This window comes from Burkholderia sp. AU6039 (assembly GCF_002223365.1).
Lineage (GTDB): Bacteria > Pseudomonadota > Gammaproteobacteria > Burkholderiales > Burkholderiaceae > Burkholderia.
In genome coordinates this window covers 2,454,834-2,512,344 of the sequence record NZ_NKFK01000005.1, presented here as the reverse complement: position 1 = coordinate 2,512,344, position 57,511 = coordinate 2,454,834, and the positions used below count along the sequence as shown (strand labels likewise).

General features: G+C 67.0%; 47 protein-coding genes and 1 pseudogene (2 of these 48 only partly in view). 27 read left to right on the top strand and 21 right to left on the bottom strand.

Annotation, left to right across the window (positions count from 1 at the left end; genetic code table 11):
• On the bottom strand, window positions 1-1,231 hold the 5' portion of the coding sequence (locus tag CFB39_RS28990) for an FAD-binding oxidoreductase (RefSeq protein ID WP_089475409.1). Its footprint begins 11 nt before the window's first position; only the first 1,231 of its 1,242 coding nucleotides appear in the window; it begins with the start codon at window positions 1,229-1,231; its stop codon lies off the left edge, out of view.
• A gap of 218 nt (window positions 1,232-1,449) precedes the next feature.
• On the opposite strand from CFB39_RS28990, the gene CFB39_RS28985 reads away from it, so the two are divergent.
• Window positions 1,450-2,175: an SMI1/KNR4 family protein gene (locus tag CFB39_RS28985; protein ID WP_089475408.1), complete on the top strand. Its 726-nt coding sequence runs from the start codon at window positions 1,450-1,452 to the stop codon at window positions 2,173-2,175.
• Between the two features lie 39 nt (window positions 2,176-2,214).
• Here the strand turns inward: CFB39_RS28985 and CFB39_RS40965 are convergent.
• The 8 genes and pseudogenes from CFB39_RS40965 to CFB39_RS28945 form a co-directional block, all read right to left on the bottom strand.
• A pseudogene (locus CFB39_RS40965) lies at window positions 2,215-2,346 on the bottom strand (Asp/Glu/hydantoin racemase); the annotation flags it as partial.
• Between the two features lie 14 nt (window positions 2,347-2,360).
• Window positions 2,361-3,743 (bottom strand): amidohydrolase family protein, encoded by a 1,383-nt coding sequence (locus CFB39_RS28975; protein WP_089475407.1) that lies wholly within the window; start codon window positions 3,741-3,743, stop codon window positions 2,361-2,363.
• 87 nt (window positions 3,744-3,830) lie between these two features.
• Window positions 3,831-5,204, bottom strand: coding sequence for a nucleobase:cation symporter-2 family protein (locus CFB39_RS28970; RefSeq protein ID WP_089475406.1), 1,374 nt, complete (start codon window positions 5,202-5,204; stop codon window positions 3,831-3,833).
• A 61-nt stretch (window positions 5,205-5,265) separates the two neighbouring features.
• A complete protein-coding gene (locus CFB39_RS28965; RefSeq protein WP_089475405.1) occupies window positions 5,266-6,378 on the bottom strand; it encodes a GTP-binding protein in 1,113 nt (370 codons plus the stop codon).
• Complete coding sequence (locus CFB39_RS28960) at window positions 6,375-6,989, bottom strand: UbiX family flavin prenyltransferase (protein ID WP_089475404.1); 615 nt, start codon at window positions 6,987-6,989, stop codon at window positions 6,375-6,377. Before CFB39_RS28960 ends, CFB39_RS28965 begins: the two co-directional genes overlap by 4 nt.
• On the bottom strand, window positions 6,986-8,380 hold the full coding sequence (locus CFB39_RS28955; RefSeq protein WP_089475403.1) for a UbiD family decarboxylase: 1,395 nt from the start codon (window positions 8,378-8,380) through the stop codon (window positions 6,986-6,988). Before CFB39_RS28955 ends, CFB39_RS28960 begins: the two co-directional genes overlap by 4 nt.
• An 81-nt stretch (window positions 8,381-8,461) precedes the next feature.
• On the bottom strand, window positions 8,462-9,367 hold the full coding sequence (locus tag CFB39_RS28950) for an amidohydrolase family protein (RefSeq protein WP_089462178.1): 906 nt from the start codon (window positions 9,365-9,367) through the stop codon (window positions 8,462-8,464).
• Window positions 9,368-9,403: 36 nt separating this feature from the next.
• The gene (locus CFB39_RS28945; RefSeq protein WP_011354246.1) at window positions 9,404-10,306 is read right to left on the bottom strand and encodes an amidohydrolase family protein; all 903 of its coding nucleotides are present in this window, start codon (window positions 10,304-10,306) and stop codon (window positions 9,404-9,406) included.
• Window positions 10,307-10,548: 242 nt separating this feature from the next.
• Here CFB39_RS28945 and CFB39_RS28940 point away from each other — a divergent pair, with 242 nt between their 5' ends.
• Window positions 10,549-11,439, top strand: coding sequence for a LysR substrate-binding domain-containing protein (locus CFB39_RS28940; RefSeq protein WP_089441835.1), 891 nt, complete (start codon window positions 10,549-10,551; stop codon window positions 11,437-11,439).
• Between the two features lie 9 nt (window positions 11,440-11,448).
• Here the strand turns inward: CFB39_RS28940 and CFB39_RS28935 are convergent, their stop codons facing one another.
• Entirely contained in the window at window positions 11,449-12,342 is an 894-nt protein-coding gene (locus tag CFB39_RS28935; protein WP_089475402.1) for a LysR substrate-binding domain-containing protein, read from the bottom strand.
• 128 nt (window positions 12,343-12,470) lie between these two features.
• Between CFB39_RS28935 and CFB39_RS28930 the strand changes: the two genes are divergently transcribed.
• The 10 genes from CFB39_RS28930 (at window position 12,471) to CFB39_RS28885 (ending at window position 26,583) form a co-directional block, all read left to right on the top strand.
• Entirely contained in the window at window positions 12,471-12,965 is a 495-nt protein-coding gene (locus CFB39_RS28930) for a (2Fe-2S)-binding protein (RefSeq protein ID WP_089475401.1), read from the top strand.
• 1 nt (window position 12,966) lies between these two features.
• Complete coding sequence (locus tag CFB39_RS28925; RefSeq protein WP_089475400.1) at window positions 12,967-15,213, top strand: xanthine dehydrogenase family protein molybdopterin-binding subunit; 2,247 nt, start codon at window positions 12,967-12,969, stop codon at window positions 15,211-15,213.
• Between the two features lie 281 nt (window positions 15,214-15,494).
• A complete protein-coding gene (locus CFB39_RS28920; protein WP_089475399.1) occupies window positions 15,495-16,202 on the top strand; it encodes a YfiR family protein in 708 nt (235 codons plus the stop codon).
• Complete coding sequence (locus tag CFB39_RS28915) at window positions 16,199-17,467, top strand: diguanylate cyclase domain-containing protein (protein WP_089475398.1); 1,269 nt, start codon at window positions 16,199-16,201, stop codon at window positions 17,465-17,467. The genes CFB39_RS28920 and CFB39_RS28915 overlap by 4 nt, the downstream gene beginning before the upstream one ends.
• A gap of 85 nt (window positions 17,468-17,552) precedes the next feature.
• On the top strand, window positions 17,553-18,062 hold the full coding sequence (locus CFB39_RS28910; protein ID WP_089475699.1) for an OmpA family protein: 510 nt from the start codon (window positions 17,553-17,555) through the stop codon (window positions 18,060-18,062).
• Between the two features lie 405 nt (window positions 18,063-18,467).
• Window positions 18,468-20,588, top strand: a complete 2,121-nt coding sequence (locus tag CFB39_RS28905) for a type VI secretion system Vgr family protein (protein WP_089475397.1) — start codon at window positions 18,468-18,470, stop codon at window positions 20,586-20,588.
• Window positions 20,589-20,609: 21 nt separating this feature from the next.
• On the top strand, window positions 20,610-21,032 hold the full coding sequence (locus CFB39_RS28900; RefSeq protein ID WP_089475396.1) for a DcrB-related protein: 423 nt from the start codon (window positions 20,610-20,612) through the stop codon (window positions 21,030-21,032).
• A 7-nt stretch (window positions 21,033-21,039) separates the two neighbouring features.
• Window positions 21,040-25,650 carry a PAAR/RHS domain-containing protein gene (locus CFB39_RS28895; protein ID WP_256991470.1) on the top strand — a complete coding sequence of 1,537 codons (4,611 nt, stop codon included), beginning with the start codon at window positions 21,040-21,042 and terminating at the stop codon, window positions 25,648-25,650.
• A gap of 11 nt (window positions 25,651-25,661) precedes the next feature.
• The gene (locus tag CFB39_RS28890) at window positions 25,662-26,102 is read left to right on the top strand and encodes a hypothetical protein (RefSeq protein WP_244115357.1); all 441 of its coding nucleotides are present in this window, start codon (window positions 25,662-25,664) and stop codon (window positions 26,100-26,102) included.
• A gap of 31 nt (window positions 26,103-26,133) precedes the next feature.
• Complete coding sequence (locus CFB39_RS28885) at window positions 26,134-26,583, top strand: hypothetical protein (protein WP_144030332.1); 450 nt, start codon at window positions 26,134-26,136, stop codon at window positions 26,581-26,583.
• Window positions 26,584-26,718: 135 nt separating this feature from the next.
• Here the strand turns inward: CFB39_RS28885 and CFB39_RS28880 are convergent, their stop codons facing one another.
• The gene (locus CFB39_RS28880; RefSeq protein ID WP_089475393.1) at window positions 26,719-27,342 is read right to left on the bottom strand and encodes a hypothetical protein; all 624 of its coding nucleotides are present in this window, start codon (window positions 27,340-27,342) and stop codon (window positions 26,719-26,721) included.
• 813 nt (window positions 27,343-28,155) lie between these two features.
• Here CFB39_RS28880 and CFB39_RS28875 point away from each other — a divergent pair.
• The 5 genes from CFB39_RS28875 to CFB39_RS28855 all read left to right on the top strand — a co-directional run bounded on the left by CFB39_RS28875 (window position 28,156) and on the right by CFB39_RS28855 (window position 33,134).
• Window positions 28,156-29,271: a branched-chain amino acid ABC transporter substrate-binding protein gene (locus CFB39_RS28875; RefSeq protein ID WP_089426904.1), complete on the top strand. Its 1,116-nt coding sequence runs from the start codon at window positions 28,156-28,158 to the stop codon at window positions 29,269-29,271.
• 182 nt (window positions 29,272-29,453) lie between these two features.
• Window positions 29,454-30,380 carry a high-affinity branched-chain amino acid ABC transporter permease LivH gene (livH, locus tag CFB39_RS28870; protein ID WP_041493199.1) on the top strand — a complete coding sequence of 309 codons (927 nt, stop codon included), beginning with the start codon at window positions 29,454-29,456 and terminating at the stop codon, window positions 30,378-30,380.
• Between the two features lie 11 nt (window positions 30,381-30,391).
• Window positions 30,392-31,663, top strand: a complete 1,272-nt coding sequence (locus CFB39_RS28865) for a high-affinity branched-chain amino acid ABC transporter permease LivM (protein ID WP_089475392.1) — start codon at window positions 30,392-30,394, stop codon at window positions 31,661-31,663.
• Window positions 31,660-32,433, top strand: a complete 774-nt coding sequence (gene livG / locus CFB39_RS28860; protein WP_069252315.1) for a high-affinity branched-chain amino acid ABC transporter ATP-binding protein LivG — start codon at window positions 31,660-31,662, stop codon at window positions 32,431-32,433. Before CFB39_RS28865 ends, livG begins: the two co-directional genes overlap by 4 nt.
• Window positions 32,433-33,134, top strand: coding sequence for an ABC transporter ATP-binding protein (locus CFB39_RS28855; RefSeq protein WP_039366289.1), 702 nt, complete (start codon window positions 32,433-32,435; stop codon window positions 33,132-33,134). The genes livG and CFB39_RS28855 overlap by 1 nt, the downstream gene beginning before the upstream one ends.
• An 81-nt stretch (window positions 33,135-33,215) precedes the next feature.
• On the opposite strand, the gene CFB39_RS28850 is transcribed toward CFB39_RS28855, so the two are convergent.
• Window positions 33,216-34,067: a LysR substrate-binding domain-containing protein gene (locus CFB39_RS28850; RefSeq protein WP_089475391.1), complete on the bottom strand. Its 852-nt coding sequence runs from the start codon at window positions 34,065-34,067 to the stop codon at window positions 33,216-33,218.
• Window positions 34,068-34,199: 132 nt separating this feature from the next.
• Between CFB39_RS28850 and CFB39_RS28845 the strand changes: the two genes are divergently transcribed.
• The 4 genes from CFB39_RS28845 (at window position 34,200) to CFB39_RS28830 (ending at window position 37,550) form a co-directional block, all read left to right on the top strand.
• Window positions 34,200-35,180 carry a hypothetical protein gene (locus CFB39_RS28845; RefSeq protein ID WP_089475390.1) on the top strand — a complete coding sequence of 327 codons (981 nt, stop codon included), beginning with the start codon at window positions 34,200-34,202 and terminating at the stop codon, window positions 35,178-35,180.
• 29 nt (window positions 35,181-35,209) lie between these two features.
• Window positions 35,210-36,196 carry a 2OG-Fe(II) oxygenase family protein gene (locus CFB39_RS28840; protein ID WP_089475389.1) on the top strand — a complete coding sequence of 329 codons (987 nt, stop codon included), beginning with the start codon at window positions 35,210-35,212 and terminating at the stop codon, window positions 36,194-36,196.
• A gap of 13 nt (window positions 36,197-36,209) precedes the next feature.
• Window positions 36,210-37,133 (top strand): DMT family transporter, encoded by a 924-nt coding sequence (locus CFB39_RS28835; RefSeq protein ID WP_089475388.1) that lies wholly within the window; start codon window positions 36,210-36,212, stop codon window positions 37,131-37,133.
• A 66-nt stretch (window positions 37,134-37,199) separates the two neighbouring features.
• On the top strand, window positions 37,200-37,550 hold the full coding sequence (locus CFB39_RS28830) for a VOC family protein (RefSeq protein WP_089475387.1): 351 nt from the start codon (window positions 37,200-37,202) through the stop codon (window positions 37,548-37,550).
• A gap of 192 nt (window positions 37,551-37,742) precedes the next feature.
• Here the strand turns inward: CFB39_RS28830 and CFB39_RS28825 are convergent, their stop codons facing one another.
• The 3 genes from CFB39_RS28825 to CFB39_RS28815 all read right to left on the bottom strand — a co-directional run bounded on the left by CFB39_RS28825 (window position 37,743) and on the right by CFB39_RS28815 (window position 40,103).
• On the bottom strand, window positions 37,743-38,150 hold the full coding sequence (locus CFB39_RS28825; protein ID WP_089475386.1) for a DUF2000 family protein: 408 nt from the start codon (window positions 38,148-38,150) through the stop codon (window positions 37,743-37,745).
• Between the two features lie 44 nt (window positions 38,151-38,194).
• A complete protein-coding gene (locus CFB39_RS28820) occupies window positions 38,195-39,052 on the bottom strand; it encodes an AraC family transcriptional regulator (protein ID WP_089475385.1) in 858 nt (285 codons plus the stop codon).
• A 73-nt stretch (window positions 39,053-39,125) separates the two neighbouring features.
• A complete protein-coding gene (locus CFB39_RS28815) occupies window positions 39,126-40,103 on the bottom strand; it encodes an AraC family transcriptional regulator (protein ID WP_089475384.1) in 978 nt (325 codons plus the stop codon).
• A gap of 45 nt (window positions 40,104-40,148) precedes the next feature.
• Between CFB39_RS28815 and CFB39_RS28810 the strand changes: the two genes are divergently transcribed.
• Window positions 40,149-40,898: an SDR family oxidoreductase gene (locus CFB39_RS28810; protein ID WP_089475383.1), complete on the top strand. Its 750-nt coding sequence runs from the start codon at window positions 40,149-40,151 to the stop codon at window positions 40,896-40,898.
• Window positions 40,899-41,189: 291 nt separating this feature from the next.
• Here CFB39_RS28810 and CFB39_RS28805 read toward each other — a convergent pair whose 3' ends face one another.
• Window positions 41,190-41,462 carry a hypothetical protein gene (locus CFB39_RS28805; RefSeq protein WP_089475382.1) on the bottom strand — a complete coding sequence of 91 codons (273 nt, stop codon included), beginning with the start codon at window positions 41,460-41,462 and terminating at the stop codon, window positions 41,190-41,192.
• 482 nt (window positions 41,463-41,944) lie between these two features.
• On the opposite strand from CFB39_RS28805, the gene CFB39_RS28800 reads away from it, so the two are divergent.
• Window positions 41,945-43,027 carry a LuxR C-terminal-related transcriptional regulator gene (locus CFB39_RS28800; RefSeq protein WP_089475381.1) on the top strand — a complete coding sequence of 361 codons (1,083 nt, stop codon included), beginning with the start codon at window positions 41,945-41,947 and terminating at the stop codon, window positions 43,025-43,027.
• A gap of 35 nt (window positions 43,028-43,062) precedes the next feature.
• Here CFB39_RS28800 and CFB39_RS28795 read toward each other — a convergent pair whose 3' ends face one another.
• The gene (locus CFB39_RS28795) at window positions 43,063-44,364 is read right to left on the bottom strand and encodes an aspartate aminotransferase family protein (protein ID WP_089475380.1); all 1,302 of its coding nucleotides are present in this window, start codon (window positions 44,362-44,364) and stop codon (window positions 43,063-43,065) included.
• Between the two features lie 76 nt (window positions 44,365-44,440).
• On the opposite strand from CFB39_RS28795, the gene CFB39_RS28790 reads away from it, so the two are divergent.
• Window positions 44,441-45,325 (top strand): LysR family transcriptional regulator, encoded by an 885-nt coding sequence (locus CFB39_RS28790; RefSeq protein WP_089475379.1) that lies wholly within the window; start codon window positions 44,441-44,443, stop codon window positions 45,323-45,325.
• Between the two features lie 25 nt (window positions 45,326-45,350).
• Here CFB39_RS28790 and CFB39_RS28785 read toward each other — a convergent pair whose 3' ends face one another.
• The 4 genes from CFB39_RS28785 to CFB39_RS28770 are packed head-to-tail and all read right to left on the bottom strand — an operon-like array spanning window position 45,351 to window position 49,511.
• Window positions 45,351-46,790 (bottom strand): isochorismate synthase, encoded by a 1,440-nt coding sequence (locus CFB39_RS28785; RefSeq protein ID WP_089475378.1) that lies wholly within the window; start codon window positions 46,788-46,790, stop codon window positions 45,351-45,353.
• Entirely contained in the window at window positions 46,787-47,092 is a 306-nt protein-coding gene (locus tag CFB39_RS28780; RefSeq protein ID WP_089462195.1) for an isochorismate lyase, read from the bottom strand. Before CFB39_RS28780 ends, CFB39_RS28785 begins: the two co-directional genes overlap by 4 nt.
• Window positions 47,089-47,862, bottom strand: coding sequence for a thioesterase II family protein (locus CFB39_RS28775; RefSeq protein WP_089475377.1), 774 nt, complete (start codon window positions 47,860-47,862; stop codon window positions 47,089-47,091). Before CFB39_RS28775 ends, CFB39_RS28780 begins: the two co-directional genes overlap by 4 nt.
• Window positions 47,859-49,511 carry a (2,3-dihydroxybenzoyl)adenylate synthase gene (locus CFB39_RS28770; protein WP_089475376.1) on the bottom strand — a complete coding sequence of 551 codons (1,653 nt, stop codon included), beginning with the start codon at window positions 49,509-49,511 and terminating at the stop codon, window positions 47,859-47,861. Before CFB39_RS28770 ends, CFB39_RS28775 begins: the two co-directional genes overlap by 4 nt.
• A 217-nt stretch (window positions 49,512-49,728) precedes the next feature.
• Here CFB39_RS28770 and CFB39_RS28765 point away from each other — a divergent pair, with 217 nt between their 5' ends.
• From CFB39_RS28765 to CFB39_RS28755, 3 genes are all read left to right on the top strand, one after another.
• Window positions 49,729-50,670: an AraC family transcriptional regulator gene (locus tag CFB39_RS28765; protein ID WP_089426919.1), complete on the top strand. Its 942-nt coding sequence runs from the start codon at window positions 49,729-49,731 to the stop codon at window positions 50,668-50,670.
• Window positions 50,671-50,793: 123 nt separating this feature from the next.
• Window positions 50,794-55,191 carry a non-ribosomal peptide synthetase gene (locus tag CFB39_RS28760; protein WP_089475375.1) on the top strand — a complete coding sequence of 1,466 codons (4,398 nt, stop codon included), beginning with the start codon at window positions 50,794-50,796 and terminating at the stop codon, window positions 55,189-55,191.
• A protein-coding gene (locus CFB39_RS28755; RefSeq protein ID WP_089475374.1) for a non-ribosomal peptide synthetase crosses the window boundary here: on the top strand, window positions 55,188-57,511 show its 5' end (the start). 3,151 nt of this gene lie beyond the right edge of the window; the window shows 2,324 of its 5,475 coding nt (coding positions 1-2,324); the start codon lies at window positions 55,188-55,190; its stop codon lies beyond the right edge, outside the window. Before CFB39_RS28760 ends, CFB39_RS28755 begins: the two co-directional genes overlap by 4 nt.

The following is a 57,511-nucleotide window of genomic DNA, read 5'->3' as shown; positions in this document are numbered from 1 at the left end:
CCGCGCGATACGGCGCCGGATCGGTGAACGGCGCTTCGCCCGTCATCATCTCGGCCAGCAGGCGGCCGGTGACGGGGCCGAGCGTCAGCCCGTGATGGTTGTGCCCGAACGCGAACCACAGCCCGCGATGCGCGGGCGCGGGGCCGATCACCGGGCGCATGTCGGGCGTGCACGGCCGGAAGCCGAGCCAGGGTTGCGGGTCGAGCCGCTCGCCGAAACCGAACACGGGCCGCGCGACGCGTTCCGCGCGTTCGAGCTGCACGCCGGTGGGCGGCACGCCGCGCCGCGCGATCTCGACGCCGGTCGTCAGCCGCAGCCCGCGCTTCATCGGCGCGATCACGTAACCGTATTCGCGATCGACGATCGGCGCCGACGGCACGCCGCGCGCGGACGGCGCGTAGTGCATGTGATAGCCGCGCTTCTCGCGCAGCGGGATCGTGTAGCCGAACTTGCCGAACACCGTGTCGGACCACGGGCCGAGCGCGACGACCACGGCCGGCGCGGCCGCCATGCCGTCCTGCGTCCTGACCTGCCAGCCCGGCGACAGCGCGTCGAGGCTCGCCGCGTCGCCCGTCAGCAGCGTGCCGCCGCCCTGCACGAAGAGTTGCGCGTACGCCTTGACGAGCGCGGACGGGTCGACGACGCTTTTCGGATCGAGCCAATGCAGCGCGCCGCAGAAGCCGGGCGCGAGGCTCGGTTCGTGCGCGCTCAGCGCGGCCGCATCGAGCGGCGTGATGCCGAGCCCGTGACGGCGCGCGGTGAGTCCGGCTTCGGTCACGCCGCGTTCGAATGCCGCGGGCGTGCGGAACGCTTCCAGCCAGCCGTTCGCGCGGATGAGCTCGCCGGCGCCGGCCCGCGCGATCAGCGCGTCGTGCTCGACGATGCAGCGCTCGATCAGCGGCAGCATGTCGCGCGACGCCGCCGCGTGACGCAGCGGCGCCGATTCCCACCAGAAACGCGCGAGCCACGGCGCGAATGCGGGCAGCGACGCGCTGTGCCAGTAGAGATCGGTCGAGCGGTTCAGCGCATAGCGCATCAGCGTGAACGGGCTGCGCGGGAACGGATACGGTTCGACCGACGAGCGCTCGATCAGCCCCGCGTTGCCGAAGCTCGTGCCTTCGCCGGGCGCGCCGCGATCGACGAGGGCGACCTTGCGCCCGCGATCCTGCAGGTGGAGTGCCGCGGAGACGCCGACGATGCCTGCGCCGAGAACGATGACGTCGAAATCCATCAGTGGTGAGTGACGGTGAGCGGCGCGTGCCCGCGATGACGCGGATGCGCCCGGGTTGGAGAGCAGTTCGAACTGCAAGCATACTCGCGGCGGCGTGGGGCACCAAGAGGACGCGCGCGGCCTGCGCATGGCAGGTGGCCCGCGCGCGACGATTCGCGATCGTCGTGCCGACGCGGGCAGTAGAATGCGCGGATTCCGGCCTTCGAGGGTGACACGCGATGATCGAGTTGACCGCAGCGGATTATGCGGCGGAGTTGAAGCGCTTTCGGGCGACCGGCAGCGTCTGGCTCGCGGCGGACGAGATGCCGGCCGATGTCGACGTGCCGCCTGCATGGCGCGCGTTGCTCGCCGCGCCGGACGACCTGCTCGCGGACAGGCTCGTGCAGATGTGGGCCGGCATCATCGATCGATTGCCGGGCGTCGCGCAGTTCTTTCGCGACAAGCTCGCGCGTCCGGCCGTGTTCCGCAACGACGGCGGCGACGTCGCGCTGCTGTATCCGTACACCGTCGAGCACGACGACCTGAATTTCTTCATCGGCCGCGCGCCGTTGCGCGAGCGGTGGCCGGATGATGCGCCACCGTGGACTGCGCTGCCTGAAGCGCTGCGGCGTTTCCATCAAACCGTGCATGACGGCTGGACGTTCTTTCCCGCGAATTCGATGGGGCCGTTGCCGCTCGCCGATCAGGCTGCGCTTGCCGGCAAGCTCGACCTGACGCCTGTCGAGATACGCAAGCTCGGCGTGAACCCGGATCTCGTGCGCACCGTGTTTCATAACGGCAGCGGTGACTGGCTGTGCGTCGATTCGAGTGAAGCGGCCAGCGGTGGCAACCTGGCCGGGTGGTTATGGTGGCACGAGCGTCCGACCGAGCTTGAGCCCGTGGATTTCTGGGCCGTGATGAACGCGTGGTTCGAGATGTTCGTCGAGGAAGCCGACAAGCGATGATGAGACACGCCCGGCGCTTTTCGGGCGTCGGGCGTGTCGGATCTCGGTCACGGTGAAGCGCGCGAAATGCACGTTGACGCCTGGCAGCCCGGCGACGATCGCGGTCGTCAACGGTTCGAGCGCGGTGTTCGACGACGGCGTCAGGATGCCGATGCGGATGCGCGGATTCATCGCGGGGCGTCCGTTCAATCGAGCAACTGCCGCACGGCGTCAACGGCCTCGCGGCGCAGCGCGGCCAGGTCGAGGCCCGGAATTTCGCCGTTGTCCACCACGACGCGGCCGTTCACGATGTTGTACTTCACCGGCACGGGCTCGCCGGCCGCAACCGGGGCGATTGCGTAATCGTGGAAGCCGTTGAAGCGCGGCCCGCTCACGTCGTACAGCACGAGATCGGCGGCCTGGCCCGCTTCGAGCGTGCCGACCGCGTTCAGCCCGAGCACGCGTGCGCCGCCTTGCGTGCCCCAGTGCAGCACCTCCTCGGCGGTGGTGGCCGCCGCACCGTGCGCCGCACGATGCACGAGCCAGGCGAAATTCGCTTCGTGCGTCATGCTGCCGGATTCGTTCGACGCGACACCGTCGACGCCGAGCGACACCGGCACGCCGGCCGCCGCCATGCGCGGCGCGGGCGCGATCCCGCTGCCGAGCCGCGCATTGCTGACGGGGCAGTGCGAGCAGCCGGTGCCCGTTTCGGCGAGCAGCGCGATTTCGTTCTCCTCGAGATGGACGAGGTGCGCGAACCACACGTCCGGGCCGAGCCATTCGTGTTCGGCGACGAATTCGACCGGCAGCTTGCCGTAGCGCTCGCGACAGAAGTCGACGTAACGCGTCGTCTCCGACAGGTGCGAATGCAGCCGCAGGCCCATCCCGCGCACGGCGCGCGCGACTTCGGGCAGCAGGTCGGGCGGCAGCGAGAAGGTCGGTGTCGTCGGGGCGACGACCACGCGGCGCATCGATGCGGTGCCCGCGTCGTGATAACGCGCCTTCAGCCGCTCGATGTCGGCAAGCATCTGGTCGAGCGTCTCGGGCTGCAATGCCGTGCCGGCGAAGCCCGGATGATCGCCGGCCGCCTGCAATGCGCCGCCGCGGCACAGTACGAAGCGCATCCCGAAGCTGGCCGCTTCGTCGAACAGCAGGTCGCCGGTCTCGGTCGTGCCGCCCGCGTGATACAGGTAGTGATGATCGGCGCAGGTCGTCACGCCGGACAGCAGCAGCTCGGCGAAGCCGAGCCGTGCGGCGATGCGCGCGAGTGCCGGTGTGAAGCGCGCGACGCGCGGATACGGCACGGCCGCGAGCCATTCCTGCAGGCCGGCGTTGATCCCGGCCGGCACGGCCTTCAGCAGGTTCTGGAACAGGTGGTGATGCGTGTTGACCCAGCCCGGGTAGACGACGCAGTCGGTCGCGTCGATCACGCGTTCGCCGGGCAGCGGTGTGAGATCGGGCGCAATCGTCTCGATCCGGCCGTCGCGGATGCGCAGGTCGGCCTGGCCGAGCCGCGCGGCGTCGCCGGTGCGGCCGCTCATGACCGCGATCGGGTTGCGGATCAGCAGCGAAGAAGAAGGAACGCTCATGGTCGGGTCTCCTCGGATACGGATAGTCGGGTTGTTGTTCGTCAGGCGCCGCGCGCGGGCTCGATGCCGCGCGCGGCATGCAGCCCGTCAGTCGCACTCGCGCGCCATCGGGCTGCCGTGCGCGGCGTCGGCGTGGACGTGCGATTCAACGGGGGCGGCCGCCGGCACACCGTTGAGCATCGCGTTGAGCAGCACCGACACGAGGCACGCGAGCACGACGCCGCTGTGCAGGAACGGCTGCGTCCAGTCGGGCATGTGCGCGAACACCTTCGGCGCCATCACCGGGATCAGCGCAGTCGCGATCGTGAAGCCGACGATCAGCACGTTGTAGCGGTTGCCTTCGAAGTCGACTTTCGCGAGCGTCTGCACGCCGGCGGCGACCACCACGCCGAACATCGCGATACCGGCACCGCCGAGCGCGGCCGACGGCGTCGACGCGACGATCGCGCCGATCTTCGGCACCAGCGCGACGACGCACATCAGCACGCCGCTGACCGCGACGATCCAGCGGCTGCGCACGCCGGTCAGGATCACGAGCCCGACGTTCTCCATGAACGCGATGAACGGGAACGCGGCGAACGTGCCGGCGATCGCGCTCGCGACGCCGTTCGCCCGCAGCCCGCGCACGACATCCTCCTCGCTCACCTGCTTCTCGACGATGTCGCCGATCGCGACGAACAGGCCCATCGACTCGACCATCTGCACGATCATCACGACGACCATCGTCAGCACCGGCACGATCGCGAACACCGGCGTGCCGAAGTGGAACGGGTAGGGCACGGTGAACCACGGCGCGGCGGCGACGTTCGTGAAGTTGCCCATCCCGAGCGCGATCGCGAGCAGGCTGCCCGCGACGAGCCCGATCAGCACCGACAGGTTGCGCAGGAACGCGTTCGCGAAGCGGTTGACCGCGAGGATCACGACCGCGACGACGAGCGCGACCGCGAGAAACGACAGTTCGCCGAACTGCAGCTTCGCCGCGTCGCCGCCGCCGGCCCACTGGTACGCGACCGGAAACAGCTGCAGCCCGATCACGGTGACGATGCAGCCGGTCACGACCGGCGGGAACAGCCGGCGCAGCCGGCCGACCAGCGGCGCGGCGAAGGTCGTGATGATGCCCGCGCCGATCACCGCGCCGCACACGCCGGCGAACCCCACGCCCGGCGTCAGGCCGATCGCGATCACGGGGCCGACGCTGCTGAACGCGACGCCCTGCAGGATCGGCAGGCGCACGCCGAGTTTCCAGACGCCGACCGTTTGCAGGATCGTCGAGATGCCGGAACAGAACAGCGCGGTGCTGATCAGCACGGTCGTATCGGCGGGCGACATCTTCAACGCCGATGCGACGATCAGCGGCACCGCGATCGCGCCGATATAGGCGACGAGCATGTGTTGCAGGCCGAGCGTCAGCATCTGGCGGCGCGGCAGGACCCGATCGACGGGATGTGAAGCAGCGTTCATGGGCGAGTCTCCTGAGGTTCGTTTGCGGGCGGGCGCGCGATGCGCCCGCCTGGCGTGCCCGTCAGGCCGCGACCGCCGCGGCGAGACAGGCATGGAAACGGTCGGTCAGCGCGGCGCGATCGAGATCGCGGCCGATGAAAACGATGCGTGACGAGCGCGGCTCGCACCCCCACGCCTGCGCGGCGCGCAGCTCGATCACGCCGTGCACGCCCTGCAGCACGTAGCGTTGCGCGCGGCCCTGCACGGCGAGGATGCCTTTCATCCGGAACAGGTTCGCGGTATCGGCGCGACGCAGCTCGCCGAGCCACGCTTCGAGCGCGTCGAGATCGACGTCCGCATCGACTTCGATGCCGACCGACGACACGCTGGCGTCGTGTTCGTGGTGGTCGTGATCGTCGTCGTGTGCGTGCGACTGGTGCGCTGCGTGTGCGTGGTCGTCATGCTCATGCTCATGCGCGTGTTCGTCCGCATGCGGCGCATCGGCCTGCAGCCCGTCGCTCTCGACGAGGATCTGCGCGAACTCGTTCGCGCCGATGCCGAGGATGCGATCGAGATCGACCTGCGCGTAGCTCGACGTGACGATCTCCGCGGTCGTGTTCAGCGTGCGCAGCCGCGCGGTCAGCGCATCGACGTCCGGTGCGTCGACGAGGTCGACCTTGTTGATCACGATGCGGTCCGCGCAGACGATCTGGTCGACCGCCTGGTTGTCGCGGCCATCGAGCACCAGATCGTCGAGGTGCGCGCGGATATGCTTCGCGTCGACCATCGTGACGACCGCGTCGAGCGCGACCTCCTTCGCGATCGGATCGTCGAGGAAGAAGGTCTGCGCGACCGGATACGGATCGGCGAGGCCGCTCGTCTCGACGATGATGTGATCGAGCCGGTCGGGGCGCGCGACGAGCATCCGCACGATCCGCACGAGATCCTCGCGCACCGCGCCGACGCAGCACACGCAGCCGTTCGTCATCTCGTAGATTTCCTCGGTCGATTCGAGCACGAGGCCGCCGTCGATGCCGATCTCGCCGAACTCGTTCTCGATCACCGCGATCTTGCGACCGTGCTTCTCGCGCAGGATGTAGTTCAGCAGCGTGGTCTTGCCCGCGCCGAGAAAGCCCGTGAGCACGGTGACCGGAATCTTCTCGACGTCGCTGTGGGTGGTGTGGATGTGGGTCATGATGCATCTCCGTTGAGGCGGTTGGGCTGCGGGTTCGGCTGTGATGCGTTGTCTTTCCAGCGATGGACGGTGCGGGAGTCGAGGTCGAACAGGTCGAGCACGCGGCCGAGCGTGTGGTCGATCATCTGGTCGAGCGAAGCGGGGCGCGCGTAGAACGCCGGCACGGGCGGCGCGACGATCGCGCCCATCTCCGTGACGGTGGCCATGTTGCGCAAATGCGTGAGCGTGTATGGCGTCTCGCGTGCGAGCAGCACGAGCCGGCGGCGCTCCTTCAGCACGACGTCGGCCGCGCGCGAGATCAGGCCGGAGGAAAGGCCGCTCGCGATCTCGGCGAGTGTTTTCATCGAGCACGGCGCGACGATCATCCCGAGCGTGCGGAACGATCCGCTCGAAATCGGCGCCGCGATGTCGTCGCTGCGGTACAGCACGCTCGCGAGCGCGGTGATGTCGGACAGCCGGAAGTCGGTCTCGTGCGCCATCGTCAGCGCGGCGGCGCGCGACACGACCACGTGCGTCTCGATGTCGAGGTCGCGCAGCAGCGCGAGCAGCCGCATCCCGTACACGAAGCCGGATGCGCCGCTGATGCCGACCACGAGCCGCCGCGCGCTCATCGCGACGCTCCGCCGAGTTGCGCGATCACGTGCGCGGCGCGCTGCATCGCGGCGTCGCCGACGCGTGCGCGCACGCCGTCGAAACGCGAGCCGCGCGTCGCGTCGATCCCCATCCGCGACGTCGTGCCGTCGGCCGACGACGACGGATCGAGCGGGCTGCCGGGCAGGCCGTCGACGACGAACAGGTCGCGGTGCGGCTGGAAGTGCGTCGCGATCGCCCACAGCACCTGCGCGTCGTCGGTGATGTCGACGTCGCTGTCGACCGCGACGACGTTCTTCAGGTACGGGTCCCAGCCGAGCAGCGCGAGCATGATCTGGCGCGCCTCGCCGTCGCGCGACTGCTTCAGCGCGACGTAGCAGTGGAAGTGCGTGCCGGAATTCGGATAGTGGATCGCGGTGACGGAAGGAAAGCGCGCCTTCAGCTTCTCGCTCATCTCGGCTTCACGCGGCAGCCGCGCGAGCGTCAGGTGCTCCGCATACGGGCCGCCGACCACGTCGACGAGCCATGCATCCTTGCGCCGCATCATCGCGTCGATGCGCAGCACGTTGTTGGTCGAACGGTCCGACGAGTAGCCGGTGAATTCGCCGAACGGGCCTTCTTCCGCATGCGCGTCGGGATCGATCGTGCCTTCGAGCACGAACTCGGCGGCGGCCGGCACGCCGATGCCGTGGCGCGGCGTGCGCACGAGCTGCAGCGGCGCGCCGAACAGGCCGCCGGCAATCGCGCGCTCATCCGCGCCGAACGGCACGCGCGCGGCGGCCGCGAGCATGAACAGCGGATGCGCGCCGATCACCATCGCTACCTTGAGCGTGTCGCCGCGCGCCTTCGCGGTCTGCAGCATCCGCCATAGATGGCCACGTGAATGCAGGCTCGTCGCCAGCGCGTTGCGCGCATGCGGCATCGAGCGGTGGTAGCTGAGATTCGCGACGCCCGTCACCGGATCTTCGGCGACGATCACCGCATTGGTCACGTAGGGCCCGCGATCGGTTTCGAAGTGGCGGATCATCGGCAACTGCGCGAGATCCACCGCGTCGCCTTCGGTCACCTGATCGAGCACGGGGCCGTGCGGCACGACGACCGGCGCGACGGGTGCGTTCGCACGTTGCTGCCACGCGTCGAACAGGCCGTTCGCATCGACGCCGAACAGCCGGCCGATGCGCGGTCGGGACGCAAATACGTTGGTGACGAGCGGTGTCGACAGACCGTCGACGCGCTCGCAGACGAGCATCTCGTGCCGCCCGCGCGCGGCGAGCGACGCGACGACGGCCGTGACGTCCTGGTCGGCGGACAGCGGCTGCGCGAGCGTCAGCACGTCGTCCGGAAAGCGTTCGCGATAGGCGTTCGCGAAGTGATGAAAATCCTGCTGCTCGGCGAAAAGGCTGGACGCCATGATGCACTCCGTCGGATGCGGAAGGGGAAAGGCCGGATCGCGCGCGTGTTCAGAGCGGCACGCGATCCGGCTGCCGGCGCGTTACAGGTAGGTCGACGTGAGGCGCTTCTGCGCTTCGTCGAGATCCTTCGGCGGCTTGGTCGGCTCGATGCCGACGAGGCGGGCGATGTTGTTGCCCATGTAGTCCTCGAGGCCGTCCTCGTCGAGATCCATCCCCTGCGGCGCGGGCCCGCACAGCATTTCCAGCTCGCGCAGCCACATGCCGGGTTCGTTCGGCGGCGAATCGGTGCCGAACACGATCTTGTTGCGCGGCAGCTCGCGGGCGAACTCGACGATCCGCGACTGGTAGCACCAGCCCGATTCGCAGTACACGTTCGGCGTATCCATCGCCATCCAGAACGCTTCGAACGAGTAGTTGCCACCCGTCTGGATTCCGAAGTGACCGATGATGAAGTTCACCATCGGAAACTCGCGGATGATCGGATAGAACTGCGTCGGGATCGTGTACGGTCCGTCACCGGTATGGATCAGCACGACGATGTTGTACTTCGCGCAGACCTTCATCGCCGGGCGCAGCCAGTCGAGCGCGCGATCGGGCCGGTAGCCGTGCATGTTCGCGTGCAGCTTCACCATCTTGAAGCCGTACTCCCTGATGTGGAATTCGAGCTCCGCCGCGCCGTTCTCCGGGCCCCAGCGCGGGTTGTACGTGAAGTTGCCGATGAAGCGGTCGGGGTATTTCTGCGTGAGCTCGGCGATATACGCCATGTAGTCGCGAATGCCTTCACGGCCGCGGCGGTTGCCGTCGCGATAGCCGGTGTTGCCCGGCGGCGGCTGGATGAAGCCCATGTCGATGCGGCGCGGCTTGCCGTTGATGATGTACGGGCCGTCCATCATCTTCAGCAGGCGTTCGCCGGTGAACGGTTCGCCGGTGTGGCGCCACGCCTCGTCGACGAGGTTGGTCGGGTGCAGGTGCGTATCGATGATCATGCAATGCTCCGGAATCGGGAGAGAGGGGCGCGGGCGTCAGGCGGCGAGCAGGGCTTTCGCTTCGTCGACGGTGCGCGGCGCGGGCGTCGGTTCGAGGCCGATCATTCGCGCGGTGTTGTTGCCGAGGTAATCCTCGAGCGTGTCCTCGTCGAGATTCATCCCTTGCGGCGGATCGAAGCACAGCACCTCGAGCAGCCGCAGCCACATGCCCGGTTCGTTCGGCGGCGTGTCGGAGCCGAACAGGATCTTGTGCTTCGGCAGCACCTTCGCGAATTCGACGATCCGCGACTGCAGGCACCAGCCCGATTCGCAATACACGTTCGGCAGGTCCATCGCGAGCTGGAACGGCTCGAAGCAGTAGACGCCGCCGGTCTGCACCCCAAAGTGCGCCATGATGAAATTGACCGTCGGGAATTCCTTGATCATCGGCACCCACTCGGTCGGGATGCTGTACGGGCCGTCGCCGGTGTGCAGCTTCACGAGCACGCCGAGTTCCGCGCATTTCTTCAGTGCGGGGCGCAGCCAGTCGAGTGCGCGATCGGGCCGGTATGCATGCATGTTGGCCTGGAACTGCACCATCTTGAAGCCGAGCTTGCGCACGTAGTGATCGATCGCGTTCACGCCGTTCTCCACGCCGCAGCGCGGGTTGTAGACGAAGCAGCCGATGAAGCGGTCGGGGTGCTTGCGCACCATCTCGACCGTGTACGCCATGTACGCGTCGATCGATTCGGTGCCCGACTTCTCGCCGTCGGTATACGTATAGATGGTGTTGCCTTGCGGCGGCTGGATGAACGCCTTGTCGACGCGGCGCGGCTTGCCGTTGATGAGGAACGGGCCGTTCATCGTCTCGATCAGGCGCTCGCCGGTGAACGGCGGGCCGTCGTGACGCCATGCGAGGTCGACGAGATTCGTCGGGTAACAGCTGGTGTCGATGATCATCTACTCGATCTCCTTGAGAGGAACCGGAAAGGCCGGTTGCCGTATCGCGGGCAGGCACGTCGATGAAGCGACCTGTCGGTCGGATTCATGCGGCCCTTTGCAAGGCGCATTTTTTTTTGCGCCTTCCCCTCGCCGGCATCGAGTGACACACTGCGACGTGCACTGCTGCTTGGGACCGAGTGTCACCAGCCGAATGTGCTCTGTACAATATTTTTTACTGACGCTCTTGATACGTTTGCGATATGGACATGCGTGTGTTGCGTTACTTCGCGGTGCTGGCCGACGAACTGCATTTCGGGCGCGCGGCCGCGCGGCTCCATATCTCGCAGCCACCGTTGAGCCAGCAGATCCGGCTGCTCGAGGAGCAGCTCGGCACCGCGCTGTTCGTGCGCTCGCAGCATCGCGTCGAATTGACCGAGGCAGGGAAAACACTGAAGGAGCAGGTGCCGCTGATCGTCGCGCAGTTCGATCGCGCGATCGATCTCACGCGTTGCGCGGGGCGCGGCGAAGTGGGGCGGCTCGCGGTCGGCATCATCAGCTCGGCGATGGTCGTGCCGATTCCGCGTGCGTTGCGCGTGTTCGCCGAGCGCCATCCGCACGTGCACTGGTCGCTGCACGAGATGACGCCGGCCGCGCAGATCGACGCGCTGAAGGAGAAGCGGCTCGACGTGTGCTTCTTCCGGCTGTTCCAGGACGATCCGTCGATCCGCAGCGAGATCGTGGTGCGCGAAACGGCCGTGGCCGTGCTGCCGTCCGGCCATCCGCTCGCGTCGCGCGACGCGATCGCGCTCGGCGAGCTGGCCGGCGAGCAGTTCGTGTCATTCGGCTTGCGGCATTCGCAACTGGCGCGCTTCCTGCAGCAGAGCTGTGTCGATGCGCGCTTCACGCCGCGGATCGCGCACGAGGTCGTCGAGGTGCACACGCTGCTGTCGCTGGTGCGTGAAGGGCTGGGCGTCGCGCTGCTGCCCGCGTCGTCGCGGCAGATCTCGACGGGCGGCGTCGCGTTCGTGCCGCTGCTGCCGCCGGCGCTCGAGGTGTCGCTGCAGGCGCGCTACCGCGCGGACGATACGTCCGCGGTGCTCGGCGCGTTCCTCGACACCGTGCGCGAGGTCGCGGCGGAGTTCAGCGCGTAGCGGCGCGTATCAGCGCCCGAGCGACTGCGCGACCAGCGTACCGATCGCGTCGATCAGCGGCTTCACGCGCGCATGCCGTTCGCGCGGCCAGATCGCATGCAGGTTGTAGTGCGTCGGAATCGCGATCGTGCAGAGTTCGACGAGCCGGCCGTCGCGGCGCGCATCGGCGGCGAGCAGCCCGCGCACCAGCCCGGCGCCGAGCCCGGACGCGAGCGTCGCGACGAGCCCCGCCGCGTTGTCGAACACGGCGATCGTGTCCGGTTCGACCGGTTCGAGCCCCGCCGCGTCGAGCCACGGAATCCACGACCGCTTCGTATAGCCGAGCAGCGGCAGTTCGAGCACCTGTTCGGGCGTGAGCGGCGCGGTCAGCCCGTAACGTTCGAGCAGCGCCGGCGCGGCCATCGCGGTCAGCCGGTCGGGGCAGACCAGCGCGCTGTCCACGCCGTCCCATTCGCCATAGCCATAGCGCAGCGCGACATCGACGTGGTCGAATGCATCGCGATCATGGCGCGGCGCCGACAGCACCGTCAGTGTCGTGCCGTCGAGCGTGCGCATCAATGCCGGCAGCCGCGCGGGCAGCCAGCCCTGCATCAGTTCCGGATCGACGTCGAGCCGGAGTGACGGCCCGGCCGTGCGCCCCTTCACCGACGACAGTGCGCGATCGATTTGCTCGAGCCCGTCCGACAACTGGTTCGCGAACAGCGTGCCGGCATCGGTCAGCATCACGCGGCCGCCGGCGCGGGCGAACAGCGGCTGGCCGATGAATTCCTCGAGCGAGCGAATCTGCTGGCTGATCGCGCTGTGCGTGAGCGCCAGCTGGCGTGCCGCGCTGGAAAAGCTGCCGACCCGCGCCGCTTGCAGAAACGCCTGCATCGACTGGATCGAAGGGTATCGCTTGAGCATCTGTTAGTCCGACTGACAGGGATTCGACGAAATGATCGCTGGCGCACCCGTGCATCGCGTTTCGATAATGCTCCGGAACCGCGCGATGGGCGCGGGCCGACCCAGGAATGCGAATCAGGAGACCGCGCATGATCGACATCGTCGTGAACGATACACGCCATTCGCTCGAGAATGTACCGGGGGATATGCCGTTGCTGTGGGTGCTGCGCGACCGGCTCAAGCTCACCGGCACGAAGTTCGGCTGCGGCAAGGGCCTGTGCGGCGCGTGCACCGTGCATCTCGACGGGCAGGCCGTACGCGCGTGCCTGATTCCGGCCGTCGCCGCGCACGGGCGGCACGTGACGACGATCGAGGGGTTGTCGCCGGACGGGCGGCATCCGCTGCAGCTCGCATGGGTCGCCGAGGACGTGCCGCAATGCGGCTATTGCCAGCCGGGGCAACTGATGCAGGCGGCCGCGCTGTTGAAGGGCGGGCAGCCGGTGGACGACGATGCGATCGTGCAGGCGATGTCGGGCAACCTCTGCCGCTGCGGCACGTACGCACGCATTCACCGCGCGATCAAGCGTGCGGCGTCCGGCGATCCGTCGCTGAAGGCCGCGGCCGAACCCGCGAAGGAGGCGTGACATGCGCGACGATCACGCAGCGGATGCACCGCATGGCGACGGCACGCCGCGCCGGCGTTTTCTCAAGCAGGGTTCGGCGCTGCTGGCCGCAGGCATCGCGATCGGCTTCCGGATGCCCGACGCGGCGGCCGCGGGCAGGCACGCGAGCGGCGATCCGCATCCGGCCGCCGGCGAATTCGAACCGAACGCGTGGGTGCGCGTGCTGCCCGACGACACGATCAAGCTCGTCGTGCACAAGCACGATTCGGGCACCGGCACGCGCACCGCGCTCGCGGCGGTGGTGGCCGAGGAGCTCGACGTCGATCCGTTCCGGGTCGACGTGATCACGCCGGAAGATCCGTTCTTCGCCGACTACCTGCATCCGCTGTGGAAAGTGTTCTCGACCGGCGGCAGCACGAGTGTCGCGATGGAGTACGACCGGCTGCGTCGAGCGGGCGCGACCGCGCGTGCGATGCTCGTCGAAGCGGCGGCGCATCAATGGGGCGTGCCCGCTTCTGCGTGCACGACGGCAGACGGCGCCGTGCTGCATGCGTCGAGCGGCCGCCGGGCGACGTACGGCGCGCTCGCGCAGGCGGCCGCGCAGTTGCCGGCGCCGAAGCAGGTCGCGCTGAAAGATCCCGCGCAGTTCCGCTACATCGGCAAGCTGCGCAAGAAGCGCGGCGCCGCGCAGAAGGCCGACGGCTCGTTTCCGTACAGCATCGACGTGTCGCTGCCGGGGATGCTGGTCGCGGTCGTCACGCGTGCGCCGGTGATCGACGGCCGCGTGCGCAGCGTCGATGCGAAGGCGGCGCTCGCGATTCCCGGCGTGCGCGACGTGCTGCAGATTCCGCCGCGCCCCGACGTGCTCGGCGGCAACCAGGCCGGCGTCGCGGTGCTCGCGGACGACTACTGGTCCGCGCATCAAGGGCAGGCCGCGCTGACGATCGAATGGGAGGACAGCCTGTTCGAAACCTTCGACAGCAGCACGCTCGCCGCGCGCCAGGCCGCGTGGCTCGACGATCCGGCCGCGCGCGTCGTGCCGACGATCGCCGACGGCGATCCGGCGAAGGCCCATGCGGCCGGCGCGCGCATGATCGAGGCGTCGTATGCGATGCCGCACAAGGCCGCGAATCCGCTGGAGCCGATCAACCTCACCGTGTGGGCACGCAACGGCGGTATCGAATACTGGGGCGGGCTGCAGGTGCCGTCGACCGCGATGGAAGCGGCGGAGGTGATCGGCGGCATTCCTTCGCATCGGGTGACGCTGCACGAGCTGGTGTCGGGCGGCAGCTTCGGCGCGCGCGAATCGAAGTACTGGCTGTTCGAGGCGACGTGGCTCGCGGTGAAGACCGGCAAGCCCGTGAAGCTGATGAACAGCCGCGAGGACGAGATGCGTGCGCTGTTCTATCACGCGGCAAGCTACCACCGTGCGCGCGCGGTGCTCGATGCGCAGGGCAATCTCGCGTCGCTGTGGCTGCGCGCCGTGATGCCCGCCTCGCCGCAGCAGTGGGAGCCCGGCTACCTCGAGCGCGCCGACCGGATGGATTTCAGCACGACCGAGGCCATCACGAAATGGGAGTTCGCGTATGCGGCGCCGCATCGCGACATCGGCTGGATCCGGATGGAGACGGGCGTGCCGACCGGCTGGTTCCGCGCGGTGAGCTACATCGCGAACGTGTTCGCGGTCGAATCGGTGATGGACGAGGCCGCGCACGCGGCGAAGCGCGACCCGGTCGAGTTCCGGCTCGCGCACATGCGCGACCGGCCGCGCCATGCGGCCGTGCTGCGTGAAGCGGCGCAACGAGCGGGGTGGGGCCAGCCGCTGCCGGACGGTGTCGCGCTCGGCATCGCGACGAACCAGGCGTACGACAGCTATGTCGCGGTGGTCGCGCGGGTCGTGCGCAAGGACGGCGCGGTGCGCGTGGAGAAGCTGACGTGCGTCGCCGATTGCGGGATCGCGGTGTCGCCGGCCGGCGTCGACGAGCAACTGTACGGCGGCCTGATGTGGGGGCTCGGCCATGCGACGTCGGATCGCATCGACTTCCGGCACGGCCGCGTGCAGCAGTCGAACTTCGATACGTATCGCGTGATGCGGATGAGCGACATGCCCGATACCGACATTCACATCGTGCAGGGCGATCCGGCGAAGCCGGGCGGTGTCGGTGAACTGTCGAGCCCGGCGGTGACGCCGGCGATTGCGAACGCGGTATTCCGGCTGACGGGGAAGCGGTTGCGGGAGACGCCTTTCGATTTGTCGGCGGTGGCGTAGCGTGACCGAACGTATGAAGTTTGACTCCCATCGGCCGCCATTCCGCTGATCAATGCGCCGACGTCGCAGCCGGATCGTCGTCGGCGCATGCGTTCGCCCGCATCGTCGCGCGCAAGCGCCGATTCCGCACAAGTTCTCGCGCTGCTCGCGGGTGTTTCCCACTGGTTGGTGATGCGAATTTTTACCTAAGATGAAGCCATCATGCGCGTAATTCGGTGCCTGCACGTGCATGGAGGGAGGCGGGAGGCAGCGCCGGAGCGACGCCAGCGGATGTTGCCATCATGGATGCGAAAGTGTGCGCGTCGGCTGCCAGTCTCGCGACTGCGGCGACGCCAGCGGACGCGGCGGCAATCGCCGCGCGAACGGTGCCCGGCTGCCCGGGTCGAACCGCTCCGCTGCGCCATGCGCTGGTCGCAATCGTTTGCGTTCTGGGGGCTGCACAGGCCGTGCTTGCCGGGGCTTCCGCCGAGGCGCTCGATCCCGCCGACACGGTGCGCATCGTTGCGCCCGCAAGCCCCGCGGATCCCGTCGGTCCGGGCGGGGCGACATCCGACACGGCCGTGCGTCAGGTCGTGCTGGGCATCATCAGTTTCACCCGCTGGCCGACGACACCCGTGCGCCTGCATCTGTGCGTCACGGGCCGGCCCGACCATGCGCGCGGCCTGACCGATACGCTGCAGGCGGGCTCGACGCTGCTCGACGTGCAGCGTGTGCGCTTCGACGATCCCGCGCTCGGCATCGCCTGCGACATCGTCTATCTCGGCAACCTGGGCGCTGAGGAACGCGCGCGCGTGGGGGCGGCGGTGGCCGGCCATCCGGTGCTGACAATTTCGGAACACGATCCATCCTGCACCGCGGGCGGCATGTTCTGTCTCAACGTCGACGGCGAGCGCGTGTCGTTCGACATCAATCTCGACGCGGTCGCACGCAGTGGCGTGCGCGTGCATCCGAACGTGCTCAATCTCGCGCGACGGCCGGGGGCACCATGACACGGCGCGCCCCTCCGGTCTCCCTGTCGCGCGTGCCGCGCCCGACGCTGCAAAGCGTGCTGCGTCGCGCGCACCTGCGCCTCGCATTCGTCGCCGTCACGATGGCCGCCGTGTCGTTGATCGTGGTGGCCGTGATTGCATTGCGTGCGTATGCCGGCAACAACCTGAACCTGCTGGCGCGCTCGCTTGGCTATACGGTGGAGGCCGCGCTCGTGTTCGGCGACCGCGTCGCGGCGGCCGAGGCGATCGGGATGATCGCCGGCGATGAGGATGTCGCGCAGGTCGTGGTCACGGATAGCAAGGGCCAGTCGTTCGCGACGTGGCAGTTGCCTGCCGGCAGCGGGATCGCGCGGCTCGAGCGCGTCGTCGCCGACCTCGCGTTGCCGGGGCCCGTGACCGCGCCGGTGGTGCACGACGGCATCGTCGTCGGCCACGTCGTCGTGCGCGGCCGTGGGCATCAGTTCTTCGGATTCCTGCTTGGCGGCGTGGGCGGCATTCTCGGTTGCCTGGCCGTCAGCGTGATCGGTGCGTATATCAGCTCGCAGCGCCTGCTGCGCAGCATCGTTTCGCCGTTGCGCGCGCTGGCGGGCGTCGCCCACGCGGTGCGGCGCGAACGTGCGTTCGCGCAGCGCGTCGAGCCCGCATCGATTGCCGAACTCAACCAGCTCGGCGACGACTTCAATGCATTGCTCGACGAATTCGAAGAGTGGCAGAACACGCTGCGCGACGAGAACGCGTCGCTCGAACACAAGGCGACGCACGATGCGCTCACGGGGCTGCCCAATCGCGTGCAGTTCGAGTCGCGTCTCGCACTCGCTCTCGGCGAAGCCGGGGTGACGGGGCAGCGGGTCGCGATCCTGTATCTCGATTGCGACCGCTTCAAGGAAATCAACGACTGCCTCGGTCACGACGCCGGCGACGCGGTGCTGATCGGCATCGCGTCACGGCTGCGCACGCAGGTGCGCGAGACCGACCTGGTCGCGCGCCTGGGCGGCGACGAATTCGCGGTCATGCTGCCGGCCGTGCGCGACGCGGGTAGCGTATGTCGTATTGCTGACGAGATCTTGTCCGGTATGGCGCCGTCGATCGAGCTGTCCGACGGCCGCGTGGTGGCCACCATGATGAGTGCCGGCGTTGCGCTGTATCCCGATCACGCGTCGGACGCGAGCGGCTTGCTGCGGGCGGCGGATGCCGCGATGTACCGCGCCAAGCGCGCCCGGCCAGGCTCGTGGCAACTGGCGGAAGGGGTCGCGGGGGCGGCTTGAGGTCCATCGTTTCACGCTGCGGGCGAGGCCGCGGCAGTGGGTTGGAAGAGCGCTCGCGATGCGCGTGCAATCGAAGGGGTCAATGATGAACAACACGTTTCCGGTGGGCATTGGGCGCATGTGCGTCGGCAGCGCGCTGCTTTTGTGCATGCTGCTGGGAGGCTGCAATACGCCGCCGCTTCATCGTGGATTGACGCAGACGCAGGTCACCGCGCTCAAGTCGGCCGGTTTCCAGGAAACCCAGCAGGGTTTCGAGTTCGGCTCGACCGGGCCGATCCTGTTCGATTTCGATCGCTACAACCTCAAGCCCGATGTGCGGCGGATCGTCGAACGGATCGGTCGCACGCTCCACTCGGCGGGGATCAACGGGGTACGGGTCTATGGCTATTCGGACCAGGAAGGCGTGGACAAGTATGACGTCGAGTTGTCCAGGCGGCGGGCGGAGGTCGTCGCCCTTGAACTGGTCGACGTGGGGCTCGATGCGAAGCGCATCGCGGTCGTCGGGAAAGGGAAGAGCGATCCGGTCGGGGACAACAAGACGCCGGGAGGAAGGGCGCAGAACCGGCGGGCGGCGATCGTGGTGTCGCCGCGGTGATCGCGGCGGTTTCCGTGGGCCGGATGAAAGTAATTTGAAAGTTTAAGAAAACGTGCGATCGAACGCGGCGGCCGGCAGTGCGTAGCGGCACGGCAGCGTTTGCCAGCGCGCGCTCCGTTCCGAGCGTTCGCACTATTTCATCGTGACTGGGGGCGATGCCTCGCCCCGTACGGATCTGTCACACGTTTCATGCAGATTGTGTCCTGTTCCGCGCGTGCTGGCGCGGGGATTCGGCATGGGCGCCGCGTCCGGGCGGCCATGCCGCCGGCCTGTTTCCGGGCTATCGAGGGCCTGAACGGAAACGTTTGCAGGTGTCTTTCACGCGTGGGGATTTTGTCCTACATTATCGGGGCTTCGGGCCGGTCAACCGGCACCAGGAACCTGAGAACACAAGAAGGAACAAGCATGAGTTTCGCTCCGAACGGGGGTATTCCCACTGGAATGGGCGGTAGTCCGCTCGGCTCGTTGAGCGCGCTCGGCGGTCTCGCCGGTCCGATTGCGTCGAGTGTCGCCGGCAGCCTCGGGCCGCTTGCGGGCCTGGCCGGGCACGTCGACACCGTCCAGCGCGCGATGCAACTGGCGCAGACCGGCTTCTCGCTGATGGACAAGACGCCCGCAGCGATTGCCGAGGCGATCAACGGCGCCGCCAACCCCGCGCGCCTGACTCAGCTCAACCGCTACGTGACGCTCGATACGCCGCTCGGCCCGGACGTGCTGCTGGTCAGCGCTGCCGTCGTCGACGAGCACGTGAACCGGTTGCCGGAGATCCACCTCGACCTGCTGTCGCATCGCCACGACCTGCGCCCCGAGGACTTGATCGGCCAGCAGGTCAAGATCCGGTTCGACCAGCAGGCGCGCCTGTCGACGCTCGAACGCGTCGTCGCATCGGGCGCTGCCGACAACGATCGTTACTTCGACGGCTACGTCGCGTCGTTCGACCGCGCAGGCAACCCCGGCAACGTCACGCAATATCACCTGACGGCGGTGCCGTGGTTCTGGTTCCTGACGCGCTCGACCGACTGCCGGATCTTCCAGAACAAGACCGCGCAGGACATCCTCACCGAGATCTTCCAGGAGCACGGCTTCTCCGACTTCGTATTCGATGTCCGCACGGCCCAGAAGCCGCTCGAGTACGTCGTGATGTACCAGGAGAGCTACTACAACTTCTGCGCGCGGCTGATGGAGCAGGAGGGGCTGGTCTGGACACACCGCTACGAGAAGGACAAGCACATCCTGGTGATCGGTGATTCGAACCTGCTGTTCCGCCCGATCGACGGGCTCGCGACGGTGCCGTTCGCGGCCACCGAGGCGAGCGAGGACAGCGGCATCGACCAGTTGCATGAAGGCCGGCGCTTTGGCGTCGGCAAGGTCACGTTCCGCGACTTCAACCATCAGAACCCGTCGTCGCCGCTGATGCTGGTGGAGGCCGGGCCGCAGAACCTCAAGCATGCGCGGCTCGACGCGACCGAGCGGTTCGAGCACCAGTCGCTGTACGACCACGGCGACGACGGCAACCGTTACGCGCGTTTCGCGATGGAGGCCGAGGAGGCGCAGGCCCATCGTTATACCGGCGGCGGCTACGCGTGGCGCATGACCACGGCGGGCGCCGTCACCGTGGCGAATCACCCGGTGCTCGAGAACAACCAGGAATACGTGATCCTGCACGTGCGTCACGAGGCGGTGAACGACTACACGCAGCACAGCGCGAAGCTGCCGTATCGCAACAGCTTCGCGCTGCTGCCGAAGAAGATTCCGTACCGTGCGCCGCGCGGCACGCCGAAGCCTGTGATTCACGGTACGCAGTCGGCGATCGTCGTCGGGCCGAAGGGCGAGGAAATCTACACCAACGGGAGCGCCGTGAAGGTGCACTTTCCGTGGGACCGGCGCGGCAAGAAGGATGGCTCCGATTCGATGTGGATACGCGTATCGCAGCCGTGGGCAGGCGACGGCTGGGGCGCGGCCGCGATTCCGCGGATCAAGCAGGAAGTGCTGGTGGCGTTCAACCAGGGGGACCCGGATAACCCGGTGATCGTCGGTCGTGTGTTCAATGGCGAACAGGGCAACCCGTATCACGGCGCGGCCGGTCAGACGATGGGGATCAAGAGTCAGACGCACAAGGGTGCCGGGTCCAACGAGCTCTTGATGAGCGACGTGAATGGCGCGCAGATGCTCTACATGCATGCGCAGAAGGACATGCATACCGTCGTCGAGGACGCGCAGTGGACTCAGGTTCTCAAAGGCGACCGGACCGTCGAGGTGGGGAAGGGCAACCATACGACGGCCGTCGCGGTTGGCAACCTGTCGGACGTTGTCGTGCAGGGCAATACGCTGCACAAGACGCCGCAGGGCGTGCATACACTCGAAGCCAAGGAACTCTGGATCAAGATCGGTGGCGACGGCGGCACGCGGATCCACATGACGGCTGACTCGATCGACATCTACAAGGGCGATTCGGTGATTCACCTCGATGACAGCAACATCAATATCCAGGCGTCCCGAACCGACATCAATCCGAAGAACGGCTAACAACCATCAGGATCACAAAGCATGTACCAGATGCAGGAAGGCACGTTGGCGTTGCCCGTGGAGTGGCAGGACAAGACGATGAACGTATTCGTGTCGGCGGCGGCCGGCACGGAGGGCGTGAGTTTCGTGATCACGCGCGAGCGGCTGCCATGGGGCATGAAGTTTGCCGAATATGTGGCAAGCGAAATCCGGAAGGTGGCGAAGCAGGTGCCGGATTATTCCGAGGTGGCAAATGAGGACGCCACTGTGTCCGGGCGCGCTGCGCACGTGCACGAGTTTACGTGGACGAACAATCAGGCGCTGATTCATCAGCGGCTGACGATGGTGGAATACGGACCGGTCGTCCTGATGCTGACCTTCACTGCTCCCGGTACGTTGAGCGACACCCAGCGCGAACAAATCCGGGCAGTGATTCAGAGCCTTCAGCTGCGCGATCCGATCTGAGGCCGCAATGTCGGACACGCCAAATTACAACGAGCCGAGCGGCAGCGCACAGGAGCGTCTCGCTCAGATCGCCAAGCTGGAGGACGGTGACGCCGCCAAAGCGGCCGAGCAGCCGTTTTACGAGAACCTCAACTACGGGATGCTCGGGGCCGACGCGGGCCTGACCACGCTTGAGGGGACGGCAGCCGGGTTGAGTGCGGCGGGTACGGCGTTGGCGGGTGGCGCAACCGGCGGAGCGGCATTAGGGGCGGGTGCGGTCGCGGCCGGTACGGTGATGCTGCCGCTGGCGATTGCTGTCGGTGGCGCGTGGGCGCTCGACAAAGTCGGCGTGACGGGATGGCTCTCAAAGGAATTCACGCAGGTCGGTGACGCACTAGGCCTCACGATCGGCCGCGGTGATCCGCATCCCGCGTGTATCGGCGATCGGATCGCGCACTCGTCAGGATTTATGGGGATCCTCGCCGGCATTGCCGTAGGGGTCGCGATTGGCGTGGCGGTGGCGGCGACCGTGGCGACGGGGGGACTCGCCGGGGCGTTGATCATCGGCGCGTGCATGGCGGGCGGCCTGACGCTGGGCGGTGCGCTCGCGTCGGCCAGCCAAAGCATGGGCAGTAACTGTGGCGAGATCGTCACCGGTTCGAGCAACGTGTATTTTGAAGGTAAAAAGGTGGCGCGCGTCACGGACCTGGTGAGTTGCGAGCATCATTCCGGCGTGCCGCAGCCACTCGTTGACGGCAGCAAAACCGTGTTCGTCAACGGCCTGCCGCTGGTGCGGATCGGCCACGAAACGCACTGTAGCGGCAAAGTCAATTCGGGGCGTAACAGCATCTGGATCGACAAGACGACCGGACACTACGGCCCGAAGAACCCGGAGTTGTCCGCGACTCAGGAATTCCTGGCGGGTTTGCTCGGGGGGATAGTCGGCGGCGGTGTCGGAAGATTTGCCGGCAAGGGGTTGCGCGAAAGATTCAGGCCCGAGCCCACCCGATCCGCCGAACAGAGCGGCATCAAGGACGAGAATCGACCGAAGTGCAAGGATCCGGTTGATCCGGTATCCGGGGAAATGCTGGAGATTCGCACGGATCTCGCCATTCCGGGCATCCTGCCACTTGAATTCAAACGACGCTATCGGACTCGATCGGACGATCGCGGATTGCTCGGTCACCGCTGGTCGGATAACTGGTCGCAGCATCTGACATTCGCCGACGGTCGCTTCGTCCGATTTCATGACGGTGCAGGTCTTGTGATCGGCTTTGACGCGCCCGACATGGCGCTCAACGGTATCAATCTGCGCGAACCGCGTTATCGGCTGCTCGGAAGCCGGCTCGAGCCGCGTATCTTCGATCGCGATACGCGGCAACTGCGTATTTTCTCGCCTCTTGTCTATGGCAGTTCTTCTCGCCTCGAGCGGATCGAGGACCTCGACGGTAACGCGATCGTTTTTTCTTACGACTCTACTGGCCGTTTGAGCGGCATGGCTCATAGCGATGGCTATCGGCTCGAGGTGACCTATCACGGGTACGACCGTCGCCTGCAACGGATCGTTCTTCACGATGCGGACGGGGATTCCCGAACACTCGTGGACTATGACTACCAGAACGGCATGCTTACCCATGTGGCGAGCTTCCAGTTTGGGCAGTTCCATTACGCGTACGACGCGCACGGCTGGATGACTCAATGGCGGGATACCGATCAGACCGATGTCCGATATCGGTACGACACGGCGGGCCGTGTTGTCGAGACCGGTACACGGCAGGGCTATCACACGGGGCGGTTCATTTACGAAGCCGGTCGCACACGCGTGAGTGATGTCGATGGCGAATGGATCTACGACTATAACGATGACGGTCTTGTAACGGCCGAAACCGATCCGCTTGGCCATTGCGTGCGCTCGGAATGGGAACTCGGTCGTTTGATGGCACGGATCGATCCGCTGGGGCGCAGGACGGATTATCACTATGACGATTTCGGCCAGCTGATTTCGGTAGCCGAAAGTTCTGGACGCACGATTGGCTTCGAATATGACGACGAGCAGCGCCTTACCGGAGCGCGCTTGCCGAACGGTGATCGGATCAGGCTCGAGTATGACCATCTGTACCGATTGATTGCACGCACCGAACCAGACGGCGCCAGAACGACCTATCGGTACGGTCCCGGTGGAGAACTGCTGCGAGTGATTCAGGGCGATCGCGAGACGCGCCTGGACTACGACGACCGATTGCGACTGACGGACATCGAATTGCCTGGAGGAGCGCACTTCCGGCGCAAGACCGACGTACTGGGGCGGGTGTTGGAGGAAACGTCGCCCGAAGGACATGTGACGCGTTTTCGCTATATCGAAGGCCCTGATAATCCGCGCGGCCTGTTGAGCACGGTCATCCGTCCCGACGGCTCGATGTCGCATGCGAAATACAACGGTGAAGGCCTGCCCGTCGAATGGATCGATCCACTTGGACGTACGATCCAGCGGACCTATGGCCCATTCGATCTGCTCACGGCGTCGATCGACGCCGCCGGACATGCAACGCGTTTTGAGTACGACCACGCGACCCGGTTGACGAAGGTCATCAACGCACTGGGCGAAGCCTACTCGTACCGCTACGATGCGGCCGGGCGACTCGCCGCCGAGATCGACTGGGGTGGCCGCACGACCCAATACGAGCGGGATGCCGCCGGTCGCTTGCTGGTGAAGACACTGCCCGACGGTGGGCAGTGGCGCTATAGATACGATGCTCACGACCGGCTTGCCGAAATCGATGCAGGCGACGTGAAGCTTACCTATCGTTACGATGCGGGCGGACGGCTGGCATCGGCGGAGGTTCAGGGGGGGCACTCTCATGTGACACGCTTTGCGTACGACAGCAGCGGCCGCCTGATCGGTGAAGATCAGCATGGCGAACTGTTGCGGCACGTCTACGACGCCGATGGGCAACGCTGTCTGCGGATGACCCCCAGGCGCGAGACGGCCTATGCGTACGATAAGTCGGGGGCGCTGATGCGGGTCGGGGCACTGACGATCCAGCGTGATGGCCTGGGGCGCGAAATCGGCCGACAGGCGGGAGACTTTGTCGCACGGCAACAGTACGATGCGCTTGGCCGTATCCACCGGCAGATTGCAGGACCTGCCGTGGCGTTCGATGCCTTGCAAGTGGATCCGGCTCGTGCGTTCGAGCAACTGATGCGGCAGGTCTATCACTACGATATGGCTGGGCAACTGGAGCGCATCGACACCGACGCCGATACGCTTACGTACCGGCGCGATGTGCGCGGCCAGATCGTTTCCGCGGAAGGTCTGCTGCAGCCGACGGAGCACTTCCGTTACGACGCGGCCATGAACATTGCCGCACACGGGCAGCAGGCGCCCGTGGATGTCCATCACTACCGTCGAGGCGGCTTGCCGGAACGGGTCGGCTATGCGCGCTATCGATACGACGCCCGTGGCCGCACGATCGAGAAGACGGTTGAACAACCCGGGTTCCGGCCGAAAACGTGGCAATACACGTGGGATGGTCTCAACCGGCTCGTAAAGGTCGTGACGCCCGAATGCGGCGTCTGGGCGTATCGTTACGATGCTTTCAATCGCCGGATGGAGAAGCATCAGGTTGGTGGCGGCGAAGCGGTGAGATTCTTGTGGGATGGTCCGACGGTTGCCGAGCGCTGGGTCGAGCAGAAGGACGGCACGACGGGGCAGGTGGTGACGTGGCATATCGAGCCGGGCAGTTTCTTGCCGTTCGCGCAGGAGACCGACGAAGGCCTATATCCGATTCTGACGGACCAGATTGGCATGCCAAAGGCTGCGTTCGACGAGCACGGTAAGCCGGTATGGAGGGCCGCATATTCCTTGTGGGGGAAATTGCTGCCGGCAAAGCGGGCGGCGAACGATGCGCGCGTCGTACCGATCGATACGACGCTGCGCTTTCCCGGCCAATGGGCGGACGACGAGACGGGGCTCAACTACAACCTGAACCGGTACTACGATCCCGATTCGGGACAGTATCTCAGTCCCGATCCAATCGGACTGGAGGGTGGACTGCGGACGCAAGGGTACGTTACCGATCCTTTCGCCGAATTCGATCCTCTCGGCCTCGCGACTTGCAGCACCAACGACCCTCCAGTCGATAAGGGTTTGAGCGGCCGTGGTGTGCGCCCGGGACCCGGCGAACGTTCGCTGACGAAGGAGCGGTATCGTGAATTGATGCGCAATCGAAATCAGGGCGACGCGCTACAGGCTGCTTTGGATCAGAAGATTGCGTCTCAGGACTATGTCTATCGCGCGACCACGTGGAGGGCTATCGAAAATTACCGCAAGCAAGGCAGCATCAGTGGCTATAAGGGTGCGGGGACGTACATGTCGACGGACTATGTCGGGACGAATCAAGGTGTGCTAATGGATCGCGGTCAGGTTTTCCAGCATTGGGGACCGCCCGACGTATTATTGAAAATTCCGACATCGGAGCTGTCTTCCGCAACCGTTCCAAGACCGCTCGGAGGAAAGCTGTCGGTTGGATGGGAACCCGAGACATCGTTCTATCCAGCGGCCGGATCCGGCGGACAGAATCAGTTCATGGGAACAACCAAATCGTGGTCTGACGACTGGATTATTCCGGTCGAAAAATGAGTGTGAATGATATGGATCAGGATATTCAACGGATGCTTCGCCGTTATCGCGATCAGGACATTGATTTGCAGCAATTGCGAGCGTGGTTGGACAGCGAGCGCGCACGTGTCGACGCACAAATTCCGCGGGGTCAATTGCTCAAGCTCAAGCGAGGAAGCGAAGCACAGAGCAATGGAGCGGTGGCGCAGCTGCTTCCGGCATGCGGGTACTGTCTTAGTGTTGGTTCGCCCAAACAATTCGTATCCCGCCAGGAATATCAACAATATTCGCAACGCCGCGACGCCGCGGTTGCCAGCGGAGTCCTCGCGGAAATTGCCCCCCCTCCTTTTGATTCCGAGGGGCCCGGGTCGGCTGGTTCTGCAATGTACTATCGTTGCACCCGATGTCATTCCATCTGGGTATTCGTGGAGCCGGAGAGGGCGGACAACGGCTTATGGGACAGGGTTCTTTAGAATTCGGGGAATGGTGGTGGGAGGGGTAGGCATGATGGAACAACAGCACCTCTTTACGTTGCCCGAGGATTGGTGCGAGTTTGCGTGTCCCCGCTCGGAGTGTGATGTCGACCATGTGCGAATCCAGGCAGAACTCGAAGTCGAGCTTCACCCTGACCACCCATTTTATGAACATAAGCTGAGGGTGATGGCGCATGCCACGGGTACCGACGACGTTCTTTGCGCTCACACGGACGAGTCGGGGCGTTACTCGATAATTCACCTTACTTGGGGAGGGCACCCTGAGCTAGGTGCCTGCCCGACCATCGATTTCGATGGCGACTGGCATGACGTTTGTCGCTATTTTGGCCATGTCACTGACGTGCTGGACCGAGTTGCAGAAGACGAGCGCCTCGGGCTGCGCGAGCCGATGACCACGACGGGAACGCCTTCACGGCCGGTCGTGATTCGTTGTAACAAGCAGAATGACGTCGAAAGATGATCGCCTGTGTTTTATTCCAGCCGTAAGGCGTGGATCGATATTGAGCCTGGTCGGCTGACTACAGCGCAACTGTAAGCGCAGTGCTGCGGATGACCGGGCTGGGCAGCCGCAATGGCAGCCGCCCGATATCACCCCTCACCACCCGATATTGCAAGACGACCGCGACGTCCCCGCACCGCCCGTCGCCGTGCACTTCGTCCCCGCGCCGTTGTCATAAAACGTCCGCGTTTCCGGTTGCGGCACCGAAGGATCGAACGGATTCGGCGCGCCATGCGGACCGCGCGGCGCATCGTACGGCCGCTGCGGCGCATACGAACCGCCACTACCAGCCGGCCTTGAGCCATTCGCGCGCAGATACTCATTCCAGTTCTGCTCACGCTGCTCATATCCAGGCACTGCACGACCAAAACTGTCACTCCCACCCGCACCAAGCGCAACGCGGTTCGAGGGCAATACCAAATCGGGCTCGTGCTCACCCGAAGGCGTCGGCACCACAAGCGCATCGCTCGTCACCCGCAACGGCCGCGTATCAGGCGTATCGAACGGACCACGCTCCATCGGCGCGGCGTATTCCAGGCGACTGTGGCCCATTCGCGCCGCATGCCCGTCATCCCGAGCCGCAGCCCGACGCTCCGACCGAAACACATTGGCACCCACCGACCGATCGGTCAGCGAATCGCGTCCGGAAGCATCGACGGCAGAAACAGAAAGCGCACACGCGATCGCGGCGGCGGAAGAGAGGCAGAGAGGATGATTCATCAGCGTTCCGAAGCAGGTGATATGCGATGAGAAAAAAACGGCAGATCACTGGCTGGCGACTGGGCGACGGACGGGCGTCGAAGCGGCCCTGAAGCGACTGCGAGGCGCTGGGTACGCGACTCACAGGAAGGCTGGCTGGATTGCAGAAGCGAATTCGTATTATTTCATAAAAATAACAATCAGCTTCCAGATGTTTAGTTTTATTTGTAAACAGTAGGATTGACCGCCTCGATCGAACGCCCCGAATTGGTGCCCAGCAAAGCAATCATCAGTTGATTAAGTTTCAGCGGTCCGACCCTCAACAACCCGAAAACGCCCCGCACGAAATCCGAGACCGCCAAAAGCCAAGCGCAGCAAGGCACCCACCCAATCAGCCCCACCCCATAGCAACCCAATTGCACCCCAACCAAACGTTCTCGCCACTCACGCGGTTGCGCCCCCATCGCCACCGCTACCCCCAAAACCCTCCGTGTTTTCCCTCGGTCGACCGGCATTTTTGACAGACGATTTAAAAACGCCCATATAATTTCGACTGCCTTGCCAATGGCTGTCGGACCATCCCTCCGAACAAGCGATTTGGCAAGCGGGGCAGGCGAAACGCTTGCGCAATGCAAGACGCATCACGATGTCTTTCCGAACCAGACGTCCCCTTTCGGGGACTGCAAGAGCCGGGCCCCGCTACGCAACATTCCGCTGGAGTTCCGTCTTCTATGTGTCTCGGGCGTGTCCCATGTCCTCGCCCCGGGTGCTGTTCGATTGCGCAAGTCATGCCGCCTTTGCCCGTATGACTAAACAACATCGAGGAGCTCCCAGATGACGCTGTCCCGTCTTACGTCCATTTCCGCCGCCGTGCTGTTCGCCGCCGGCGCCGCCGCCGCGCAAGCGGAAACCGTGAAGATCGCCATCGCTGGTCCGATGAGCGGTTCGGTCGCCCAATACGGCGACATGGTGAAGGCCGGCGCGCTGACCGCGATCGAGCAGGTCAACGCTGCAGGCGGTGCGGGCGGCAACAAGCTTGAAGTCGTGATGATGGACGACGCATGCGAACCGAAGCAGGCCGTCGCCGTCGCCAACAAGATCGTCAGCCAGAAGATCAAGTACGTGATCGGCCACGTGTGCTCGGGTTCGACGATCCCGGCCTCCGACATCTACGAGAACGAAGGCATCGTGATGGTCACGCCGTCGGCCACCGCGCCGCAACTGACGGAAGGCAAGAAGCGCCACTTCATCTTCCGCACGATCGGCCGTGACGACCAGCAAGGCCCGGCCGCCGCGCACTACATCATCAACAACGTGAAGCCGAAGAAGGTCGCGGTCCTGCACGACAAGCAGTCGTACGGCCAGGGCATCGCATCGTCGGTGAAGAAGGACCTCGAAGCCGCGAAGATTCCGGTCGTGCTGTTCGAAGGCATCAACGCAGGCGATTCGGACTACTCGGCGATCATCACGAAGCTGAAGTCGCAAGGCGTCGACTTCGTCTACTTCGGCGGCTACCACCCGGAAATGGGCCTGCTGATGCGCCAGGCGCGCGAGCAGGGCGTGAAGGCCACGTTCATGGGGCCTGAGGGCGTGGGCAACAAGGACGTGACGGCGATCGCCGGCCCGGCCTCGGAAGGCATGCTCGTCACGCTGCCGGCCGACTTCTCGGCCGATCCGGCCAACGCGGCGCTCGTGAAGGCGTTCGCGGACAAGAAGCGCGACCCGAACGGCCCGTTCCAGATGCCGTCGTACGCCGCGGTGAAGATCATCGCCGACTCGATCGCCGGAGCGAAGACGACCGATCCGACCAAGGTCGCCGCGTACATGCACAAGACGACGTTCGACACGCCGATCGGCAAGGTCGCGTATGACGCACAGGGCGACCTGAAGGCGTTCAAGTTCGTCGTGTACACGTGGCACAAGGACGCGACGAAGACCGCCGCCAAGTAAGACGGAGTACCCGCCCGCGCATGCCGCCCTGTCCGAGACCCGGACGGGGCGGGTGCGTATTGGCCGCGCATCTGCCCATTGCGCGGCCATGGGGCGGCCCGAGACGACACCGTGCGTTGCGCGCGGCCACGCCGTGATCCGGCGACGGCAGGCGACACGACGCCAACGGGAGCTTCCCGCACATGACTGACTTCTTTCCCCAATTCGCCCAGCAGCTGGTCAACGGCCTGACGCTGGGTGCGATCTATGCGCTGATCGCCATCGGCTATTCGATGGTCTACGGCATCATCGGCATGATCAACTTCGCCCACGGCGAGATCTACATGATCGGCGCGTACGTGGGCCTCGTGACCCTCACTGCCATCGGCATTTCCGCCGGCTATCCGCTGCCGCTCGTGCTCGGCGCCGCGCTGATCGTGTCGGTGATCGTCACCGGCCTGTACGGTTTCGCGGTCGAGCGCGTCGCGTATCGGCCGCTGCGCGGCGGCCCGCGCCTCGTGCCGCTGATCTCCGCGATCGGCATGTCGATCTTCCTGCAGAACTACGTGCAGATCGGCCAGGGTGCGCGCGACGTGTCCGTGCCCGTGCTGATCTCCGGCGCATTCGACATTCACCTCGGTGGCGACTTCGACGTGACCATCCCGTATTCGCGCCTGATGATCGTCTGCGTGACGCTCGTGCTGATGATCGCGCTCACGCTGTTCATCTCGCATTCGCGGATGGGCCGGGCGTGCCGCGCATGCGCCGAGGACATGAAGATGGCGAACCTGCTCGGCATCGACACGAACCGCGTGATCTCGTTCACGTTCGTGCTCGGCGCGATGCTGGCGGCCGTCGGCGGCGTGCTGATCGGGCTGACGATCGGCAAGCTGAACCCGTATATCGGCTTCGTCGCGGGCATCAAGGCGTTCACCGCCGCGGTGCTCGGCGGGATCGGCAGCATCCCGGGCGCGATGCTCGGCGGCGTGTTGCTCGGCCTCGCGGAAACCTTCGCCGCAGGCTACATGCCGGCCGAGTACAAGGACGTCGTCGCGTTCGGCCTGCTCGTGCTGATCCTGCTCTTCCGCCCGACCGGCCTGCTCGGCAAGTCGGACATCGAAAAGGTTTGAGGGAGACGCAGATGAGTCAAGTCATTTCCGTTCGCCGCCCGGCCGCCGACGCTTCGATCGGCCAGGCGCTGAAAAATGCCGTGGCCGCCGCGTTCCTGACGGCGATCCTCACGATCCCGGTGCTCGGGCTGCAGTTGAAGCTCGAAGGCTACCAGGTGGTGCTCACGCCGCACTGGCGGCCGGTGTGGATCGCGGTCGCGGGCGTGTTCCTGTTCCAGCTGTTCAAGCCGTGGCTCGTGCGCGCGAAATCGTCGGTGAAGCTGCCGGCGCTGCCCGCGATGGGCGCGCAGCAGCAGCGCGTGATCGTCTGGGTGCTGCTCGCGGTCGGGCTCGTGTGGCCGTTCTTCGGCTCGCGCGGCGCGGTGGACGTCGCGACGCTCGCGCTGATCTACGTGATCCTCGGCCTCGGGCTGAACATCGTGGTCGGTTTCGCGGGGCTGCTGGATCTCGGCTATGTCGGGTTCTACGCGGTCGGCGGCTATACGTACGCGATGCTGAACCAGTACTTCGGGCTGTCGTTCTGGGAATGCCTGCCGCTCGCCGCGATCGCGGCCGCGACGTTCGGCTTCCTGCTCGGTTTCCCGGTGCTGCGGCTGCGCGGCGACTATCTCGCGATAGTCACGCTCGGCTTCGGCGAAATCATCCGCCTGCTCGCGAACAACCTGACGAGCCTCACGGGCGGCCCGGACGGCATCTCGGGCATCCCGAAGCCGACCGTGTTCGGCTACGAGATGGTGCGCAGCGCGAGCGTCGAAGGCGCGAAGACCTTCCATGAACTGATCGGGCTGGAATACAGCGGCGACCACGTGGTGATCTTCCTGTACCTGCTCGCGCTCGTGCTGGTCGGCTTCACGCTGTTCGTGACGAGCCGCCTGATCCGCATGCCGATGGGCCGTGCGTGGGAAGCGCTGCGCGACGACGAGATCGCATGCCGTTCGCTGGGCCTGAACCCGACGCGCATCAAGCTGTCGGCGTTCACGCTCGGTGCGGCGTTCGCCGGTATCGGCGGCGCGTTCTTCGCGGCGCGCCAGGGCCTCGTGAATCCTGAATCGTTCACCTTCATCGAATCGGCGCTGATCCTCGCGATCGTCGTGCTCGGCGGGATGGGCTCGCAGCTCGGCGTGATTCTCGCGGCGATCCTGCTGACCGTGCTGCCGGAAGTCGCGCGCGGCTTCGCCGAGTACCGGATGCTGATCTTCGGTCTCGTGATGGTGTTGATGATGATGTGGCGTCCGCAGGGCCTGCTGCCCGCGAGCCGTCCCCACGTGGAGCTGCCGCAATGAGCGCGAATACGGAACTGTTGAAGGTCGCCGGGCTGCAGATGCGCTTCGGCGGGTTGCTCGCGGTGGACGGGATCGATTTCGACGTGCGTCGCGATGAGGTGTTCGCGATCATCGGGCCGAACGGCGCGGGCAAGACCACGGTGTTCAACTGCGTCGGCGGCTTCTACAAGCCGACCGGCGGCGACGTCGTGCTCGACGGCCACGCGATTGGCGGGCTGCCGAGCCACAAGATCGCGTTGAAGGGCCTCGTGCGGACGTTCCAGAACATCCGCCTGTTCAAGTCGCTGACCGTCGTCGAGAACCTGCTCGTCGCGCAGCACCGCAAGGTGAAGGCGGGGCTGCTGCCCGGCCTGTTCTCGACGCCCGCGTATCGCCGTGCCGAGAAGGAAGCGCTCGAACGCGCGGCCGTGTGGCTCGACCGGATGGGGCTGACGTCGGTCGCCAACCGGCCGGCGGGCACGCTGTCGTACGGGCACCAGCGGCGCCTGGAGATCGCGCGCTGCATGATCACCGAGCCGCGCCTCCTGATGCTCGACGAGCCGGCGGCCGGCCTCAACCCGCAGGAGAAGATCGAGCTGCAGCACCTGATCGACAAGCTGCGCCGCGAGTTCGGCGTATCGGTGCTGCTGATCGAACACGACATGAGCCTCGTGATGGGCGTGTCCGACCGCATCCTCGTGATGGAGCACGGTCGGCCGATCGTGATCGGCACGCCGGAAGCGGTCCGCAACGACCCGCGCGTGATCAAGGCGTATCTGGGGGAAGAGTGATGCTGAAGCTGGAACAGGTCCATACGCACTACGGCGCGGTCGAGGCGCTCGCGGGCGTGTCGATCGAGGTGAACAAGGGCGAGATCGTCACGCTGATCGGCAGCAACGGCGCCGGCAAGACGACGCTGATGATGACCGTGTGCGGCACGCCGCGCGCGTCGTCGGGCCGCGTGCTGTTCGAGGGCAAGGACATCACCGCGATGTCGACGCACCAGATCATGCGGCAGGGGATGGCGATCTCGCCGGAAGGGCGGCGCGTGTTCCCGAGCCTGACGGTGCTCGAGAACCTGAAGATGGGCGGCTTCTTCGCGAGCCGCCATGAGATCGACGACGGCATCGAGCACGTGTTCAAGCTGTTTCCGCGCCTGAAGGAACGGGCGACGCAGCGGGCCGGCACGATGTCGGGCGGCGAACAGCAGATGCTGGCGATCGGTCGCGCGCTGATGAGCAAGCCGCGTCTGCTGCTGCTCGACGAGCCGACGCTCGGCCTCGCGCCGCTCGTGATCGCGCAGATCTTCGACATCATCCGCACGATCCGCGACGAAGGCGTCACGGTGTTCCTCGTCGAGCAGAACGCGAACAAGGCGCTGGGTGTGGCCGATCGCGGCTACGTGCTCGAAACGGGGCGCGTCGTGCTCGCCGATACGGGCGCGAACCTGCTCGCGAACGATCGCATCAAGCAGGCGTACCTCGGCGGTTGATGCCGAACGCCGCCGGCCTGCAACGGGCCGGCGGCGCGTCCTCTTCGCTTTCTCATGCAAGGCCGGTTCCCGGCCTTGTCTTCATCCGATCCTGAAGGTGCTTTTCAGAACGTCGCGCAGATGCAGCGCGGCGCGATTGCTGTCGTCCGTCAGGATGGTGATCAGGTGCGGCGGGAGATCGGGCAGCACGATCCCGGCGACGTGGCTCGTCAGGTTGCCGGACACGCGATCGTGTTCGATGAGGCCGACCGCGAGGCCGTTCGCGATACACGCCTCGACCGCCGGCGAACTGGCGCTCTCGAGCAGCATCCGGTGCGGGATCTTCGCCTTCTTCAGCGCGTTCAGCGCGGTGTCGCGGTACGGGCAGCCCTGCAGTTGCACGGCGATTGGCAGCGGCGCGTCGGGATTGAACTTGAAGGTTCGCGCGGTGACCCACACCGGATGGGTCTTGCTGAGCAGCTCGCCGTGCGGCGTCGCTTTCGGCACCACGGCGATCGTGATGTCCAGCTGGCCGCGCGCGAACAGCGACTGCAGCTCTTCGCTGGAGCGTGCTTCGACCGTCAGTTCGAGCAGCGGCCGGTCGGCGGCGAAGCGCGGCAGGAATTCCGCCATGAAGTGCGCGGCGTACGAATCGGGGATGCCGAGCCGCAGCTTGCCGGTCAGCATCTGCGGCGACAGCGATTCGACGAGCCGGTCGTGGCTCAGCAGAAACTCGGTGGTGTCGCTCAGCAGCTTGTGGCCGTACTGCGTGAGCTCGACGGCCTGGTTGTTCCGCGTGAACAGACGCTGCGCGACCATCTCCTCGAGCTTCTGGATCTGCGCGGTGACCGACGACGGGCTGCGATTCACATGAGCGGCCGCATCCTTGAAGCGGCCGAGCTTCGCGACGGCGTGGAAGGTTCGCAGCAGGTCGACGTCCAGGGTGCGCGGCATGATTTGGTTTTTCCGAATCAGTGATTCAGGTAATGTCGATTGACGGAATTATTGAGCATCCCATATTCTCGGTCAACAGGCAGACAACGGCAGGCAGCCGGTCGCGCGTTGCACGTATCCGGGGAACGATTCATGTCGATCAATGATTTCGTTGTAGATGCATTGGTGCGGGACAGGAAGTTGAAGGCCGAGTCGGTATGGACGGTCGAGAATCACGAAAAGTATTCGACGCTCAAGCGCAGCGACGATGACGCGAGGAGGAAGGAAGCCGGGCGCGAGGTGTTTGCGCTGATGCGCAACCTGAACGAGCTGGGCGTGCGGAGCCCCGCGCTGTGCGCGGACCGCGACGGCAACGGTTCGTTGCGCGAAGCGATCGGCCAGTTGAGCGAGCGGCTCGCGACGTTGTCGCGCGGCCGCGATGTGCATTACATCGAGCTCGGGCCGGAGCCGGTCAAGACGACCGAACTCGTGAAGGCCGTCAGCGGCGGCGGCCCGGACCATCTGCGCTATACGGCCGTCGACATCAACGAGTCGTCCGAAGACGCGATGCGGCACGCGATCATGCCGTTCCTGAAAACGCCCGGCTGTTTCAACTACATCGCCGACGATTACCGGAACGTGCAATGGAACCACATCGACGTGGGCCAGGACGTGACGTTCATCACGATGCTCGGTTTCCAGGAAGGCAACGAATTGCCCGTGACGATCGGCCGGCTGATCCGCAATCTCGGCGGCAGGTCGACCTACGTCGTGTCGGAGATGCAGCTGCTGGTCGAGGGGAGGGAGGAGCCCATCTACAACTTCTACCGGAACGAGAACATGGTGCGGTTTTCCGAAGTCGTCAGCCGGCAGCAGGGCTTCGAGCCGCTCGGTGAGCACCATGTGTCGATCGTCCGGCTCAACCTGCTCGGCGACCAGTTCCATGTGGCAGTCACGTTGCAACCGGTATCGAAAGCCGGGGCCGACGGGCACCTGATCACCAACGTCTGCCTGAAATACACGCCGGAGCAATTCCGCCACGTGCGCCACAGCCACGCCAATTGCCGCGTGATCGACGAACTGCACAGCGGCGACGGCAGCGTCGTGTACCAGATCGCCCAGTTCAAGGCCTGAATGCCGCAACCACGACAGCGAGGCACGCGATGAACAAGGGAAATGCATTGCCGGTGTTTGCGCGCGGGTTCGATCGGGTGCGGCTTGCGTTGCAGACGTCGCTGTCCGGCGGCGCGAATGTCGACGGCTCGCTGGATGCCGCGACGGAACCGATGCGCTGGAGCAGCGCCTGCCTGCGCGACGACTATGAAGTGCGATACCGGCGCAATCTCGACGCGCTCGGCTATCGCGGTGTGCCGATGCGCGGCACGCGCTCGGATGCGCTCAACGCGGTGTGCCATCTTCGCGGGCTGTTTTCCGACGAGGCGGTTGCTGCATTGCGCGAGATCGGCCGCGCGCTGGAGCGCAGCGCGTCGAGCAGCAACTGGATCATCTCGAAGCGCGTGCGTGCGGTGACGGAGCGCTCGCGGTTCATCGACGACATGATGCACGACCGTGCGTTCCTGCTGCGGGTGTCGCGTCTGGCCGGTGTGCCGCTGATTCCGTATCCGATGGTCAATGCGCGCTCGCAGTTCAACTACTACTACCCGACGAGCCAGCGCGACGGCAAGGAACAGCTGGGCATGTGGCACACCGACGGCACCAGCTTCGTGCTGAACATCGTGCTGTCGGATCGATCCGACTACGAGGGCGGAAACTTTCTGTTCTACGAATCGACCGCGGAGACGTTCGATCGCCATGATCGCGAACGCCGGCACGTGAAGACCGCGAATCTGGACAACGCGGGCGACGCGCTGCTCATCTATGGCAGCAAGCTGTTTCATGGCGTCGAACCGGTCGAGTCGGGCCGGCGCATGTCGCTGGTGCTGTCGTTTCATTGCCCGACCACGCGGGAGGACGACAACGGCTTCTGGCATCTCGCGTCGGACGACGGCATCCCGCGCACGGTCGTCAACTGGCTGGCGCTGCAGCGCGCGCTCCGGGACGACGCCGAACTGCAGTATCACCGCCTCGGGCTCGAACCGATTCGCCCCGGGGATCTGGCGGACCCGCGCCTGTCCCCGGCAACTTTCTGAGAGCCGTCGCCCCATGCAGCTATTCCTGCTCCAGCTCGTTTTCGTGTTGTCGTGGAGTTCCGGCTTCATCGGCGCCAAGCTCGGCGCGGAGACGGCCGGCGCGTTCAACCTGCTGTTCTGGCGGTTCCTGCTCGTCACGCTGTGCCTCGCGATCGTCCTCAACCGGCAACTCGCGCGCCTGACGTGGGAGAAGCTGCGCTATCACGCGGTGATCGGCTTCCTGTCGCAGTTTCTTTACCTGGCCTGCGTGTACGTGGCGATTCAGCATGGCCTGCCGCCCGGCATTGCCGCGATCGTCGCCGCGATGCAGCCGCTCATCACGGCCGCGATGACGTCGCTCGAAGGCAGCGAGCGCAGCGGGGCGCGCCAGTGGGCCGGGCTCGTCGTCGGATTCGTCGGCGTGGGCATCGTGATCGGCGGGCAGTATGCGCTGCCGGCCGGGTCGGTCGGGCTCGTGATGTACCTGCTGCCGCTGGTGTCCGCGCTGGGGCTGTCGATCGCGACGATCTATCAGCGGCGCCGTGCGCTGACGGCCGCGCGCAGCAACGAGGACGGGCTGTTCCTGCCGCTGTTCGTGCAGGGCTGCGTGAGCCTCGTGCTGTTCGCGGTGTGCGGGATCGTCACCGGCGACCTGCACGTGCCGACCCAGCCGAACGTGTGGGTCTCCGTCGTGTGGCTGACCGTGTTCTCGACCTTCATCGCCTATCTGTCGTTGTGGGCGTTGCTCAAGCGGATGCCCGCGACGCGCGTGGCGACCCTCGTCTATCTCGAACCGCCCGTGACGCTGATGTGGGCCGCGTGGATGTTCGGTGACCGGATCGAGGTGACGACCTATCTCGGCATCGTGGTCGTCGCGATCGGCGTATGGCTGGCCGGCAAGCACGTGGCGCGGCCCGCGCGGGCGCGGCGGGCGAACATGGGGGCGGCCGGCCGTTGATCCACTGGTTGCGCGCGCGGTTCCGGTGTAGCGTCGCGGTACTGTCATGCTCAGCGAAGGAACCCGATGAAAGTCAAACGGATCGTCGCCAATATCGACACCCGGTCAGTCGACGACGCCAAGCGCTTCTACCAACGGATCTTCGGCCTCGACCTGCTGATGGACCACGGCTGGATCGCGACCTACGGCAATGCCGAGCAGATGGACGTGCAGATCAGCTTCGCATCGGAGGGCGGATCGGGCACGCCGACCCCCGATCTGTCGATCGAGGTCGACGACGTCGATGACGCACTCGCACGCGTGCTTGCGGCCGGGATTCCGGTCGAGTACGGCCCGGCTGACGAGCCGTGGGGCGTGCGGCGGTTCTATGTGCGCGATCCGTTCGGCAAGCTGGTCAACGTGCTTGCGCATCGCTGATTCCGAAATACATCGCGGCGGGCTGCGTCGTGCCCGGTCACGCCTGGGCATGACGGAGGGCGTACCGGGCGAAGTCAATGTGTAGCCCAATCGGCTTCGATCGTAGCGAAATGCGCTACATCCGGGCAATTCGTCCGAATCGGGACAAAATCGGCCACGCGGGCTGTATCGGGTAGCCCGAACGTCGGTGCATCACGCATGCAACGCCAACCCCTTCACCGCCTTGTCGACCGCCTTCTTCGGCCCGCGCAGCGCCAGCCCGACGAAGTCGAGATTCTCCGCGTCGCCGGCCCGAAACACGTCGCGGTTGGCCGCGTCGTGCCCGGTCGAAAACATCGCGTGCACGTAGGGCACGATCGTGAGCTCGCGCGACAGCGCCTGCCGGTGCGCGGCCTGCAGGCCGTTCAGGTCGGCCGAGAACACCAGCATCGGCTGGCCCAGCATGCGGCCGTAGCGGCGTCCCGCCGCATCCTCGTACGGTTCGCCGAGCGCTTCGGGCGCTTCGGCCGCGACGCCGGTCGCGAGAAACGCGACGACATTGAGTTTCTGCCACGCGGCGAGATCGTCGCGCACGATCAGCGCGACCTTGGTATCGAACATGAGTGCTCCTTGTAGAGACGCTCATGATCGGCTGCCGCGCGCGATCAGTCTGGAACGTTTGTGCAGAGTTGCCGGTAAGCGGCCGGCGTGATCCGGTACGCGCGGCGGAACCAGCGGCCCAGGTGGCTCTGGTCGGCGAAGCCGACGTCCGCGGCCGCCTGCGCGGGCGTGCGGCCGGCCGCCAGCAGCCGGCGCGCGGCACGCAGCCGCAAGCGCACCAGGTACGCGTGCGGCGACGTGCCGAACGCACGCTGGAACAGCCGCGTCAGCCGGAACCGGTCGATCCCTGCTGCATGCGCGAGTTCATCGAGCCCGATGTTGTCGTCCATGTGTTCATGCAGCAGATCGCGCACGCGTGCGATCGCGGGCGGCACGACGGTGCTTTCCAGCACGAGCGGCCCGCGCAGTTCGCCGCCGAGCCGGATCAGCAGGCGGTCGAGCGTCTGGTCGCGCGCGAGCTTGCCTTCGTTGCCGTGGATCGCGAGAAACGCCTGGCGGATCGCGTCGACGAGGCCGCGATCGTCGACGAGCGTATGGCCGAACGACGCCTCGACGCCGCCGAGGCCCGGCAGGTCCAGCCGGCGCGCCGCGCGCTCGACCCACGCTTGCGGCAGGTACAGCATCCCGTAGGTGAAGCCGCCGGCTTCGGGCGCATGGCCATCGTGCAGCGCGCCCGGCTCGATCAGGATCGCGCGGCCCGGCACGCTCGTATGCACCGACCGGTGGCACTGGAATTGCTGGACGCCCTGTTCGGTGAAGCCGACCAGCATGTCGTCATGATCGTGCGCATCGTAGGCATGGCCGTTGAAATGCGCATGCAGGCTTTCGATGCCGGTTTCCGCATCGCGCCGCGCGACGAGCCAGTGGCCGGTTGTGTCGATGTGCTTCGCGGGTGTCGTCATCGGATGCGTCGCGCTTCGTCGTTGCATGACGAATAGTGTACGCAGGTCGCGGGGCAGTGGGGACGGGCGCGCATCATGCTTCGTTTGCCGTCGCCTGTTCGTCGCGGGCGTATTGCGCGGGCGGCCGGCCGACGTGGCGTGTGAACGCGACGCTGAAGGTGCTCGCGGAACTGTAGCCCACGCGCCCGGCGATCTCGGCGATGCGGCCCTCGTTGCGGCGGAGCAGGTTCTTCGCGAGCGCCATGCGCCAGGTGAGCAGGTATTCCATCGGCGCGACGCCGACCGCGCGGCTGAAGCGTTCGAAGAAGGTCGAGCGCGACAGCGCGGCTTCCCTGGCGAGCTCGACGACCGTCCACGGGTGCGCGGGGCGTGCGTGCATCCCGCGGAGCGCGGCGGCGAGACGGCTGTCGGCGAGCCCGCGCACGAGGCCGGGCGACGCATCCGTGCCGGCCGAGAATCGCAATGCCTCGATCAGCAGCACTTCCACGAGACGCGACAGCACGAGTTCGCGCGCGGGCCGCTGCGCACGCGATTCGTCCCGCACCAGTTGCACGAGCGTGGTCAGGCGCGGCTCGCCGCGCACGTGCACGTATTGCGGCAGCAGCGACACCAGCAGCGCAGCGTCGGGCGAACTGAAGCTGCAATTGCCCGCCATCATGCGCGTGTCGACCGGGCGGTCCGCGTCGCCGATCCGGTATTCGCCGTTATCGAGCATGACCGGGGCGGCCGTTTCGACACCCGGCGGCGGCAGTTCGAAGCTGGAGATCGACACGCCGTAGGCAGCCGGAATCAACACGAAATCGCCGGGCAGCAGCTCGATCGGCGGATGTCCGTCGATCGCGACGCGGCACCCGCCATCCAGGACCGCGCAATAGAACGGCTCGCCGGCGACCGTCCGGCTGATGCGCCAGGGGCTTGCGCCGTGAACCAGCTTGGAATACCGCGTGCTCGGCTGCAGCAGCGTCACGACCTCGGCCAACGGATCGATCATCGCCGGACTCTCGCAAATGAAAATCGGATTTTCGATTGTAGCGAATACGGATCCGGCCATCTATCGTACGAACACATGCTCAACACGTCACAGGAGTGAGTTCGCATGAAGACCGTATTGATCACCGGCTGTTCCTCCGGCTTCGGCCTCGAGATCGCCCGCTATTTCCTGGCCCGCGACTGGCAGGTCGTCGCGACGATGCGTACGCCGCGCGAGGGCGTGCTGCCGCCGTCGCCGAACCTGCGCGTGCTGGCGCTCGATGTCACGAACCCCGACAGCATCCGCGCGGCGATCGACGCCGCCGGCCCGATCGACGTGCTCGTCAACAATGCGGGTTTCGGCGCGGCCGCACCGGCCGAACTGATGCCGATCGACACCGTGCGCGCGCTGTTCGAGACCAACACGATCGGCACGATCGCGGTCACGCAGGCCGTGCTGCCGCAGTTGCGCCGGCGCGGGGCCGGCGTGGTCGTGAACGTCACGTCGAGCGTCACGCTGAAGGTGCTGCCGCTGCTCGCCGCCTATCGCGCCAGCAAGGCGGCGGTCAATGCGTACACCGAATCGGTGGCGCTCGAACTCGCGCCGTTCGGCGTGCGTGCGCATCTCGTGCTGCCGGGGCGTGCGCCCGACACGCGTTTCGCCGATAACGCGCGCGCCCACATGCATGGCTTCGAGCACGAGGCTTATGCGGAATTTGCCGCGGCGGTCTTTGCGCGCATCGTCGACGAATCCGCGCCGATTACCCACGCGCAGGACGTCGCCGAAGCGGTATGGCGCGCGGCGACCGATCCGTCGAGCCCGATGCGCATTCCGGCCGGCGCCGATGCCGTCGCGTGGGCGGCGGAAGCGGGCTGAGGCTCGCCGACATGGGGCGAACCGGCTTGCCGGTAAACGGATCAGGCAAGCTCGTTTGCGCGAGTGAGGCGGGATGCCTCCGGCTTGAAACGAGCCGCCGGCGCGGTGGCATGCACGTACGTGCATGCATCACGGACGGATGCGATCCGTGCGGTTCTGCCTGTCGCGCTCGGCATGAAAGAACGCCGGGCGCGCCTTTGCTCGCTGCCTGTCTATCCGCCGGCCCTGCACGGTCGCGCCAGCTACCCCCACCCGATACACGCGCGACCACGCCGAGCCGGGCCTCTGCCGCTACTGGCCGCCTTGGTACAGCTGGTTGAGACGCTGAAGATCCCCCGACTTCTGCATCCGCAGGTATTCCTCCTTGACCTGTGCGCGGGTGAGCCCGGTCGGCCCGCCTGCCTGCGCCCCGCCGCTGGGCATGCTGCCCATCGACGTCGCGCTGATCGCCGAGTCGGACGGCTTGCTCGACGCCGCCGCGGCGCCATCGTCCTGCGCCCGGGCGAGGCCTGACGCACCCAACACACAAATGGCGGCCAACGCCGCCTTGACCATGCTCTTCATCGTGGCACCTCACATGAACAAGCAATGCAACAACCACGACGCGGATGCTGCATCGTCCGCGTATGTCGACGTTGCGCAGGCTGCCCGTACGCGCAACGGCGATCCTCCCCCGGGCATTTCATCAAGGTTTTACGGCGATTGACGCGTCGGCATGCGCGGATTCACGCGATGGTTCTGTCGCGCGTGTCGAGTCGTCCTGTGCGCGTTTGACTCGCGCATCGTGAATCGGGTCATTCCGCCTTCATGGCATCGCGCCGGACAAATCCCCCATGCCGAACGCAGGAGCGGGTTCGTCACGCGAATGCAGCCGGAATGGCGGAATGATAGAACCCGCATGCCGGTTTAACGCCCTCTTGAAAGGGGGCAATTGCCGTAGTTGTCATGTGGAATGCCTACACTGCACAGACGTCGCGGAGTGTATGAAGTCGAGCGTCTCGCCGCGACCCGCGAACGAATCCGGTGCATGTTCGAGGAGCGCATTCATGTCTGACAAACACGTCGCGCTTGCAAGCCATATTCGCCGGCTCTGTTCGCTTGCCGTCGAGCCGCATCTCGTCATTCCTCATGTGATTGAGGCGGCCCGGCACATCGTCGGCGCCGACTGGGGCATGTTCTTCTATGCCGACGAACACTACGCCGTGTCGGACGTGTGCAGCGAAAACGAGGAGGTCTATTCGCTATTGCCGACATATTTCGCGAACATCCACAACACGTCTCGGCAGCAGGTGCTGGGCATCACGTTTTCCGAGGCGATGCGCCGCGGCCGCGGTTTCGACAACAGCGCGCACTACGACGATGCATTGCTCGCGAGCGACATGTATGCGGACCTGTGGCAGCCGGTGTCGATGCGCCACTGTCTCGAGCTGACCGCGACGGACGGCACGCGCGGCTGGGGCAGCCTGCTGCTGTCGCGCGCACCGGGCTGTCGTCCGTTCTCGGAAAATAACCATCGCGACATCGAACCCATGGCGCGGCATCTGGCCCACGCGCTGTCGCGGCCCGTGCGGCCCACGCTGCATGAATCGGAATGCAGCGAGTCCGCGACCCTGGTGGTCGACGACGATGGCCGGCTCCTGCTGCACAACGTGGACAGCATCCGGATGCTGGCGCTCGCGACCGGCGAGCCGCTCGCGTTCTATCGTCACGAACGCTTGCCGGACTGGCTCGCGCCGCTGCGGTCGAACCTCAACCGGATCTGGCTCGGCTACCCGGCGCCACCCGCGACGCTCGAGCGTCGCAACCCTGCGGGGCGTTTCCGCTTCAAGGCCTATCGATGTACCGACGCGGCCGCGTTGCAACGCGATGCCGCGATCGTGATCCATATCGAACACTTTCCGCCGCTCAGGCTGATGGTCGAACGCCTCGGCTTCGCGTTCGGCCTGACCGAGCGACAACGCGAACTCTGCGTCCAGCTCGTGCTGGGCCGCTCGCACAGCGAGATTGCGCGCGACTTCGCGCTGCGCGACAGCACGGTCGTCGATCATGTCCGCAAGATCTATCGCCGGCTCAACGTCCACAATCATGACGAATTGCGCAGCGTGTTCCGGGCCGGGCGGCTCGACTAGGATTCGAGGCGCCCGGCGTTGCATCGCGTGTTCCGTTACAGTGCGCGCCGGATCGCCTGGTCGAGCAATGACAACCCGAGATCGATTTCCGCTTCGCTGACGGTCAGCGGCGGCGCGATCCGGAACACGCCGCCCATGCCCGGCAACTGCACGATGTTCATGCTGAGCCCGAGCTTCATGCATTCGCGCGTGATTTTCGCGCCGAGCCCGTCCGCCGGTTCCTTCGTGCGGCGATCCTTGACGATCTCGACGCCGAGCAGCAGCCCGCGCCCGCGCACGTCGCCGATGCAGTCGAAGCGTTCCATCAGGTCGAGCAGGCCGCGCCGTAGCCGGTCGCCCATCACGTTCGCCCGCTCGACGAGCCCGTCGCGCTGCACGACGTCCAGCACGCGCAGGCCGACGGCCGCCGGCAGCGGATCCGACACGTGCGTCGTGTAGAACAGGTAGCCGAGTTCGTGCGCGCGTTCCTCGATTGCCGCGGACGTCACCATCGCCGCGAGCGGCAGCCCGGCGCCGAGCGTCTTCGACAGCGTCAGGATGTCGGGCGTCACGCCGTCGCGCTGGCACGCGAACATCGTGCCGGTGCGGCCGACGCCCGTTTGCGCCTCGTCGAGGATCAGCAGCATCCCGCGTTCCTCGCACTTGCGCTTGAGCGCCGCCATGTAGCCTTCCGGCAGTTCGATGATCCCGCCCGAGCTGAGGATCGGTTCCGCGATGAACGCCGCGAGGTTGCCGCTCGACTGGCGATCGATCAGGTCGAACGCGTAGTCGAGTTCGGCCAGATAGTCGTAGGCGCCGTTGTGCTCGAAGCGCGGCCGGTACGTGAACGGCGCCGGAATCGCGAACGAGCCGACGGCGGCCGGCCCGACGCCCTTGCGGCCGGCGCTGTAGGTGGCCGACGCGGCCGCGCCGGTCATCCCGTGCCACGACTGCGCGAAGCCGACGATCTCGTACTTGCCGGTGACGAGCTTCGCCATCCGGATCGCCGCTTCGTTCGACTCCGCGCCGGTGCTGAGCAGCAGCGCGCGATCGAGCCCGGCGGGCGTGACGTCGGCGAGGCGCGTCGCGAGGTCGACGACCGGCCGCGACAGCATCCCGCTGAACAGGTGGTCGAGCTTGCCCGCGTATTCGCCGATCACGGACACGATCTCCGGATGGCTGTGGCCCAGCACCGCGCTCATCTGGCCCGACGTGAAATCGAGGATCGCGCGGCCGTCCGCGTCGTACACGAAGCTGCCCTTCGCGCGCTCGATGATCATCGGCTCGAACGTGCCGCCGTAGCGGACCAGGTGCTGCGTGGCGTTGCGCCAGAAGGTCGGGTCGTCGTTCAGGGACATCGGGCGTCTCCAGGAAGGGGCAGGGGGCGCTTGCAGTCTAGGTGCGCGTCTGGTTTGATGGAAACGAATAGTTCTTATGCAAGGTAGAAAAGGAGCTAATACCTTGGCGCTTTCGCTCGAAATCGACCTGCTGCGCTCGTTCGTCGTGATTGCCGAGGTGCGCGCGCTCAGCCGCGCGGCCGCGCGCGTCGGCCGGACCCAGTCCGCGCTCAGCCAGCAGATGAAGCGGCTCGAGGAGGCCGTCGACCAGCCGCTGTTCCAGCGCACCGGGCGCGGCGTGGTACTGACCCATCCGGGCGAGCGGCTGCTGGTGCACGCGCAGCGCATCCTGCGGCTGCACGACGAGGCGATGGCCGACCTGTGCGGCACGGGGTTGTCGGGGACGATCCGCTTCGGCTGCCCGGACGATTACGCGGAAGTCTGGCTGCCTGCGCTGTTGCGGCAGTTTTCGAGCCAGCATCCGCAGGCGATCGTCGAGGTCGTGTGCGGGCCGACGCCGCGGCTCATCGAGCAACTGGACAAACGCGCAGTCGATCTGGCGATGATTTCATTGCCGGACGACGGCGCGAACGACGACATCATTCGCCGCGAGCAGCTGGTCTGGATCGGCTATCCGGGGCTCGAACCCGCGCATTTCGATCCGTTGCCGCTGGCGCTGTCCGATCGCGACACGCTCGATCACCTCGCGGCCTGCGAGGCGCTGGGTCGTGCGGGCCGCGATTACCGCGTCGCGTATGCGAGCAGCAGTCTCGCGGGGCTGATCGCGCTGGTGCGTTCGGGGCAGGCGTTCGCGGTGATGACGCAGACGGCGGTACCGGCCGACCTGGCGATCGTCACCGGCGATCCTCGCCTGCCGCCGTTGCCGGCCGTGGGTATTACGCTGAAGTTCGATCGCAAGCGGCCGTCGCATCTGACGGCGGCGTTCGCCGAGCATATCCGGCTCACGCTGCCGCTGTTGTGATGCGCGCGGCCGCCGTGCCGACGCATCACTCGACCGTCGACGAGGCCGACATCGTGGCCGGGCCGCGTGCGTCGGCATCCGCCGCCGCATCGCGCATGCGGATCGCCGCCTGCATGCCGGACAACTTGAGTTCGGTCTCCTGATATTCGTTGATCGGATCGGAATCGGCGACGATGCCGCAGCCCGCGAACAACCGGCACGCGCCGCCGTCGACCAGCGCGGAGCGCAGCGCGACGATGAAGTCGCCGTTGCCGTGCGCGTCGATCCAGCCGATGGGTGCCGCATACCAGCCGCGATCGAAGCCTTCATGCGCACGGATGTGGTCGAGCGCTTCGGCACGCGGATGGCCGGCCACGGCCGGCGTCGGATGCAGCGCCGCGACGACCTGCAGCAGCGTCGCGTCCGCCTTCAGCGTCGCGCGGATCGGCGTGCTCAGGTGCTGCAGCCTCGGCAGCCGGTGCAGCGACGGTTGCTCGGGCACGTCGAGCGTGCGCGACAGCGGCGCGAGCGCCGCGCGGATCGCGTCGACGACGAGCGCGTGTTCGAGCCGTTCCTTCGCGGAATCAATCAAGGCCGCGCCGAGCGCGCGGTCGTCGTCGGGCGTGGCGCCGCGCCGGATCGTCCCGGCCAGCGCATGCGTGCGCACGTCGCCGGCCGCGACACGCGCGAGCCGTTCCGGCGTGGCGCCGACGAAGCAAGCGCCTTCACGGCGGACCGCGAACAGGTGCGCATGCGCGTCGCGCTTGCGCAGCCGGCGCAGCAGCGGCGCGATGGCAACGGGCCGCGCGTACTGTTCGAGCACGTCGCGCGCGAGCACGACCTTGCCGAACGCACCGCCGTGGATCGCGTCCACCGCGCGCCGGACTTCGTGCTGCCATTCGCTTGCCTGCAGCGCCTGCGTGTGCAGCAGATGCGGGGCATCGTCGTCATGGGCGGCGGCGAGCGTGCCGAGCGACTCGATGCGCGCGAGGCACGCATGCGCGAGCGCGGCCGGATCGTCGTGCGCGGCGACGACGTGCTGGCAGACGGCCCAGTGCGCATCGCCTTCGCGCACGATCAGCAGCTTCGCCACCGTCATGCTCGCGTCGGGAAACGGCGCCCAGTGCGTGCTGCGTGGGCCATGCGAATCGAACCGGAAGCCGCCGACGAGGCGCGGCGGTTGCGGGCCGGCCGTCACCGCATCGCGGACGAGCGTGCGCCAGCGTGCATCGATCTGCGCGAAGCGCGTGTCGCCGGTGGCGGTCAGTTCGAGCGCGCCGTCCCAGCCGAACAGCGTGACGGACGCATCGCCGGCTTCGTGAAAGCACCACGGCGTGGCGCCGTCGTCCCACGCGGCGATCAGGTCGAAGAAGTCGAGCGGGCGCAGCGGCACCGACACCGACGCGAGTGTCGGCGTGCCGGTGTCGGCGGCGCGCCGGGCCGCGCGGGCGAAGGTGTCGTGCAGCAGCGGGAGGCCGGCGTTCATGCGAGCCCCCGCTGTTGCCGCCAATACTGCGTCTGCTGCGCGATGTACCACGCGATCAGGCCCGAGAACAGCGTCTCGACGTAGTCGGCATCGAGGCCGGCCTGTTCGGCCCAGCGGCGCCGGTCGGGCAGCATCGCGGCCACCCGTTCCGGCGCGGCGATGCTCGCTTCGTCGGGCTTGAAGCGCGATGCAGCCTTCACGTACTGCATGCGCCGGCCGAGCGCGTCGATGATGTCGGCGTCCAGGCGATCGATGGCTTCGCGAATGTCGGGCAGCCCCGTGCAGGCGTCCGGTGTCTTCATGTGTACTCCTTTCCGTAACGAAGGGATTGGTCGATCCGTTCGACCAGGTGCGCGATCACCGCCGAGTATTGGTGGCGCAGGTAGAAGTGGTCGCCGCTGAACGTCTCGATGCGGATCGGGCGCGACGCGACGTCCTGCCACGCATGCGCCTCGTCGTGGTCGAGCTCGGAATCGGCAAGCGGCAGCATCACGCCGAGCGGCGTCGTGAGCCGCGGCGGCCGGTCGCGGCGGTACGTCTCGATCGCGCGGTAGTCGCTGCGGATCATCGGCAGGTAGAGCGCGCGCATTTCCGGATCGGCGAGCAGCGCGGCGTGCTCGCCGGACAGCCGCGCGACATCGCCTACCAGCGCATCGTCGGATTGCAGGTGCAGGTCCGACAGGCGCTGGCGATGCGGCGGCGGCAGCGCGGAGACGGCCAGGTAAAGCGGCGCCGCGCCGCGCGCTTCGAGTCGCGCCGCCACCTCGTACGCGAGCGCGGCGCCGAGGCTGTGCCCGAACAGCACGAGCGGCGCGTGGGCATAGCGTTGCAGCGCGTCGGCGGCGGGGCCGGCGAGTGCGTCGATCGACGTCAGGCATGGCTCGCCGAAGCGTTCCTCGCGGCCCGGATACTGCAGCGCGAGGAGGTCGACGTCCCACGGCAGCGCGCGGCTCCAGCCGCGAAAGAAATTCGCGGTGCCGCCGGCGTGCGGGAAGCAGACGAGTTGCGCGCGCGGGCACGGCGACAGGCGCAGTTCGCGGATCCAGTTCGAATCGGTCGGCCGCGCGCTCATGCGGCCGCCGCCTGCAACTGGCGGCGCAGCAGGTCGCGCAGCGATTTCTTGCTGGTCTTGCCGATGCCGGTTTCCGGGAAGCGCGGCATGAACTCGATGCGATCGGGAATCTTGAACGCCGCGAGCCCGCAGTCGCGTAGGTAGCGTTTCAGCACCAGCCTGGACGGTGCGGGCGCACGGGCGACGACGAACGCGCACGTGCGCTCGCCGAGCAGCGGGTCGGGCATCGCGACCACCGCCGCGTCGTGCACCTGCGGGTGGGCGAGCAACAGGTTCTCCACTTCCTCGGCGGAGACCTTCTCGCCGCCGCGATTGATCTGGTCCTTGTCGCGGCCTTCGACGACGAGGTCGCCGTCCGCGGTGCGCCGTACGCGGTCGCCGCTGCGATAGAAGCCGTCGGCGGTGAACGCGGTTGCGTTGTGCTCGGCGAGCCGGTAGTAGCCGCGGATCGTGTACGGGCCGCGCACCTGCAGTTCGCCGATTTCACCGGGCGCGACCGGTTCGCCGGCATCGTCGACGATGCGCACTTCGTCGCCGTCCGACACGGGGCGGCCCTGCGTGTGCGCGATCCGTTCGGGCGAATCGTCGAGCCGCGTGCAGCAGATGAGCCCTTCGGCCATCCCGAACACCTGCTGCAGCGTGCAGCCGAGCACGGGCGTCACGCGCGCGGCCGCGTGGTCCATCAGTCGTGCGCCGCCGACCTGCAGCACGCGCAGGCTCGACACGTCGGCCTGCCGTTGCGGCTGTTCGTCGAGCCACAGCAGCGCGAGCGGCGGCACGAGCGCGGTATGCGTGACGCGCTCCCGCGCGATCAGCACGAAGCTCTGTTCGGGCTCGGGCCGCCCGGTCGTGATGACGCGGCCGCCCGCGAGCAGCGCGCCGATCGTGCCGGGGCAGCACAGCGTGAAGTTGTGCGCCATCGGCAGCGCGGCGAGATACACGGTGTCGGTGTCGAAGCCGCTCGCGGCGCTGCACGCGCGCACGTTGTACAGGTATTCGCGGTGACGGCGCGGGATCAGCTTCGGCGTGCCGGTCGTGCCGCCCGACAGCTGGAAGCACGCGATGTCGTCGGCGCGTGCCGCGCATTCGCGCAGCCGCGGCGCATCGTACAGCGCGTCGAACGGCGTGAACGCGTGATCGTCGCCGGCCATCACGACGTGCTCGAGCGTCGGGCAATCGGCCTGCAACGCGGCCGCGAGCGGGCGGCAGTCGAATTCGCCGAGTTGCGCCGCGCCCAGATACGCACGCGCGCCGGCGAAGCGGCAGAACGCGCCGATCTCGTAGTGCCGGTGAGCGGGGAGGGCGAGCACCGGCCGCACGCCGAGCTGGAACAGCGCGAAGCACGTCTCGATGAAGCGTGCGCCGTTCGGCAGGTGGACGACGACCGCGTCGCCGCGCGTCAGGCCGAGACGCGCGAAGCCGCCCGCCAACCGGCGGATGCGCGCGAGCAGGTCGCGATAGCTGAGCCGGCAGGCGCCGTCGACGACGGCGAGCGCATCGGGATCGCGCTGCACTTGTGCGTCGAGCGCATCGAAGAAAGTCGTGTCTTGCCAATAGCCGGCGTCACTGTAGCGGCGCGCGAAGTCGTCGGGCCAGTCGGGCGCGTCGGCCGGGAAGGCCGGCGCCACGGACGGAAGGGAGGATTGCATGCGCTGACCTTGGGTTCCGGCAAGTTGTCAGAAAATGTAAATGAGAGGTATTATCATTTGTAACAAGTGCTGCGATAGCGCCGTTTCTTTCGATATCGCGGCAATTTCATTCGATCGGGCGCCGGTCGCGCGGCGCCCGCCCGGCCCGGCCGGACAATCGGCCGGTTGCCGCCGGCGCGCGCCGGGCCGCGCGTGCCGCCTAACCAACGGACCTCCGATGAGCTCGACCTCCTTCGCTTCGTCACGACGTCACCCGCCGGTGCTCGTGCCCGGCAATCATCCGGGCGTGGTGCACATCGACGCGGGCATGAAACTCATGAGCGGCACGCTGTGCTCGGATAGCCGCGACTGGTACGAGGAGCCGCTCGAAAAAGGGCTGAAGCTCGTCCTCGTGCAGAGCGGGCAGCTGCGCTGTCGTGTGCCGGGCCAGCCCGAGCAGTGCATCAAGGGGCCGGGCCTGTGCGTGATCGCCAACGACGGCGAATTCACGACGCACCAGATCTACGACCGCGACACGCCGCTGCGCTACACGATCGTGCAGCTCGGTCTCGACGCGCTCGACCGCAACCTGAGCCTGTTGCCGGAGAAGATGCTCGCGCCGACGGGCGGCGATCCGCGTATCGTCAGTTGCCCGGCGTCGAAGGCGCTGCAGGCGCTCGCGGTGCAGATCGCGACCTGCCCGTTCGAGGGCGCGGTGCGCGAGTACTACCTGAAGGCCAAGGCTTTCGAACTGACCGCGTTGAGCGCGCAATTGCTGGCGACGCAGCGGCAGTTCGCGCCGGCCGACGTGCGCGTCACGTCGTCGGACGTCGAGCGCGTGTATGCGGCGAGCGACATCCTGACGCGCGAGCTTCAGCAACCGCCCACGCTCGACGCGCTCGCCGGTAGGGTGGGGATGAATTCACGCAAGCTGACGGCCGGTTTCCGCAAGGTGTTCGGCACGAGCGTGTATGCGTACCTGCAGGAATACCGGCTGCGGACCGCGCACGCGATGCTGTGCGCGGAGGACGCGAACGTGTCGACCGTGGCGTACCGCGTCGGCTATAGCCCGGCCCATTTTTCGATCGCATTCCGCAAGCGCTACGGCATTTCGCCGAGCGATATTCGTGCGTCGTCGAACGCGATCGACGACGTCGAGACGGAGCGCGCGGCAATCTAAAACAACTGACCGGCAGCCTAAAGCAATCGACAAGGCTCATGGGAGTGAATGAGATAGATTCTCATTCACGGGTGGCCGCCGCCGCGCGGATCCGCCATCGAACGACCCATACAAGGCGTGCCCATGAGCCAGACCGCTGTCGATTCCAGCATCGATCATTCCGATCCTTCCCGTTTTTCTCCCATTGCCTTTCGCTCGCAGCTCGTCGCGATGATCGCCGAGCTGCTCGACGAGCCCGTCGACGAAATCGCGTCGCTCGACGATGACGAGGACCTGCTGAGCTGCGGCCTCGATTCGATCCGGCTGATGTATCTGCAGACGCGCGTGAACCGCCTCGGCTACGCGCTGACGTTCGATGCGCTCACGCGTACGCCGACGCTCGGCGCGTGGGCCGAACTGCTCGCGAATGCGCCGCGCGTCGTTCCCGCGGCGCCTGACGTCGAGACGGCCGAGGTCGTCGAGGTGGACGTGCATGCGCCGTTCGACCTGTCCGCGGTGCAGCAGGCGTACTGGCTCGGCCGCGGCGATGGCGAAGTGCTCGGCAACGTGAGCTGTCATGCGTTCCTCGAGTTTCGCTGCCGTGCAATCGATCCCGTTCGTCTCGACGCGGCATGCCGGCTCGTGCGCGAGCGCCATCCGATGCTGCGTGCGCGCTTCACCGGTGGCCGTCAGCAAATCGTCGCGGCGCCGGACGCGCCGGTGTTCGCGCATGCGGACTGGCGCGACAGGACGGCCGCCGAGGCGGAAACCGAATGGGCGTCGCTGCGCGCGCGCCGGTCGCACGAATGTCTCGACGTCGAGCGCGCGCAGGTCTTCATGATGGGGCTCGTGCAGATGCCCGGTGGTGAAGATCGCGTGTGGTTGAGCGTCGACCTGCTCGCGGCCGACGTGGACAGCGTGCGGCTCCTGATGCAGGAAATCGGCGCTGCCTACGCCGAGCCGTCGGCGTTGCCCGACGCACCGTCGACGTGGTTCCCGGCCTGGCTCGCGCGTCGCGCGGCCGATACGCGCGATGCGCGGGCCGCGGCGCGCGACGCATGGCAGGCGCGGCTCGCCACGCTGCCGGAAGGGCCGGCGCTGCCGCTCGCCCGTGCGCCGGAAACGATCCGTGCGCCGCGTTTCAGCCGCGTCGCGCATACGCTGAGCACGGCCGAACTCGCGCGCCTGCAGGCGCGGGCCGCGCAGCATGGCGTCACGCTGTCGTCGGTGTTCGGCGCGGCGTTCGCCGCGGTGCTCGCGCGCTGGAGCGGCCGTCACGCGTTCCTGCTCAACGTGCCGCTGTTCGACCGGCACGGCGATGCGCCCGACCTCGGCCGCGTGATTGCCGATTTCACGACGCTGCTGCTCGTCGAATGCGACCTGCGCGCCGACGCGAGCGCGGCCGACGCGGTGCGCGCGTTCCAGCAGCGGCTGCACGGCGCGATCGCGCAGGCCGCGTATCCGGCGCTCGACGTGCTGCGCGATGCGCGCCGGCAGGGCGCGCCGCGTGCGGCGCCCGTCGTGTTCTCGTGCAACCTCGGCGACGCGCCGTTCGTGCCCGACGCATTCGCGCGCGTGTTCGGCGATCTGCACGACATGATTTCGCAGACACCGCAGGTGTGGCTCGACCATCAGCTCTATCGCGTGCCGGACGGCGCGCTGCTCGCGTGGGACAGCGTCGACGGCCTGTTTCCCGACGGGATGATCGATGCGATGTTCGGCGCGTATGTCGCGCTCGTGCAGGCGCTGTGCGATCGCGACTGGCGGCTGCCGATCGCCGTCGAGCTGCCGTCCGCGCCGCGCCGCGTGCGCGAGGCGCTCAACGCGGTGCCCGCACCCGGGCGGCCGCGCACGCTGCATGCCGACTTCTTCGCTTTGGCCGCGCGCGAGCCGGCAGCCGTCGCGTTGCGGTGCGGCGAGCAAGCGGTGACGCGCGGCGAACTGGCCGCACGGGCGCTCGCGATCGCGGGCGGCTTGCGTGCGGCCGGCATCGGTCACGGCGACGCCGTCGAGATCAGTCTGCCGCGCGGGCCCGCACAGGTGGCCGCGGTGTTCGGCGTACTGGCCGCCGGCGCGTGCTATGTCCCGCTCGACATCGCGCAGCCCGCCGCGCGCAAGGCGTTGATCGAACGCGCGGCCGGGGTAAAGGCCGTGATCGGCGACACGACGCTCGCCGATGCAGCGTTGCCGCATGTCGGCGTCGCGGCGCTGATGCGGCACGAACCGCTGGCCGCGCCGCTCGCCGTAGCACCGCAGGCCACCGCGTACGTGATCTACACGTCCGGTTCGACGGGCGTGCCGAAAGGTGTCGAGATGACGCATGCGGCGGCGCTCAACACGATCGATGCGATCGATGCGCTGCTCGGCGTGCATGCGCAGGATCGCTTGCTCGCGGTATCGGCGCTCGATTTCGACTTGTCGGTGTACGACCTGTTCGGCGTGCTCGGTGCCGGTGCCGAGCTTGTGCTGCCGACCCAGGACGACGCGCGCGACGCCGCGCGCTGGATCGAGCTGATCGCGCAGCATCGCGTGACGCTGTGGAATTCGGCGCCCGCGCTGCTGGAGATGGCGCTGGCGGTGCCGGCCGCGGCCGACGCGTGCCGCAGCGTGCGCGCGGCGCTGTTGTCCGGCGACTGGATCGCACTCGATCTGCCGGCGCGCCTGCGTGAACGGTGCGGCGACGCGTGTGCGTTCCATGCGCTCGGCGGCGCGACCGAGGCCGGCATCTGGTCGAACGTGCAGACGGTGCGCGATGTGCCGCCGCACTGGCGCTCGATTCCGTATGGCCGGCCGTTGCCGGGGCAGGCCTATCGCGTTGTCGATGCCGACGGCCGCGACGTGCCGGACTACGTGCCGGGCGAACTGCTGATCGGCGGCGACAGCCTCGCGCGCGGCTACCGGAACGATCCCGAGCTGACCGCGCAGCGCTTCGTGCAGCAAGCGTCGGGCCGCTGGTATCGCACGGGCGACCGGGGCCGCTACTGGCCCGACGGCACGCTCGAATTCCTGGGGCGCGAGGATCGCCAGGTTAAGGTGCGCGGGCACCGGATCGAACTGGGCGAGATCGAGGCCGCGCTGGCCGCGCATCCGCTGATCGACGGTGCGTGTGCGAGCGTGGTCGGCGGCGAGGCCGCGCGCATCGCCGCGGCATTCGTGCTGGCCGATCGCGCACCGGATGCAACGCTGTCATCGCCCGTACTCGCGGAAGCGGACGTTGCCGATACGCTGCACGCGGAAGCGGCCGTCGCGCGCGCGGTCGCCGCTCGGCTGCTCGACGGCGATGCCGGCTTGCCGCCGTCGCTGCGCGCGCATTGGCATGCAAAGGATGACGTATCGATGTCGATCGACGGCGCGCTCGATCGGCTCGACTGGTTTGCCGCCGATCTCGACGACCTGACCGGCGCGCTGCGTGCGCTCGCGGCGGACCCGGAAGGCGCCGCGCGGCGTGTGCCGCTCGATCCGAGGATCGCACCGCTGGCGTTCGCGGCGCGTCTGCCGGACGGCGCACGCGCACTGCGCGAGTTTGGCGATGCGCTGCAGCCCCAGGCCGCCGCGCGCACCGAACCGATGCGGGTCGCGGTGCTCGACGCGCGCGCCGGGCAATGGTTCGATGCGGGGCTCGGCGTGCTCGACGATCCGCGCTTCGACGTGACGCTGTTCGACGCGTCGCCGGGTCTGCTGCACAACGCTCAGGCGTACTTCACACGAACGATGCCGACGTTGCAGGCGATGCAGGACGGCCTGCTGCCCGCCCGCCATCTCGGCCGGTTCGATTGCGTGATCAGCTTCGCGGCGGCGCACCTGCGTGACGATCCGCGCGAGACGTTCCGGATCGCGGCAGCGTTGCTGGCGCAGCATGGCCGCCTGCTGCTCGCCGACGTGCTGCGCGATTCGCCGCTGCGCGAACTCGTCGCGGGCGTGACGGGCGATGCGTCGCTGCCGCGGCTGTTTGCACCCGATGCGCTGGCGTCGGCGGCACACGCATGCGGCTTTGTGCTGGATGATTCACGGAGCTGGCGCTCGACTGCCTTTGCCTGCATCGACGCGCGCCGTGTCGGCGAACCGGTCGCGCAAGCGGCACTGGCCGACTGGCTGCGCGACCGGTTGCCCGACGCGATGCGTCCCGATGCGCTGTGGTGCCTCGCGCGCTGGCCGCTCAACGCGAACGGCAAGATCGACCGGCGAGCGGTGGGCGATGCGCTCGCGCGGGCGCTCGGCGACGCACCGGCCGCACACGATGCGTTCGTGCCGGCCGACGAGCGGCAGGCGACGCTGCTCGCGTGCTGGGAGCGCGCGCTCGGCCGCCCGGCGAATGCGCGTGACGCGACGTTCTTCGCGCTCGGCGGCGACAGCCTGCTCGCGACGCGCCTGCTCGCGCAGCTGCGCGAGCGGCTCGGCGTGCGGGTGGGGATGGCGGCGTTCTACCGGCAGCCGACGCTCGCGGGTCTCGCCGCGCAACTCGACGAGGCCGCACCGGCCGCGCCGCCCTCGCACGCTGCGGGCGGTGCGCCGGTTGCGACGATCGAGGAGGGCGTGCTGTGAGCTTCGATGACGTGCTCGATCTTTGCCGCGAACGCCAGATCGAACTGTGGTGCGACGACGGCGGACAATTGCGCTATCGCGCGCCGGCCGGCGCACTCGATGCGGACCTGGCCGCGCGCATCAAGGCAGAACGCGATACGTTTATCCGCTTCCTGCAGGACGGCGCGTGGCGCAGCGATCCGGCGCGCCGGCACGAGCGGTTCGCGCTGACGCCGGTGCAGGCCGCGTATGTGCTCGGCCGGCACGAATCGTTCGAGTTCGGCGGCAATGCGTGCCATCTGTATGTCGAATACGGCGAGCCCGCGAATCTCGACTGCGTGCGCTTCGAGGCGGCGTGGAATGCGTGCGTTGCGCGGCATCCGATGCTGCGCGCGATCGTCGAGGACAACGCATGGCAGCGCGTGCTGCCCGACGTGCCGTGGCAGCCGCTCGCGGTGCACGACCTGCGCGAGGCCGATGCGAACGCATTCGACGCGCACGTGACGCGTATGCGCGAGCGCCTCGATCATGCGGTGCATGCGCTCGACCGCTGGCCGGTGCTGCAGCCGGAAGTGAGCCTCGGGCCGGATGGCGCGGTGCTGCACCTGTCCGTCGATTTCACGCTGATCGACTACGCGAGCCTGCAGTTGCTGCTCGCCGAATGGCGACGACGCTACGACGATCCGCAATGGCAGCCCGCGCCGCTCGACGCGACGTTCCGCGATTACGTCGTCAATGAAGCCCAGGCCGGCACGCGCGCCGATCATGCGCGTGACAAGGCGTGGTGGCTCGCGCGCATCGACGATCTGCCCGCGCGGCCCGATCTGCCGGTGGTGCCCGCGATGCGTGCCGACGCGCGGCCGCGCTTCACGCACCGGCATGCGCAGCTCGATCGCGCGCAATGGGCTGCGCTGGGCAACTACGCGAGCCGTTTCGGGCTGAGCGCGGCAAGCGTCGCGCTGGCCGCGTTCGCCGAAGTCGTCGGCCGCTGGAGCCAGTCGCCCGCGTTCTGCCTGAACCTGACGGTGCTGAACCGTCCGCCCGTGCATCCGCGCATCGACGCGGTGCTCGGCGATTTCACCGCATTGAGCCTGCTCGCGGTCGACGTAACGCAAGGGCGCGATTTCGTCGAGCGTGCGCGCACGATCGGCGCGCGCATGTTCGACGACCTCGACCATCGCGCGTTTACCGGTGTCGACGTGATGCGCGAACTCGCGCGGCGGCGCGGCAAGGATGCGGCGCTGATGCCGGTGGTGTTCACGAGCGGCATCGGCAGTGTGGGCCGCCTGCTCGGTGAGCAAACGACCCGCGCCGAGCCGCCTCTCTACATGATCAGCCAGACGCCGCAGGTCTGGCTCGACTGCCAGGTGACCGACCAGTTCGGCGGACTGGAAATCGGCTGGGACGTGCGCGACGACCTGTTTCCGGACGGCATGCCCGCGGCGATGTTCGATGCGTACGTCGCGCTGCTGGGCCGGCTCGCGGCTGAAGCGGAGTGGTGGTCGCGCGAGGGTGACATCGTGCTGCCGTCCGCCGCGCCCGCCGCCGAGATCCATCCGGATGCCGATACGCATGTCGCGGCCGGCTTCGCCGCGCAGGCGTTGCGTACGCCCGATGCGCCGGTGGTGATCGATGCACAGGGGACACGCACGTATCGTGATGTCGCGCAGCACGCGGCGGCGTTGCGGTCAGCGCTTGAACAAGCCGGCGTCGGCGAGGGCGACACCGTCGCGGTGCTGATGCCGAAGTGCGCGCACCAGCTCGCGGCCGTGCTCGCGATCGTCCAGGCGGGCGCCGCGTACGTGCCGGTCGACAGCCGCCAGCCGGCGCTGCGGCAGCAGTCGATCCTGCGCAATGCGCGCGTGCGCGCGGTCGTCAGCGTGCAGGCGCTCGACTTCGAACATGATGGTTGCACGCGCATCGATATCGACACGTTGCCGACCGATCCGCAATGGCCGCCGCGCGCTGCGCATGAAATCGACGGCGACGCGCTCGCCTACGTGATCTATACGTCGGGCTCCACCGGCGAACCGAAGGGCGTGATGCTGAGCCACGCGGCCGTGTGCAACACGCTCGCCGACATCAGCGCGCGCCATGAAGTCGGCGACGGTGACGTCGTGCTCGGCCTGGCCGAACTCAGCTTCGACCTGTCCGTCTACGACTTCTTCGGCGCGACCGCGCGCGGCGCGTGCATCGTGCTGCCCGATCCGGCGCGCGGCAACGATCCGTCGCACTGGGCCGAGCTGATGGTGCGCCACCGCGTGACGCTGTGGAACTCGGTGCCCGCGCAAGGGCAGATGCTGATCGACTATCTCGAAGGCGAACCGGCGCTCGACGTGCC

Bases quoted from the DNA above. Each gene is read 5' to 3' on its own strand.
- CFB39_RS28985 (WP_089475408.1), top strand. From the start codon at position 1,450: ATGATCGAGTTGACCGCAGCGGATTATGCGGCGGAGTTGAAGCGCTTT.
- CFB39_RS28975 (WP_089475407.1), bottom strand. From the start codon at position 3,743: ATGAGCGTTCCTTCTTCTTCGCTGCTGATCCGCAACCCGATCGCGGTC.
- CFB39_RS28970 (WP_089475406.1), bottom strand. From the start codon at position 5,204: ATGAACGCTGCTTCACATCCCGTCGATCGGGTCCTGCCGCGCCGCCAG.
- CFB39_RS28965 (WP_089475405.1), bottom strand. From the start codon at position 6,378: ATGACCCACATCCACACCACCCACAGCGACGTCGAGAAGATTCCGGTC.
- CFB39_RS28960 (WP_089475404.1), bottom strand. From the start codon at position 6,989: ATGAGCGCGCGGCGGCTCGTGGTCGGCATCAGCGGCGCATCCGGCTTC.
- CFB39_RS28955 (WP_089475403.1), bottom strand. From the start codon at position 8,380: ATGGCGTCCAGCCTTTTCGCCGAGCAGCAGGATTTTCATCACTTCGCG.
- CFB39_RS28950 (WP_089462178.1), bottom strand. From the start codon at position 9,367: ATGATCATCGATACGCACCTGCACCCGACCAACCTCGTCGACGAGGCG.
- CFB39_RS28945 (WP_011354246.1), bottom strand. From the start codon at position 10,306: ATGATCATCGACACCAGCTGTTACCCGACGAATCTCGTCGACCTCGCA.
- CFB39_RS28940 (WP_089441835.1), top strand. From the start codon at position 10,549: ATGGACATGCGTGTGTTGCGTTACTTCGCGGTGCTGGCCGACGAACTG.
- CFB39_RS28935 (WP_089475402.1), bottom strand. From the start codon at position 12,342: ATGCTCAAGCGATACCCTTCGATCCAGTCGATGCAGGCGTTTCTGCAA.
- CFB39_RS28930 (WP_089475401.1), top strand. From the start codon at position 12,471: ATGATCGACATCGTCGTGAACGATACACGCCATTCGCTCGAGAATGTA.
- CFB39_RS28925 (WP_089475400.1), top strand. From the start codon at position 12,967: ATGCGCGACGATCACGCAGCGGATGCACCGCATGGCGACGGCACGCCG.
- CFB39_RS28920 (WP_089475399.1), top strand. From the start codon at position 15,495: ATGGATGCGAAAGTGTGCGCGTCGGCTGCCAGTCTCGCGACTGCGGCG.
- CFB39_RS28915 (WP_089475398.1), top strand. From the start codon at position 16,199: ATGACACGGCGCGCCCCTCCGGTCTCCCTGTCGCGCGTGCCGCGCCCG.
- CFB39_RS28910 (WP_089475699.1), top strand. From the start codon at position 17,553: ATGAACAACACGTTTCCGGTGGGCATTGGGCGCATGTGCGTCGGCAGC.
- CFB39_RS28905 (WP_089475397.1), top strand. From the start codon at position 18,468: ATGAGTTTCGCTCCGAACGGGGGTATTCCCACTGGAATGGGCGGTAGT.
- CFB39_RS28900 (WP_089475396.1), top strand. From the start codon at position 20,610: ATGTACCAGATGCAGGAAGGCACGTTGGCGTTGCCCGTGGAGTGGCAG.
- CFB39_RS28895 (WP_256991470.1), top strand. From the start codon at position 21,040: ATGTCGGACACGCCAAATTACAACGAGCCGAGCGGCAGCGCACAGGAG.
- CFB39_RS28890 (WP_244115357.1), top strand. From the start codon at position 25,662: ATGGATCAGGATATTCAACGGATGCTTCGCCGTTATCGCGATCAGGAC.
- CFB39_RS28885 (WP_144030332.1), top strand. From the start codon at position 26,134: ATGATGGAACAACAGCACCTCTTTACGTTGCCCGAGGATTGGTGCGAG.
- CFB39_RS28880 (WP_089475393.1), bottom strand. From the start codon at position 27,342: ATGAATCATCCTCTCTGCCTCTCTTCCGCCGCCGCGATCGCGTGTGCG.
- CFB39_RS28875 (WP_089426904.1), top strand. From the start codon at position 28,156: ATGACGCTGTCCCGTCTTACGTCCATTTCCGCCGCCGTGCTGTTCGCC.
- livH (WP_041493199.1), top strand. From the start codon at position 29,454: ATGACTGACTTCTTTCCCCAATTCGCCCAGCAGCTGGTCAACGGCCTG.
- CFB39_RS28865 (WP_089475392.1), top strand. From the start codon at position 30,392: ATGAGTCAAGTCATTTCCGTTCGCCGCCCGGCCGCCGACGCTTCGATC.
- livG (WP_069252315.1), top strand. From the start codon at position 31,660: ATGAGCGCGAATACGGAACTGTTGAAGGTCGCCGGGCTGCAGATGCGC.
- CFB39_RS28855 (WP_039366289.1), top strand. From the start codon at position 32,433: ATGCTGAAGCTGGAACAGGTCCATACGCACTACGGCGCGGTCGAGGCG.
- CFB39_RS28850 (WP_089475391.1), bottom strand. From the start codon at position 34,067: ATGCCGCGCACCCTGGACGTCGACCTGCTGCGAACCTTCCACGCCGTC.
- CFB39_RS28845 (WP_089475390.1), top strand. From the start codon at position 34,200: ATGTCGATCAATGATTTCGTTGTAGATGCATTGGTGCGGGACAGGAAG.
- CFB39_RS28840 (WP_089475389.1), top strand. From the start codon at position 35,210: ATGAACAAGGGAAATGCATTGCCGGTGTTTGCGCGCGGGTTCGATCGG.
- CFB39_RS28835 (WP_089475388.1), top strand. From the start codon at position 36,210: ATGCAGCTATTCCTGCTCCAGCTCGTTTTCGTGTTGTCGTGGAGTTCC.
- CFB39_RS28830 (WP_089475387.1), top strand. From the start codon at position 37,200: ATGAAAGTCAAACGGATCGTCGCCAATATCGACACCCGGTCAGTCGAC.
- CFB39_RS28825 (WP_089475386.1), bottom strand. From the start codon at position 38,150: ATGTTCGATACCAAGGTCGCGCTGATCGTGCGCGACGATCTCGCCGCG.
- CFB39_RS28820 (WP_089475385.1), bottom strand. From the start codon at position 39,052: ATGACGACACCCGCGAAGCACATCGACACAACCGGCCACTGGCTCGTC.
- CFB39_RS28815 (WP_089475384.1), bottom strand. From the start codon at position 40,103: ATGGCCGGATCCGTATTCGCTACAATCGAAAATCCGATTTTCATTTGC.
- CFB39_RS28810 (WP_089475383.1), top strand. From the start codon at position 40,149: ATGAAGACCGTATTGATCACCGGCTGTTCCTCCGGCTTCGGCCTCGAG.
- CFB39_RS28805 (WP_089475382.1), bottom strand. From the start codon at position 41,462: ATGAAGAGCATGGTCAAGGCGGCGTTGGCCGCCATTTGTGTGTTGGGT.
- CFB39_RS28800 (WP_089475381.1), top strand. From the start codon at position 41,945: ATGTCTGACAAACACGTCGCGCTTGCAAGCCATATTCGCCGGCTCTGT.
- CFB39_RS28795 (WP_089475380.1), bottom strand. From the start codon at position 44,364: ATGTCCCTGAACGACGACCCGACCTTCTGGCGCAACGCCACGCAGCAC.
- CFB39_RS28790 (WP_089475379.1), top strand. From the start codon at position 44,441: ATGCAAGGTAGAAAAGGAGCTAATACCTTGGCGCTTTCGCTCGAAATC.
- CFB39_RS28785 (WP_089475378.1), bottom strand. From the start codon at position 46,790: ATGAACGCCGGCCTCCCGCTGCTGCACGACACCTTCGCCCGCGCGGCC.
- CFB39_RS28780 (WP_089462195.1), bottom strand. From the start codon at position 47,092: ATGAAGACACCGGACGCCTGCACGGGGCTGCCCGACATTCGCGAAGCC.
- CFB39_RS28775 (WP_089475377.1), bottom strand. From the start codon at position 47,862: ATGAGCGCGCGGCCGACCGATTCGAACTGGATCCGCGAACTGCGCCTG.
- CFB39_RS28770 (WP_089475376.1), bottom strand. From the start codon at position 49,511: ATGCAATCCTCCCTTCCGTCCGTGGCGCCGGCCTTCCCGGCCGACGCG.
- CFB39_RS28765 (WP_089426919.1), top strand. From the start codon at position 49,729: ATGAGCTCGACCTCCTTCGCTTCGTCACGACGTCACCCGCCGGTGCTC.
- CFB39_RS28760 (WP_089475375.1), top strand. From the start codon at position 50,794: ATGAGCCAGACCGCTGTCGATTCCAGCATCGATCATTCCGATCCTTCC.